This is a genomic window from Neobacillus vireti, from assembly GCF_036962345.1.
GTDB classification, from domain to species: Bacteria; Bacillota; Bacilli; order Bacillales; family Cytobacillaceae; genus Neobacillus; species Neobacillus vireti_A.
In genome coordinates, this window is sequence record NZ_JBALNB010000003.1 from 1 (window position 1) to 57,671 (window position 57,671).

Annotated in this window: 52 protein-coding genes and 2 pseudogenes (1 of these 54 running past the window's edge); 12 read left to right on the forward strand and 42 right to left on the reverse strand. The window is 37.1% G+C overall.

What is annotated here, in order from left to right:
* Window positions 1–665: 665 nt before the first annotated feature.
* The 5 genes from V7108_RS01450 (at window position 666) to V7108_RS01470 (ending at window position 6,409) form a co-directional block, all read left to right on the forward strand.
* Complete coding sequence (locus V7108_RS01450) at window positions 666–1,286, forward strand: hypothetical protein (protein ID WP_335567188.1); 621 nt, start codon at window positions 666–668, stop codon at window positions 1,284–1,286.
* Window positions 1,287–1,558: 272 nt separating this feature from the next.
* Window positions 1,559–2,968: a hypothetical protein gene (locus V7108_RS01455; RefSeq protein WP_335567189.1), complete on the forward strand. Its 1,410-nt coding sequence runs from the start codon at window positions 1,559–1,561 to the stop codon at window positions 2,966–2,968.
* A gap of 110 nt (window positions 2,969–3,078) precedes the next feature.
* On the forward strand, window positions 3,079–3,855 hold the full coding sequence (locus V7108_RS01460) for a DNA polymerase beta superfamily protein (RefSeq protein ID WP_335567190.1): 777 nt from the start codon (window positions 3,079–3,081) through the stop codon (window positions 3,853–3,855).
* Window positions 3,856–3,875: 20 nt separating this feature from the next.
* The gene (locus tag V7108_RS01465; protein WP_335567191.1) at window positions 3,876–5,303 is read left to right on the forward strand and encodes a hypothetical protein; all 1,428 of its coding nucleotides are present in this window, start codon (window positions 3,876–3,878) and stop codon (window positions 5,301–5,303) included.
* Window positions 5,300–6,409: a hypothetical protein gene (locus V7108_RS01470; protein WP_335567192.1), complete on the forward strand. Its 1,110-nt coding sequence runs from the start codon at window positions 5,300–5,302 to the stop codon at window positions 6,407–6,409. The genes V7108_RS01465 and V7108_RS01470 overlap by 4 nt, the downstream gene beginning before the upstream one ends.
* 262 nt (window positions 6,410–6,671) lie before the next feature.
* Here V7108_RS01470 and V7108_RS01475 read toward each other — a convergent pair whose 3' ends face one another.
* From V7108_RS01475 to V7108_RS01520, 10 genes and pseudogenes are all read right to left on the reverse strand, one after another.
* A complete protein-coding gene (locus V7108_RS01475; RefSeq protein ID WP_335567193.1) occupies window positions 6,672–8,246 on the reverse strand; it encodes a recombinase family protein in 1,575 nt (524 codons plus the stop codon).
* A 104-nt stretch (window positions 8,247–8,350) separates the two neighbouring features.
* Window positions 8,351–9,355: pseudogene (ablA, locus tag V7108_RS01480) on the reverse strand (lysine 2,3-aminomutase); the annotation flags it as partial.
* A gap of 110 nt (window positions 9,356–9,465) precedes the next feature.
* Window positions 9,466–10,851 carry a sigma-54 interaction domain-containing protein gene (locus V7108_RS01485; protein WP_335567194.1) on the reverse strand — a complete coding sequence of 462 codons (1,386 nt, stop codon included), beginning with the start codon at window positions 10,849–10,851 and terminating at the stop codon, window positions 9,466–9,468.
* 56 nt (window positions 10,852–10,907) lie between these two features.
* Window positions 10,908–11,762 (reverse strand): putative beta-lysine N-acetyltransferase, encoded by an 855-nt coding sequence (gene ablB, locus V7108_RS01490; RefSeq protein ID WP_335567195.1) that lies wholly within the window; start codon window positions 11,760–11,762, stop codon window positions 10,908–10,910.
* A 424-nt stretch (window positions 11,763–12,186) separates the two neighbouring features.
* Window positions 12,187–13,608, reverse strand: coding sequence for an aldehyde dehydrogenase family protein (locus tag V7108_RS01495; protein ID WP_335567196.1), 1,422 nt, complete (start codon window positions 13,606–13,608; stop codon window positions 12,187–12,189).
* A gap of 60 nt (window positions 13,609–13,668) precedes the next feature.
* Complete coding sequence (locus tag V7108_RS01500) at window positions 13,669–14,937, reverse strand: peptidase (protein ID WP_335567197.1); 1,269 nt, start codon at window positions 14,935–14,937, stop codon at window positions 13,669–13,671.
* Window positions 14,938–14,971: 34 nt separating this feature from the next.
* Complete coding sequence (locus tag V7108_RS01505; RefSeq protein WP_335567198.1) at window positions 14,972–15,637, reverse strand: 3-oxoacid CoA-transferase subunit B; 666 nt, start codon at window positions 15,635–15,637, stop codon at window positions 14,972–14,974.
* On the reverse strand, window positions 15,622–16,314 hold the full coding sequence (locus tag V7108_RS01510) for a CoA transferase subunit A (protein WP_335567199.1): 693 nt from the start codon (window positions 16,312–16,314) through the stop codon (window positions 15,622–15,624). Before V7108_RS01510 ends, V7108_RS01505 begins: the two co-directional genes overlap by 16 nt.
* Window positions 16,315–16,328: 14 nt before the next feature.
* Window positions 16,329–17,672 carry an aspartate aminotransferase family protein gene (locus tag V7108_RS01515; protein WP_335516904.1) on the reverse strand — a complete coding sequence of 448 codons (1,344 nt, stop codon included), beginning with the start codon at window positions 17,670–17,672 and terminating at the stop codon, window positions 16,329–16,331.
* Window positions 17,673–17,900: 228 nt separating this feature from the next.
* Window positions 17,901–21,842, reverse strand: coding sequence for a tetratricopeptide repeat protein (locus V7108_RS01520; RefSeq protein ID WP_335567200.1), 3,942 nt, complete (start codon window positions 21,840–21,842; stop codon window positions 17,901–17,903).
* A 145-nt stretch (window positions 21,843–21,987) separates the two neighbouring features.
* On the opposite strand from V7108_RS01520, the gene V7108_RS01525 reads away from it, so the two are divergent.
* On the forward strand, window positions 21,988–23,352 hold the full coding sequence (locus V7108_RS01525; protein ID WP_335567201.1) for a TrkH family potassium uptake protein: 1,365 nt from the start codon (window positions 21,988–21,990) through the stop codon (window positions 23,350–23,352).
* Window positions 23,353–23,431: 79 nt separating this feature from the next.
* On the opposite strand, the gene V7108_RS01530 is transcribed toward V7108_RS01525, so the two are convergent.
* Complete coding sequence (locus tag V7108_RS01530; RefSeq protein ID WP_335517142.1) at window positions 23,432–24,406, reverse strand: S66 family peptidase; 975 nt, start codon at window positions 24,404–24,406, stop codon at window positions 23,432–23,434.
* Window positions 24,407–24,696: 290 nt separating this feature from the next.
* Here V7108_RS01530 and V7108_RS01535 point away from each other — a divergent pair, with 290 nt between their 5' ends.
* Window positions 24,697–25,671 carry a nuclease-related domain-containing protein gene (locus V7108_RS01535; RefSeq protein ID WP_335567202.1) on the forward strand — a complete coding sequence of 325 codons (975 nt, stop codon included), beginning with the start codon at window positions 24,697–24,699 and terminating at the stop codon, window positions 25,669–25,671.
* An 89-nt stretch (window positions 25,672–25,760) separates the two neighbouring features.
* Here the strand turns inward: V7108_RS01535 and V7108_RS01540 are convergent, their stop codons facing one another.
* Window positions 25,761–27,236, reverse strand: coding sequence for an NAD(P)/FAD-dependent oxidoreductase (locus tag V7108_RS01540; RefSeq protein WP_335567203.1), 1,476 nt, complete (start codon window positions 27,234–27,236; stop codon window positions 25,761–25,763).
* Between the two features lie 177 nt (window positions 27,237–27,413).
* The gene (locus V7108_RS01545; protein ID WP_335567204.1) at window positions 27,414–27,590 is read right to left on the reverse strand and encodes a YjcZ family sporulation protein; all 177 of its coding nucleotides are present in this window, start codon (window positions 27,588–27,590) and stop codon (window positions 27,414–27,416) included.
* A gap of 121 nt (window positions 27,591–27,711) precedes the next feature.
* Between V7108_RS01545 and V7108_RS01550 the strand changes: the two genes are divergently transcribed.
* Window positions 27,712–28,299, forward strand: a complete 588-nt coding sequence (locus V7108_RS01550) for a DUF502 domain-containing protein (RefSeq protein ID WP_335517132.1) — start codon at window positions 27,712–27,714, stop codon at window positions 28,297–28,299.
* 20 nt (window positions 28,300–28,319) lie between these two features.
* On the opposite strand, the gene msrB is transcribed toward V7108_RS01550, so the two are convergent.
* The 3 genes from msrB to rsgA all read right to left on the reverse strand — a co-directional run bounded on the left by msrB (window position 28,320) and on the right by rsgA (window position 30,610).
* Window positions 28,320–28,754, reverse strand: coding sequence for a peptide-methionine (R)-S-oxide reductase MsrB (gene msrB, locus V7108_RS01555; RefSeq protein WP_335517129.1), 435 nt, complete (start codon window positions 28,752–28,754; stop codon window positions 28,320–28,322).
* The gene (msrA, locus tag V7108_RS01560; protein WP_420489098.1) at window positions 28,744–29,235 is read right to left on the reverse strand and encodes a peptide-methionine (S)-S-oxide reductase MsrA; all 492 of its coding nucleotides are present in this window, start codon (window positions 29,233–29,235) and stop codon (window positions 28,744–28,746) included. The genes msrB and msrA overlap by 11 nt, the downstream gene beginning before the upstream one ends.
* 304 nt (window positions 29,236–29,539) lie before the next feature.
* Entirely contained in the window at window positions 29,540–30,610 is a 1,071-nt protein-coding gene (gene rsgA / locus V7108_RS01565; protein ID WP_420489152.1) for a ribosome small subunit-dependent GTPase A, read from the reverse strand.
* 308 nt (window positions 30,611–30,918) lie between these two features.
* Here rsgA and V7108_RS01570 point away from each other — a divergent pair, with 308 nt between their 5' ends.
* Window positions 30,919–31,665, forward strand: a complete 747-nt coding sequence (locus V7108_RS01570) for a DUF4397 domain-containing protein (RefSeq protein WP_335567205.1) — start codon at window positions 30,919–30,921, stop codon at window positions 31,663–31,665.
* Window positions 31,666–31,699: 34 nt separating this feature from the next.
* Here the strand turns inward: V7108_RS01570 and V7108_RS01575 are convergent, their stop codons facing one another.
* The 6 genes from V7108_RS01575 to V7108_RS01600 form a co-directional block, all read right to left on the reverse strand.
* The gene (locus V7108_RS01575) at window positions 31,700–32,278 is read right to left on the reverse strand and encodes a YpmS family protein (protein ID WP_335567206.1); all 579 of its coding nucleotides are present in this window, start codon (window positions 32,276–32,278) and stop codon (window positions 31,700–31,702) included.
* Between the two features lie 6 nt (window positions 32,279–32,284).
* Window positions 32,285–33,109: an SGNH/GDSL hydrolase family protein gene (locus V7108_RS01580; protein WP_335567207.1), complete on the reverse strand. Its 825-nt coding sequence runs from the start codon at window positions 33,107–33,109 to the stop codon at window positions 32,285–32,287.
* A gap of 109 nt (window positions 33,110–33,218) precedes the next feature.
* On the reverse strand, window positions 33,219–33,794 hold the full coding sequence (locus tag V7108_RS01585) for an SCO family protein (protein WP_335567208.1): 576 nt from the start codon (window positions 33,792–33,794) through the stop codon (window positions 33,219–33,221).
* 75 nt (window positions 33,795–33,869) lie between these two features.
* Window positions 33,870–35,030 (reverse strand): Ger(x)C family spore germination protein, encoded by a 1,161-nt coding sequence (locus V7108_RS01590; protein ID WP_335517113.1) that lies wholly within the window; start codon window positions 35,028–35,030, stop codon window positions 33,870–33,872.
* The gene (locus V7108_RS01595; protein WP_335517110.1) at window positions 35,014–36,135 is read right to left on the reverse strand and encodes a GerAB/ArcD/ProY family transporter; all 1,122 of its coding nucleotides are present in this window, start codon (window positions 36,133–36,135) and stop codon (window positions 35,014–35,016) included. The genes V7108_RS01590 and V7108_RS01595 overlap by 17 nt, the downstream gene beginning before the upstream one ends.
* Window positions 36,136–36,147: 12 nt before the next feature.
* Complete coding sequence (locus V7108_RS01600; protein ID WP_335567209.1) at window positions 36,148–37,668, reverse strand: spore germination protein; 1,521 nt, start codon at window positions 37,666–37,668, stop codon at window positions 36,148–36,150.
* 181 nt (window positions 37,669–37,849) lie between these two features.
* Between V7108_RS01600 and V7108_RS01605 the strand changes: the two genes are divergently transcribed.
* Window positions 37,850–38,740 (forward strand): MBL fold metallo-hydrolase, encoded by an 891-nt coding sequence (locus V7108_RS01605; protein ID WP_335567210.1) that lies wholly within the window; start codon window positions 37,850–37,852, stop codon window positions 38,738–38,740.
* Between the two features lie 31 nt (window positions 38,741–38,771).
* On the opposite strand, the gene V7108_RS01610 is transcribed toward V7108_RS01605, so the two are convergent.
* The 7 genes and pseudogenes from V7108_RS01610 to V7108_RS01640 all read right to left on the reverse strand — a co-directional run bounded on the left by V7108_RS01610 (window position 38,772) and on the right by V7108_RS01640 (window position 44,624).
* Entirely contained in the window at window positions 38,772–39,614 is an 843-nt protein-coding gene (locus V7108_RS01610) for a DegV family protein (RefSeq protein ID WP_335567211.1), read from the reverse strand.
* Window positions 39,615–39,746: 132 nt separating this feature from the next.
* Window positions 39,747–40,039 (reverse strand): annotated as a pseudogene (locus tag V7108_RS01615) (DUF2535 family protein).
* 331 nt (window positions 40,040–40,370) lie between these two features.
* Window positions 40,371–40,985, reverse strand: coding sequence for a cell wall protein (locus V7108_RS01620; RefSeq protein WP_335567212.1), 615 nt, complete (start codon window positions 40,983–40,985; stop codon window positions 40,371–40,373).
* A gap of 80 nt (window positions 40,986–41,065) precedes the next feature.
* Complete coding sequence (locus V7108_RS01625; protein WP_335567213.1) at window positions 41,066–41,752, reverse strand: TasA family protein; 687 nt, start codon at window positions 41,750–41,752, stop codon at window positions 41,066–41,068.
* Window positions 41,753–41,836: 84 nt separating this feature from the next.
* On the reverse strand, window positions 41,837–42,406 hold the full coding sequence (gene sipW, locus V7108_RS01630; RefSeq protein ID WP_335567292.1) for a signal peptidase I SipW: 570 nt from the start codon (window positions 42,404–42,406) through the stop codon (window positions 41,837–41,839).
* A gap of 38 nt (window positions 42,407–42,444) precedes the next feature.
* The gene (locus tag V7108_RS01635) at window positions 42,445–43,407 is read right to left on the reverse strand and encodes a SipW-dependent-type signal peptide-containing protein (RefSeq protein ID WP_335567214.1); all 963 of its coding nucleotides are present in this window, start codon (window positions 43,405–43,407) and stop codon (window positions 42,445–42,447) included.
* Between the two features lie 353 nt (window positions 43,408–43,760).
* A complete protein-coding gene (locus V7108_RS01640; RefSeq protein WP_335567215.1) occupies window positions 43,761–44,624 on the reverse strand; it encodes a hypothetical protein in 864 nt (287 codons plus the stop codon).
* A 357-nt stretch (window positions 44,625–44,981) separates the two neighbouring features.
* On the opposite strand from V7108_RS01640, the gene V7108_RS01645 reads away from it, so the two are divergent.
* The gene (locus tag V7108_RS01645) at window positions 44,982–45,329 is read left to right on the forward strand and encodes a helix-turn-helix domain-containing protein (RefSeq protein ID WP_335567216.1); all 348 of its coding nucleotides are present in this window, start codon (window positions 44,982–44,984) and stop codon (window positions 45,327–45,329) included.
* A gap of 60 nt (window positions 45,330–45,389) precedes the next feature.
* Here the strand turns inward: V7108_RS01645 and tatC are convergent, their stop codons facing one another.
* Both tatC and V7108_RS01655 read right to left on the reverse strand, forming a co-directional pair.
* The gene (gene tatC, locus V7108_RS01650) at window positions 45,390–46,136 is read right to left on the reverse strand and encodes a twin-arginine translocase subunit TatC (RefSeq protein WP_335567217.1); all 747 of its coding nucleotides are present in this window, start codon (window positions 46,134–46,136) and stop codon (window positions 45,390–45,392) included.
* 120 nt (window positions 46,137–46,256) lie between these two features.
* On the reverse strand, window positions 46,257–46,451 hold the full coding sequence (locus V7108_RS01655; RefSeq protein ID WP_335520601.1) for a twin-arginine translocase TatA/TatE family subunit: 195 nt from the start codon (window positions 46,449–46,451) through the stop codon (window positions 46,257–46,259).
* A gap of 309 nt (window positions 46,452–46,760) precedes the next feature.
* Here V7108_RS01655 and V7108_RS01660 point away from each other — a divergent pair, with 309 nt between their 5' ends.
* A complete protein-coding gene (locus V7108_RS01660) occupies window positions 46,761–47,000 on the forward strand; it encodes a hypothetical protein (protein ID WP_335567218.1) in 240 nt (79 codons plus the stop codon).
* Between the two features lie 34 nt (window positions 47,001–47,034).
* Here V7108_RS01660 and V7108_RS01665 read toward each other — a convergent pair whose 3' ends face one another.
* The 11 genes from V7108_RS01665 to V7108_RS01715 all read right to left on the reverse strand — a co-directional run.
* Window positions 47,035–47,766 (reverse strand): lysophospholipid acyltransferase family protein, encoded by a 732-nt coding sequence (locus V7108_RS01665; RefSeq protein ID WP_335567219.1) that lies wholly within the window; start codon window positions 47,764–47,766, stop codon window positions 47,035–47,037.
* A 101-nt stretch (window positions 47,767–47,867) separates the two neighbouring features.
* Complete coding sequence (locus V7108_RS01670) at window positions 47,868–48,368, reverse strand: dihydrofolate reductase (protein ID WP_335567220.1); 501 nt, start codon at window positions 48,366–48,368, stop codon at window positions 47,868–47,870.
* A complete protein-coding gene (locus V7108_RS01675) occupies window positions 48,365–49,159 on the reverse strand; it encodes a thymidylate synthase (protein ID WP_335567221.1) in 795 nt (264 codons plus the stop codon). Before V7108_RS01675 ends, V7108_RS01670 begins: the two co-directional genes overlap by 4 nt.
* Window positions 49,160–49,213: 54 nt before the next feature.
* Window positions 49,214–49,918 carry an anthrax toxin lethal factor-related metalloendopeptidase gene (locus V7108_RS01680; RefSeq protein WP_335567222.1) on the reverse strand — a complete coding sequence of 235 codons (705 nt, stop codon included), beginning with the start codon at window positions 49,916–49,918 and terminating at the stop codon, window positions 49,214–49,216.
* A 299-nt stretch (window positions 49,919–50,217) separates the two neighbouring features.
* Window positions 50,218–50,796, reverse strand: coding sequence for a TerD family protein (locus V7108_RS01685; protein ID WP_335514375.1), 579 nt, complete (start codon window positions 50,794–50,796; stop codon window positions 50,218–50,220).
* Window positions 50,797–50,856: 60 nt separating this feature from the next.
* Window positions 50,857–51,483: a TerD family protein gene (locus V7108_RS01690; RefSeq protein WP_335514377.1), complete on the reverse strand. Its 627-nt coding sequence runs from the start codon at window positions 51,481–51,483 to the stop codon at window positions 50,857–50,859.
* A 40-nt stretch (window positions 51,484–51,523) separates the two neighbouring features.
* Window positions 51,524–52,597: a toxic anion resistance protein gene (locus V7108_RS01695; protein ID WP_335567293.1), complete on the reverse strand. Its 1,074-nt coding sequence runs from the start codon at window positions 52,595–52,597 to the stop codon at window positions 51,524–51,526.
* A 32-nt stretch (window positions 52,598–52,629) separates the two neighbouring features.
* On the reverse strand, window positions 52,630–54,267 hold the full coding sequence (locus V7108_RS01700) for a YceG family protein (protein WP_335567223.1): 1,638 nt from the start codon (window positions 54,265–54,267) through the stop codon (window positions 52,630–52,632).
* Window positions 54,268–54,751: 484 nt separating this feature from the next.
* Window positions 54,752–55,552, reverse strand: a complete 801-nt coding sequence (locus V7108_RS01705; protein ID WP_335567224.1) for a hypothetical protein — start codon at window positions 55,550–55,552, stop codon at window positions 54,752–54,754.
* Entirely contained in the window at window positions 55,549–56,670 is a 1,122-nt protein-coding gene (locus tag V7108_RS01710; RefSeq protein ID WP_335567225.1) for a cysteine protease StiP family protein, read from the reverse strand. Before V7108_RS01710 ends, V7108_RS01705 begins: the two co-directional genes overlap by 4 nt.
* A gap of 14 nt (window positions 56,671–56,684) precedes the next feature.
* Window positions 56,685–57,671, reverse strand: partial view of a phosphoribosyltransferase family protein gene (locus V7108_RS01715; protein WP_335567226.1) — the 3' portion only. The gene runs 351 nt beyond the window's last position; only the last 987 of its 1,338 coding nucleotides appear in the window; its start codon lies beyond the right edge, outside the window; its stop codon occupies window positions 56,685–56,687.

Sequence of the window (57,671 nt, forward strand, 5' to 3'; positions counted from 1 at the left end):
CAGTAACTCTTTTTTCTGCTAGCCTTTCAAATTTCTCTAATTTTTCACTCATAAAGCACCTCTAATTAATTCTAATTTATTTAAATAATAACAAAAAATGAAAAATATTCCAATATAAAATTACTATATTTTAGAAATATAGTTCATATTATTAAAATTTAATATTAAATCTACCTTATTATGTATCACAGATAATTACATTTTATTAGAAATTTATACTAAATAATGTAAAAAAGAAAAACCAATCTTCGAATAAAGATAATATTCTTTTATCTATCTATTATAAATAGGTTATGTAAAACGTCGGCAGTAGGCGCATGTTTGTACATAACAAAAGAGCAATAGAAATTCGGGATCGCACCAGCCCAAGATGGTGTCATTGAAATGTGGAAGAGACTAGATCTATATGTTTTTGCAAGTAGGTTAATGGGGTATTTGGTAGTGTTCCAATAACAATATTGGACAGGTCATCAGTATCCATCAGAACAACAAGATTACAGGCTTTTCCGATTGGCATATTACAATGATTAATTTGCAAAATTAAAAGGCAATTTTCAATTATCTTCTGCTTTATTATGTTTCCAATTAAGAACAGAGATGGTATATTTTTGATATATACTTGTGATTAAAATAGTCTAAATTGTTGATATAAATGAGGTGAAAATTTGCAAGTACACGGATTATTTGAACAGCGAGAGAATCTCATTTTCCGAAAAAGTGCCTATTTACAATGGGGAGATAGTAAAGAAGTAATTGGCAGTATTATTTTACATAATCCAGGAGGTGCAAAATTAGAAAAAAATCTTTGGAATGATTTAAATAGTGGAAAAATAACAGTTGCTGAAGGTCAAATCACACGGGATTTGGGAAAAATTAATCTTATTGAAAAAGTTATGAAAAAAGTATTTACTCCTCTTGAAGGTCGACTTCTACTTTTAAATCTGTTTAACATTGTTGAAAGCGACCCTGATTTGGCTATTGAAAAATTCCATTCAGTTAAAGATGACCCTCTTTATAGCGAACTGTTGTATCCAAATATAAGTTTATTGAGTGATATTCCTTGGATTTGGATAGCATGGACCACGAATGAAAGTCGAATCGAGGAATTGATTGAAAGAATAGAGCCACAACTAATTTCTTTGCCACACAAACGATTTATTGGTGACATCGATGAAAAGCCACACAGGAAGTTTGGTTACAGCATTAAAGCAAAATATCCTCCTATTGCTGATGTTAAGAGAGACAAACTTGCTGAGATATTAAAAAGACAAATAAAAGAATTTTAACAATATCTAAATAATAGTAACCAATCAGTAACTTAGAACAAAAAATCAAAATTCTATTACTCCGATTTCTTCATAATAATGGGTTGTTAAGCAATAAAGAACTGCCTGGACTTGAAATATTATGAGATTTTAATCGTCTTGATGAAAAAGTTGAAAACTTTGTATCTCTACAAATATAGGAAGAAAATATGAGGAATTCAATGCCTAATTTAAAAACAAAGTGTAAAGAAATTTCTGCCGTATTTATAATAATCATTTGAGGAGTGAATGAAATGGGAGTACCAATAAATAGTTATTCCTTTTTAAAATCAATATTAAATGAGTGTGCAGATGTAGACAGTTTGCAGGAATCTAAGAAATTGCTTGAGAATTTTAACCTTTTTGCATTTATTTTGTATGACCCAAAAGAGCATTTTCAATTTTATCAAAAATTAGAAAAAAGTTTTGAAACTTTGGATACAGTATCAAGTGATAAATTATTGTTTTTTACAATTGTTAATCCTCCTTCTGAATGGCATGAATATCAAGATTATTGGCAAAAGGATCCTAATAATCCATTTTTAGCTTGGTATAATGGCATTAAAACAAAGGCAAAAGATGACGATACAACAGCACACTTTATTGCTAGTCAACTGAATATTCCATTTGAGAGTTTGCCATGCATAGTTATAACACCAAACCTCAAGTTTAATAATTTCCACTGGATTTCAACAAATAAAGCTAGCCTAGAAGACCAAATTGCAACCTTAGGAAAAATCGCAAGAAAAGGTATGAAATATGAAGAATTAAATAATAGGTGGAATTTTCTACTTGATGAAATTAAGAACCCGCTTTATAAACCCCTTAATAATTTAAAAGAATCAAATATTGGTTGTAGTCTGGCAAAAGCATTGGCAGATGTTGTAAGTGCTTTTGTAACCCATACAGATTTAAAAGAAAGTAAAGAGGCGTTTATACAATTTGAAAGTGTGTTGTCAGATATAAAAATAGAAATTAAGAAAATAAAGGAAGAATTAAATAAAGGTCTATATGATTTAGATGAAGAGCAATATATTCTTGAACAGTTAGATAAATTTTATGTGGCGATAAATTATTATTTATCAACACAAAACAAAAACGAAATAACACTTCCCATTAATAAGAAATACCTTGAACATGATTCTTATTTGATGTTAAAAACTAGTTATAAAGTAATAGATTATTTGAGTGATGATGATGATTTTACTTCCTCGGTAATATGTTTAGCTAAATGCTTTGAAAATGAAGTAAATATGTCTCTTGTACATTGGATAAGGTCAAATATTGGAATAGATCTACCTACATATTTTAATAAATTCCAGTCAGGAATAAATGGCGAGATAAAATCAGGAAAATTAAAACCTAATTTTAATAAGTTGTATCGAAATACACATGATAAATTGCTACATCCCGCCTTATTTCAATCACAAATAGTTCTCAAAAAGCAAATTAATAATTCGCTACCAGATGGTTGGGCTAGAATAAATTCGCGGTTCTTCTTAGATAGTTGGGAAAACATTGCCGAAATAAGAAATTCTGCTGCACATACTGAATTAATTAACCATACAACAGCTTTAAATATGCAAGATTATATTAAGAAATTGTCGAATTTAGGTATTTTTAGTTATTTATACAAAATAAAAAAATCGTTTAAGGGTTACTAGTATAAATAACAACATATATTACATTGATAAAATGTTCCTAGGCACCTAGGTTAATTGATTTTTTAATTGTTTTTTAAAGTATTATTAGTAGTAAGAAAGGGGCACAAAAATTGTGGATTCATCCTTCAAGTAAATCATTTACTAACTACGCGCTTAAGTATATTGAAAATCCTTTATTTATGGTGGTTGCAGGGTCTAGAATGTATGGGTTTAATGATGAGGATAGTGATTGGGATGTTTATGCAGTTTTTATTCATCCAAGTATTAATTTATTTAGGTTGGAAAAACCCGCATCAGATTTTATTACACCAGAAAGATCGCTATATAAAAGAAAAGTAAGTGTTAAGGTCGAAGAAGTTGAACAGGTATTTAATAAAATAATTTGTGGTAACATGAAGACCTTTGAAAGAATATACTCCCACATAGTAACAATGCGGACAGACCATTATCATGAGATTAGAAAGCTAGGAAAATACTTTTTTACACAAAAATTAGTTGAAAATTATTTAGAAAATATAGAATTATTTTTAGTAAAGTATCAAGAACAAAAAAATATAAAATTTCTAATTTATGCACTTCGAAGTTCAATGACAGCAAATATTTTAGTTAAAACGAAAGTATTCACATTAAATTTACAACAGATTTATAAGCTATACCCAAATACAAATTTAAAAGAATTAGTTGATGCTAAAATAAATAAAAAAACATTTAATAATATTTACAATGTCTTAAAAGAAGTTGAAAAGTTGAAAACCGAAACCATCGGACTTCTCAAAAACCTACCGAAAGAAGCGAACGAAAGAAATATTAATTCTTTAAATGACTATTTAGTATCATTAAGATTACAACATATATTTTCTAAAGCTAAAAAAATTAATTTTGTTTAATTACCCTGGTGAGGTGTGTAATGAAAAGTATTAGTAATTCAATAGATGTGCTAAAACACTATTCAAATGAATTGATGTTTGAAAAAGAAACAAATTTACCATATTCCCTTGAGAGATTGATCGGAGTGCATAAAATAAAAATTGAAGATATTGAGAAAGTGAATTTGTTTGAAAAAATAAAAATCAAAGGGTTAGAAAGACTTATTCCTAAAAATAGAATTATTGTTGGGAAAGGTAAACTTAAGGATTATTTATTACCTTTGATAAATCCTGGGACATTGTTTAAAGTTGACAATTCTTATTTAGTTTTCGATGACCTTTATAAAAATAATAAGCTGAAAATCGATACTGAAACAATTTTAAAAGACAATGAACGTTTGTTATTACTAAATATTCATTTAGGTCTAGATCATACACTTATATTTTTAAAGTTAAGCGAGAATGAATTAATAAATTATAAAAATATTAATTTAATAAGCATTAAAGATATTGAAAATAAAGTGAAAAATTATAATTCATTAGTAGAGGACAGTGAAAAAATATTTAAAAATGAATTTAAGAATACATTTTTATATATTTATAAAACGTATTTAAAGGTAATAAAAACAAATGATTTAGTTAAATTTGATAGAAACGCAAGAGAAATGGAAAGGACAAAAACAAATGAAATTAGGGATTTAAGGTTTATTGTATCATCAGATGAAGCATTAAAAACATGTTATGCAACAGACCTTTTTCCAGCTTTAAATATAGAAAGTTTACAATTGTTTTTACAGAAGGCTTGTGAAATTGAGGGAATAATACTCGTAGATCCTATATTAATTAACTATTTTATTAATAATATCGGTGAAAGTCAGCAAGTTAATATAGCAGACAATCAAAGAGATTTACTAGGAGAGATATCAAACCTCCTTGGATGTTATAAAACTATTTCGTTTAATGATTTAAACTTATTTAGAGAGGAATTTAATGATTACTTACCTATTTACGAAGGTAACTGGATTTTTATTTGTCCTGAAAATATAGAAAAATTATTAAAACTTTTATCAAATAAAAAAGAGCTATATCAGGTTCAAGAGCCATATAGTCTACTTGCACTAGATATTTTTGATGATGTTGAAACGGATCTTAATAAGCAAAGAAATATAATGTACAAATTTGTTTTAAATCATGAAATCGGTCATTCAATTTATAAAAACATTTACAACTACAAGGTAAATCAATTTGAAATCATAAATAAAAATATAAAAATAGATAAGGAATCTTTAGCCGATATATTTTCATGTTTTTTGCTTCAACCTGAAGAGATTTTCTTTATCGATTTAATTAAACAATTCATAGTAGAAAGAATTGATATTAGAATGTTAGCAAATGAAGTAGTAAAAAATAGACAAAATGTAGTAAACCAATTTTCAGCAGAAGAGTTGGAAAAAGGGGAGAAAAAATGAGTCAGATTATTTGGAGTAATGCAAGTCCAAAACCATGCATAAAAAGGAATTCAGGTAACTGTATACATAAGTATGATGAAAACAAGTGCCAAAGTACATTTAAACAACATATTTGCAAACATATGACTGGCAGACTCGGTAGAAATGAAAAATGGATTCACATTGATACTGTTGCCTCAAATTTCGATAGCCAAAATGAATTAGAACAAGCATTTGAATCAGAGTCTGATTTTCCTACCGTAGAAAATCTTTACTATAAAATTAGTACAGATATTCCTCTAACTCCATTTGCAGCAGGAAGAGGATATAAAAACAACCCCAAAAATATTACCTTTTTGGGCCGCTTCCCTTATAGAGGTGTGTTAGTGGGTGGTACTGAACAAAGAGGAAATAATATAAAAATTTTTACATGCTTTAGACCAACATACGGTAATAATGATTTTAATGATTTTTTGGCTAAATGCTTTCTTTATATTGATAGAAATATAAATAATATTACTTGGATACACCCTCCTAAGGATATTATGAACCATAGTCTATCATCTTATGCCGCTACTTTAGAACGCGACTTTCAGACTCAAAATAGTGAAATGCAACATTTCTTATTAAGAGCAACTAAAAATTCTAAAAAAGGCATCTATGAATTTTTTATTTGGCTATATAAACAGGTTGAGAATTTTTATATTTTAAAAAATTCCTTACCAACAAATGAAAATATTTATATGTTTATTACTGCAACTGAATTATTAGTTAACTTACGTAATAATATAATTAGCGGAAAATCTCTAGAGGAAAATCATTATGAACAATATATATGTAATTCTATGCTCGAAAAAATAAATGGCTTTGAAAATAATGTTAAAAACTATTTGAATGATAAAAAATTATTATCAGAATTTAAATCACATTTACAAGATATCAAAAAAAAGATACAAGAAAATATTAATAATACAAATGATAAACCATTAGATAAAGGTGAAGATTTTTACTTAAATTTTTTGGATTTTGAAATAAATTTATTTAATTGTATATTAAGTGAAAAAAATCCTAATAAAAAGCTTTCTAATGCAAATTGGGAGGAAATTCTCCAATCATTATTTACTTAAATAATATTTATTTTTTAATAAAAGGAGTTGGCAGGCCAACTCCTTTTTGTTAATTAAAACTTAATTATTATTACTTACTTTATTACTTTCTTTGAGATCTCTTCATCAAATATAAAAATACTACAAACCGCTCTTAATATAAATTTAATTGTATTTCTTAACTTTTTACTGGCAAAGCAAACCATGAATAATTAAATAAATTGTTAGAGTATTAAGAAAAGCCGAATAAGAACAATTTTACGTCGATTTAAATAGGAACGTCTTAAACATATTCTATTTCAATTTCAAATGGATAAAACTTTCTTGCTGGATTCCTTGTAGATAATCTCAAAATATCGTCAGGAATAACCCTTGTATAAGTAACACTTTTTATTATGGTTTTGAGTGCCTGATTTAATGCCTCGCCTTCTAAAGAAGGTAATGCGTCTATTATTGCTATTTTAGCATTAAGAACACCTTGTATATCCTCTATTTTTGGCTTTTCTAATTCATTCATTAAAGAGTCCTTTTCATCATTTAACAGTTTTATCTTATTAATTATTTCCTGCTTTTTTAGCCTAATTTCATCAGTTGAAAAGATACCAGTCAAAGCTAAATCAATCAATTTTTTATCTTCTGCCTCAGCATTCTTAATACGTTTTTCCAACTGTTTTAAATGTTTCTGAAGGTTATCCATATATTCATTGGTATCATCTGCTTTTAAAGACTTCAGATATAGTTCAAGCAGTTCCTTTTCTTTCATTACGTCAGTTAAAACATGTTCTTCAATATGGACTAACCTGATACCGCTGTTATTGCATTTTTCTCCGTTTTCCAATAAATATTCACATTTCTTTACAAGATATCCAGTCGCACAAGATAAATCCTTTCTGATAGTCATCTTTCTACCACAACAGCCACAAATCATTAAATCCTTTAATGATGTTACACCGCTTTTTACAGCTGGTTTTTCTCGTATCATACCAGCCTTCTTTGCACGTTCTTCCCTATCCTTATTAGCTAAATCCCATTCTTTTTCTGGTATGATTGGTGGATGTGCCTCTTTTACAACAATCTTTTCAAGTGTTTCATAAACCCATTTCCCATTTCTTTTAACCTTCTTTCTATCGTTGAAAAAATTCCACCCTTTATATTTTTCATTTCTGATAATCCGCTTTATAGAAGGAAGATTCCAATGTTCTGTTCTTGAAGGTTTATAAATGCCTTCTTCATTGAGAATGTCTCGAATTTTAAAACTTCCGAGCCCTTGTGAATGAAGTTTGAAGATTAAACGTACTGCTTCGGCTTCAGGTTCATATATCTCCAATTTTTTTGTTTTCGGGTTCCTTTTATAGCCATAAGGAACACCACCACTCACGTCTAAACCTGCCCTTGCCATTTGTATTTTATTGTTCTTACTTCGCTTTCCAATGGTGCTGTGTTCATGCGAGGCAATCACACTTCCGAAATCATACAATAAACGGTCATTTTCATTATTGGCTAGATCGTACGAAGCGAAAGGTGTAATAATTGGCTTATCATAATCGACGCATTCTTGCTTTATGGTTTGACTTATTTTTCCGTTACGTGAAAGGCGTGATAATTCAACCACTAAAATAGCATCAAATTCTTCAATTCTATCTAATAATTTTTGCAATTGTGGCCTGTCTCCTAATTCAGAAGTGCCACCTGAAAGAACTTCTTCAAATGCTTCAAAAGTAAATCCATTCCTTTTAGCAAAGTCAGTTAATTGACTTCTATGATTGGCAAGTGTTTCTACATTTTCACCCTTCTTTTCTTGTGAAATACGGAGATACATAGCCAAATGTTTAATATCTCTTGCTGTTGCAACCGTCATGATGCCTTCCCCTTCATTTTTTGGTTTTATTAGGCTACCCTAAAATGGTAATTTTGATAATCCCTTGTTAATAAAGGATTTCTCATACCCCCTTTAAAAAATACAGTAGGAACGGCATAGCCGCTTGTATGACCGCGCAATCCTTCAATAATTTCAAGACCTTTGGAAACAGGTGCCCGAAAATGACCAATTCCTTCAGAAAGATCACATTGATAAATATAGTATGGTCGAACCCTGATTTTCACGAGGTCATGCATAAGCTTTTTCATAATCGGCACACTGTCGTTAATGCCGGCAAGAATGACCGTTTGGTTCCCGACAGGAACACCGGAATTAGCCAGCATTTCACAAGCCTTTTTTGACTCCTCGGTAATCTCAATCGAGGTATTAAAATGAGTATTCAACCAGATCGGATGGTATTTTTTTAAGATATTACAGAGGTTTTCGGTAATTCTTTGTGGAAATACGACAGGTGCCCTAGTTCCAATTCGAATAATTTCAACATGATCGATCTCACGGAGATTCTTCAAAATATATTCTAGGATTGTATCATTAATAAGCAGTCCATCACCGCCAGAAATTAATACATCTCGAACCTGTGGGGTTTGACGGATATAATCAATGGCTGCATCCAGCTGTTTTTTGGGTACTCCCATGCCAATTTGTCCAGAGAAACGCCTTCTCGTACAGTACCGGCAATACATGGAACATTGATTTGTTACTAGGAACAGAACCCGGTCTGGATAACGGTGGGTTAATCCAGGTACGGGCGAATCTTCATCCTCATACAACGGGTCTTCAAGATCATATTTGGTTTTATGAATTTCTTTTGAAATCGGCACAGACTGCATCCGAATAGGACAGCGCGGGTCATCAGGGTTCATTAATGAAGCATAATACGGTGTTATATTTAAGGGAATGGTTTTTGTTGAAATTCGTACCCCTTCTTCTTCATCCGGAGTTAAATGAATCACCTTTTTTAAATCATCCAATGTACGAATGGTATTTGTTAGCTGCCATAGCCAATCATTCCACTGCTCTTCACTTACATCTTTCCACAGCTCTATATCCTTCCAATGCCGATCCGGCTTATATAATGTCTGTTTCATTGTAATTCCTCCTTACCTTGCTTTACTTAGATAGTATGCAAGAATCATGCCAATAGGTAAGGTTAGGTGTTTTTTAAAAAGTAATTAAAAAAAAGCCGATATTTCGGCGGCTATTCCCTAATCTTTTTAAGTTTATATTGCAGGGTTTGTCTGGGAATCTCCAACAGCTTGGCCGCTTGATTGATGTTTCCCTTTGCCAAATCCAATGCCCGGTCAATCAATTGAACCTCAAGCTCCTCAACATTTTTTCTTAATGAAAGATTGTTCTCAACATGATCTTTGGCAACTGCCTGTTGTTTCATCATAATTGGCAGGTCTTTCATTTGAAGTACATCTTCTTCACATACATTCATCATGTACTCAATCGTATGTTTTAGTTCACGGACATTTCCAGGCCATGAATGACTCCTAAAAAAGCTTTCCACATGCTGATGTATTCCTTTTATACCTTTTTGTAATTTCTTATTAAAAAACTGAATAAAATAATGGGTCAAAAATAAAATATCCTCTTTTCGTTCTCGAATCGGCAGAAGGGAGAAGGTAAACACATTTAGGCGATAGTACAAATCGGAGCGAAGCTTTTGATTTTGAAGCGCATGAGCAGGATGGACATTCATGGCAGCAATGACGCGGACATCAACAGAAATGTTCTGTACACTTCCCACTCTTCGTACCATTCCATCCTCTAATACACGTAGCAGCTTTGCCTGTAACTCAATTGGCATTGTATGAAGTTCATCAAGAAACAAAGTCCCGCTATCTGCAAGCTCGAATAATCCTTTTCTTTCGACAGCTCCCGTATAGCTTCCTTTGGCTGTACCAAAAAGGATACTTTCTAGCAGTGTTTCGGGAATCGCTGCACAGTTCTGCGCAATAAAAGGTCCATTCGTACGATAAGAGGCATGATGAATTCCTTGGACAAACAATTCCTTTCCGGTCCCGCTTTCTCCGTATACTAGGATGGGAGAATCTGATTTTGCCAGCTTACCAGCCTCTTCTTTCATGGCTATAAAAACCGGATTTATACTCTTTAGGTCATGAAGTGTATAGGATATGTTTTTTGACGTTTTTTTCTTGTTGTTTTTATTTACACTTTTTTGTAAATCCAATAAACTTTCAGCTAATTGCTTCATTCTAGAGTAGTCTTTGGCGATCTCTACAGCACCAATGATCTCTTTATCCAAAAATATAGGAAGAGTGGTATTAATGGTATCAATTTGTTTTCCATGGATATTTACATAGACCTGTGTCTGATTATAAATGGGTTTGCCTGTTTTGATCACCCGAAGCAAGGTACTTGAATTCTCCGTTAGAGAAGGAAAGGCATCCAAAAGGTGTTTCCCTTGTACTTCCCTGACATCCATTCCATCATGCCTTGCAGCTACTTCATTATAAAAAATTGTTTTACCTTCTGTATTCACCACATGGATTCCCTCATCAATAGTTTTCAAAATGGCTGACAGAACTTCTTGGGTGAGCGCATTTAATTGGACCATCTCTAACTTCACCTCTCTCCCTATATGCCGAAAATCCGGCACCTTAAGCCGAAAAATCAGCAGTTCGCCAGATTCTTTACCCACATATTCATATTTTCAAGCTTGTCATAAATATAGCAATTATTCATTAATCGACCGCGATACTTATAACCGAGCTGGAACAGTACCGCATTCATTCCAAAGGATAAACTTCGAGCTATGGAATACGAACAATAAACACCTTTCCGTTTCAGTTCCTCCTCAAGTTCAATGAGAATTATCTTCATCAAACCATATTTCCGGTGTTCCTTTAATGTGGCACAATCGGTTAATTCTGCATTTTTATAAAATGAATTCACTTCGGCTGAAGCCGCGCTGACAATCTTCCCCTGGTAAAAGAAAACATAATAAATTGTCCCTTCTTCCATTGTCTTTTTTACATATTCTGGGTCATGTAACGGCGTCGGGTAGATTTGAAAGACTTGGCGATACAAGTCTGCAAGCTCCTCCGCGCAGTTTACAGTTGCTTTTTTTAATTCATAACCCTTTGATGGAGAGGGTTTATCAATGGGTGGATCTAATTGATAAATACTTTGAATCATATGATCCTCGGTAATCCAATGTTCATTTTTCTTCCGCTCCAACGTATAGAACTTTGAAAAAAAATGGGCATCAGAACCAAGAAAATAGCGGTCAACCACCGCTTCTGGCTGAAGTCCTCTTTCATATAGAGAGAATGTATCTTCTATACGGGCTTTCATGATTAACTTTTCTGACTGGTGCTCGCGTGCCAGCTCTTCTGCCTTTTCGAGTGCTAAATTTGTATTGCCGCGGTAATCATCAATACGGATTCTTTTATTAAAAGGATCCAGATACACTTCTAGATAAAAATTGGCTTCCTTTATATAGATGGTGGAGGCAGTTTGGTTCATCCTTGTCGCTCCAATCCTATTCATAATTAGGTAAGTCAGATTACTATGTTGGTAATTTGGTAATTTCATAGTTCATGAGGACCGTTTTTGGTGCTTTCATGTGGTTTCGGGCTTCATGAACCTTTCATGAGGACCGTATTCCCAATTCTCATGCGTTTTCGGGCTTCATGAACCTTTCATGAGGACTGTATTCCCAATCTCATGCGTTTTCGGGCTTCATGAACCTTTTATGAGGACTGTATTCCCAATCTCATGCGTTTCCGGGCTTAATGAACCTTTCATGAGGGCCGTCTCTCCAATTTCATTTGTTTTCGGGCTTCATGAACCTTTCATGAGGACCGTATTCCCAATCTCATGCGTTTTCGGGCTTTATGAACCCATTTAGCAAAAATGTCCGACTGGATATTCAGCCAGACATTTTCTTCTACTCTGTTTTAAAGCTAATAAGCTTTAATTCTGTCATTTCTTCAACAGCGTATTTAATGCCTTCTCGGCCCATACCGCTCATTTTCACTCCCCCATATGGCATTTGATCCACACGGAATGTAGGGATTTCATTAATCATGACCCCGCCTACTTCTAATTTCTTGGCTGCTTGTAGAGCTTTATGAATATCATTCGTAAAGATTCCAGCTTGTAAACCATATTTTGAATCATTCACCAGGTCGATGGCCTCGCTAAAATCACGGAAGGAATTAATATGCACCACAGGGGCGAACACCTCTTCACAGCTGACCTTCTCCTTTAATGGTACATTCACTAAAACCGTTGGCTGGAAGATTCCTTCTTCAGCGTTGCCTCCCAGTCTCAAATCGGCCCCATTGTTTATGGCTTCATCTACCCATTGCTTTGTTCGCTCCACGTCACCCCGTGTGATCATGGCAGAAATATCCGTATCTTCTTCAAGCGGATTCCCTGCTTTCAACTTTCTGGTTTCGCTAACGAATTGCTCAGTAAACTCATCAATGATACTTTCATGGACAAAAATTCTTTGGATCGAAATACAAACCTGCCCCTGATAGGCAAATGCACCGTTGACGATTCGAGGAATCACTTTATTCAGTTGAACCCCCTCATCGACAACAACTGCCGAATTCGATCCCAGCTCAAGTGTCACCCGCTTCAAGCCAGAGTGTTCACGTATATAACGCCCCACCTCAGGACTTCCTGTAAAGGTGATCATTTTTATTCGATCGTCTTTCATTAGAACTTCCCCAATTTTACTTCCACTTCCCGTAACAATATTTAATGCCCCCGCCGGTAAACCTGCAGTGTGAAAATACTCAGCTATCCGATACGCCGATAATGGGGTTTGACTGGCTGGTTTCAGCACCACACTATTCCCTGCAGCAATAGCTGGCCCTACCTTATGAGCTACTAGGTTCATAGGAAAATTGAATGGGGTGATCGCTGCGATTACACCTAATGGTTCCCGAACTGTAAAGGCAAGACTGCCCTGACCCCCTGGGGCTGCATCCATTGGAACGGTTTCACCATGAATTCTTCTCGCTTCATGTGCTGCAAAGGTATACGTCATGATCGTTCGATTTACTTCTGCCCGCGCTGCCTTCAGCGGCTTTGCTGCTTCCATAGCTATTAATCTCGCGCACTCATCAAGGTCATCTCTAAGAAATCGTGCCACTTTTTCTAATATTTCCGCACGCTCAAAAGCAGGCATTTCCGCCATCATAGTTTTAGCCTGATGTGCAGCACTTATTGCTAAACGTACATCCTCTTGGCTGGCACTTCCAATCTTCGCAAGCAGTTCCAAATTATAAGGATTTTTTAACTCATTATAAGAAGCAGCACTTCGATATTCGCCGCCGATCCACAAATCTTTTTTCATCTCCGTCCCTCCATGGTCCATGATTATATATTATACCAAAAAATACCATCGGAGGTTTTCTTATTCACTGACACCGCACCATTTCAGCAAGGTTAACGCAATGATTTTGCTAGCTGCAAACATATCCTCCAAACGGATGTGCTCATCTGCATCATGTGCTGCAGCTGTAATTCCCGGCCCAAAAACAACGACAGGTATATTTCCAACGTTCGATAGAATTCCTCCATCGGTCCCCCATGGACTTGCCTCAATCACGGGTTCTTCTCCCTTTACCTCTACAAAACTCTCAGAAAGTGTCTTCATTAATGGGTGATCAACTTCTAGGTTACCAGGAAGCCATCTTCCCCCAAACCATTCAATTTCAAGTGGATTCTCCTGAAACCATTCATCCTGTTCATTCAAATCATTCAAAACGGCAGCCATTTCCGCTTGGGCAGAGAAAATCGTTTCTTCAGGAGAAACACCCATTCTTCCTTCTATCACGGCCAAATCCGGTACAGAGGACGGCCACTCTCCACTTTGGATTTTCCCTATATTTATTGGAATAGGAATAGGTATTTTATTAAAAAGAGGATCGGTAATTTTTATATTTCGATTTTTCTCTAATAGTTGAAGTTTTTGTATCACCAGGACTGCTTTTTCGATAGCACTAACTCCTTCGTATCTGGTACCGCCATGCGCAGCCCTGCCCTTCACACGAACTCTAAACCACATTGACCCCTGCTGTTTGGGGAAAATTTTCATTCCCGTTGGTTCCGGAATGATGGCACCGTCAGCGCGATAGCCTCTCAGAACACCGGCAAGTGTGCCGGCCCCGCCGCTCTCCTCTTCAATTACACTTTGAAAAATTACATCACCTTTTAGCTTTGTTCCTGTCGCAATTATCGCCTCGATCGCCATGATGAGCGAAGCCGTTCCGCCCTTCATATCAGTGCTGCCACGTCCGTATAGCTTCCCACACTCAATATGCCCGCTAAAAGGATCGTGTGTCCAATTCTTCTCATCACCGACCGGAACCACATCAATATGCCCATTTAAAATGATAGATTTACCCCCACCGGTTCCTTTTAAAACGGCAACAACATTCGGATTACCCTCAAAGCTCTCCCGATCACAGCAGAACGCCTCATGCTGCTCTAGCTCATTTCTATTAATTTCCCAAATATCAAGCGTCAGTCCTAACTGACGGCATTTTTCAATAATAACAGCCTGTGCACTACTCTCATTCCCTCTTATACTATTTTCTTGTACAAGTATTTGTAAAAACCTCGTACCTCTAGCACGATTGTCCTTAAGCCATTGTTTGATGGACTCCTCATGGTTACTCAACCTTTTCACTCCCTCTTTTGAAGAATGGGTGAGATTAATAGATGATCTTTCGGACAGTATCACTTATGGTAAACTTACATTCTGTCTTGTTCACTACCTCTTGCAGATTATATGGTTCAAACAACTCTGTCAGCAGTAATCCTTCAGGGGTAATCTTGAATACAGCTAACTCGGTTATGATCATATCAACACAAGCTGTAGAAGTCAGCGGTAATGTGCAGGACGTGACAATTTTCGGATTTCCGGCTTTATCACAATGATTCATCAACACAATCACCTTTCTTGCTTTTTGTGCCAACTCCATCGCACCGCCCATACCAGGAACTTTTTTTCCTGGAACAATCCAATTGGCTAAATCCCCATGCTGACTTACCTGCAGGGACCCCAATATCGTGATATCGACTCTTCCACGGCGGATCATCCCAAAAGAAATGGCACTATCACAGTAAGAACCACCTTGGTTCAAGGTAACAGGAAAACCTCCAGCATTACATAAATTTTCATCTTCCTTCCCTTTCTGGGGGCTTGGTCCCATACCGGTAATTCCATTTTCAGCATGGAACAAAACCATCATATCCTTTGGCAAATGGTTCGGGACTAAGGAAGGGATACCTATACCAAGGTTAACCACCATTCCATTGTGAATTTCTTCTGCTGCCCTTCTCGCTATGGTGTTGCGAAAATCTACTCCCAAGCCCATTTCCAATTCACTCCCTTCGAAGGGATAATATGATCGACGAACACTCCTGGGGTAATAATTTCTTCTGGGTTGAGGCTGCCCAGCGGAACGATTTCCTCCACTTCGGCAATCGTGATCTCTCCTGCCATCGCCACAAGTGGATTCGTATTACGTGCACTTTTGTCAAAGATAAGATTTCCATAGGGGTCTGCCTTTTTCGCATAAACAATTGAAATATCTGCGGTTAATGCTGTTTCAATTAGGTAGTCCTTTCCATTGAGGAGGAAATGAGGCTTATTCTTGGATACGAATTCATTATCCATTCCAATATCTGTTAGGATGGCAGGAAGACCGACCCCGCCAGCTCGAATTCTTTCTGCTAATACCCCCTGTGGTGAAAACTCCACCTCAAGTTTTCCTTCATGCATAAGTCTGCCAGCAATGGGATTTGAACCAATATGGGAAGCAATAACCTTATCTGCCCTTTCCTGACTAACGAGCTTACCTATGCCGATATGAGGAAATCCGGTATCATTCCCAATAAGTGTTAGATTTTTCACCCCTTTTTCGAGGATTCCCTCAATAAGGGTTGGCGGGGTTCCAACTCCGCCAAACCCCCCAAACATTAATGTCATTCCGTTATAAAAGAGTTCTAAAACCTTGTTTAAAGTTGTTATTTTTCCAAATGGATTTTCCATCTCAACACCACCCATCAAACGTCGGATTTTAAATGCTTTGAAAAAGCTTCAAACGTATCTGTTAAAAGTGTAATTAGTTCTTTTATTTCATCCGTTGTAATGGTTAATGGCGGCGAAATAATAATGGCATCACCATTCACACCATCAATCCCTGCGCCCGCAGGATAAACAAGCAGCCCTTTTTCTTTTGCTAATGCAATGATTTTTTGGGTAACCATTGCTTTTCTAGAAAAAGGAGTTTTGGTCACAGTGTCCTCGACAAATTCAATTCCAAGCAATAAGCCTTTTCCGCGAATATCTCCGATAAAGGAAAATTGATTTTTTAATGCGTTCAGCAGATTTTTGAGGAGGTCTCCTTTGGATTCTACCTCACCGATAATCTTATTTTTCTCCAAGTATTCTAGTACAGCTAGGGAAACAGCACAGGATTGCGGATTTGCACTTAAGGTGTGCCCGCTCATAACCACTTTTGTTCCGGCTAGTATTGGCGCTATAACCCTCTCACTTGCAAGTGCAGCTGCAATTGGAGCATAACCGGCCCCCATTCCTTTCCCTAAAGCAACAATATCAGGGATAACTCCCCACTGTTCCATTCCTAGTACAGAACCAGTACGCCCAAAACCAGTCATAACCTCATCTGCAATAAAAAGGATGTCGTGTTCTTCACAGATTTTTTTAATAGCCTTAAAATAATCTTTCGGAGCTGCAATTGCTCCGCCTGCTGCACCGATTACAGGTTCTGCAATAAAAGCGGCGATATGGTCAGCACCTATCCGTTTGATTGCCAGCTCTAACTCCTGAGCACAAAGAAGACCGCAGGAAGAGGACTCAAGACCATAGGGGCAGCGGTAACAATAAGGGGGATTGATGACTGGGAAATCCTCAAGCAGCGGAACAAAACGGGCCCTTCTTCCGGTATGGCCGGACAGTGATAGTGCTCCCAATGTAATTCCATGATAGCTGACCCACCTGGAAAGAACTTTCGTTTTCGTGTGGATCCCTTTTTCCTGCCAATATTGAATCGCCATTTTCATTGCTGTTTCTACCGCTTCCGAACCACTGTTAACAAAGAAGCACCAATTCAAGTCCCCAGGAGTTATTTCTGCAATTTTCTTTGCCAGCTTTTCAGCGCTTTCACTTGTAAATTGCGAGCGGTACACAAAGGAAACTTTCTTTGCCTGTTCTTGCATCGCGTCGATAATTTCAGATACACCGTGCCCTATATTAGCGGTTACAGCCCCTGAGGCACCGTCAAGATATTTCTTGCCTTCACTATCATACAAATAAACACCTTTGCCATGGTGAATCACTGGCAAGGTTTCATCGAGTAAAGGTTTGATTAGATATGTGCGTTCCAACCTGACACCACTTCCCCTTTTAGTTCATTGTATGAGTTAGGTTTTTAATACTTTCATCTTTTTAAACTAAAAAGCGGAAGCACCTTGTTCAGCCCCGACAAGCGCTGGAGGGCCTGTGGATGAAGTCATGCTTTTCGACTTCATCTGCAGGACCGAAGCGACCTCGAGGGGCTAGGTGCCGGAGCTGGATTATATAAGAAAAAACAGATGCGCTTTTGCACATCTGTTTCAGTGATTTAGTACCAATGCATTTTCTAAATGACTGTTCGTACGTTCAAGCTCATCACAAATGTCAGCATCATAGGGATGGTATTCCTTCCCTTTTTCAAGGACATCTTTTGCTTCAAGATATCTGCCCTGTCCATTAAACAAACGGCCTAACTGTAAATGGACACTTTGTTCGAAAGGATTTTCCTTTAAAATCTTCATCATCATATCTTCCGCTATCGTCGTTTCTCCCATTTCACAATGAATATAGGCAACCAAATAAGAAAGGTGCGTGTCCTCAGGATCACTGTTTAATGGCCGTTCAAATAGTGGAAGTGCTGAAATGTAATCCTCCTTGTTCAGGTAAATCATTCCCAGCTGATAGGCAATTCGATCGTCCCAATGACTTTTTAATGCTTTTTGCAGAATTTTAATTGCGTCCTCAACCAGTTCAAAATTCCCATAAAATCGTGCAAAATGGCTTACTGCTGAAAAATTATCTCCATTAAATTTAATAGCTCTCTCATAAAGCTCAATGATGGAGCCAAACAAGTTTATTTGCTTGGTCCGATTTTTTAACTTACGGACAAAACGACCAAATACATTTCCTTCTTCTTCATCCTCCCAGCTCATTTCCATAATATACTGCTTACTTGCCTCGGCTGCTAATAAATACCTTGTACTCTTATCCTTATTTTTTTCATCTAGTTTTGAGAGAAAAACGGGCAGTCTTGACCATTTACTGGATGCAGCGGTATAAGCAATCAGTGTTCTGTAAATCTCTTCATTATCAGGGTCCTTACTTAAAAGCAATGTAAGGATGGAGGCAGCCTTTTCCCACTTTTTTGTTTTAATATCAATCTTTGCCTGATGGTGAAGCAGTTCTGAAAAATCAGGGCTAAGATTGAGTGCGGCAGTTACCTTTTCCTGTTCTTGGTCGATTTCCCCTAGTGCACCATGTATATATCCTTGTGCGTCCAGTCTCCAAACTTCATTAAGATCTTTCGGCATTGATTGAAGCTGTATAAGTAATTGACGATTTCGATCTTCATCCAAAATCATCGTCAAATATTCTATATTTACGCTAAGAGGTGAAAAGTCCAGCAGACTGAGGAGATATTCTCCTTCTTCCTCAAAATCCCCTTTAGCCGCTGCTATTTCTGCTAGCCGCAAATAGGCAGATTCGAAGCTGGAATCCAATGATAAACAATTTTTATATGCTTCAGAAGCGAGCTCACTTGCTCCGTTTTTTACGTACACTTCCCCCATTCGATAATAGGGAAAAGCATCTTCTCTAACCTCTATAGCAGCTTTATAACAATTGAGTGCAAGTGAATAGTGCTGTCTAACCTCATGCAAGGTTCCCTGATAGCATTTGTAATCAATCAAACTAGGAAACTTAGTAAACTGCTGCTCTAGAAAATTTATCGCACGACTTACAAAAGGTGTCTCTTCCACTATTTTTACATATAGATCTAATGCTTCATGAAGATTAGAATGAATACAGCATATACCTCTCTCAATTAACTCTAAGGATTCTTCCAGAGCCCAGTCCGCTATTATACGCCCGCCATTAATCAGAAATTCACTATCCTCTTTAAATCTGTCAGAATGGGTTTTAATAAATTGAATAGCCTTTTCTTTACTTTCCTTACTCCCAATGATTTCAGCCAGCCCGATATAGGCAAACACTTCCTCTGGAAATAAATTTATACTTTCTTGATAACTTTCAATAGCCTTATCGATTTCCTCATGTTCACGGTAGAAATCTCCCAGCCGAACCAAAAGCAAAGCAGAAGAAGCCGCATTTAAACCTGATTGTAATATTCCCTTCGCTTTTTCTGGATCTCCAACCTCATATTCATAAAGATCAGCGGCTGCAAGAACAGCATGAGCTAAATGGTTTTCTAGCTTTACCGCCATTAAAAATCCGCGCAGCGCCTTTCTTATTTTTCCAAGTTTCTGGTCAAGACGTGCACGTTCATACCAAGCATGTCCATCAGTCGGTAAATCACGAATAAGTTGATCATATATCTTCCGTGCACCCACATACTCGTGCTTCTCAATTAACACCGCGGCATGATTAATACGGACAAATCTTTCTTTCGGAGCAAGCTCCATGCTAATAGAAGAAAAATAATCTGCTCTCTTTACATCACCAGAGTAAAGGTATGCGAGAGCGAGATAACTCCATGTATAGTATTGATCGGGATCAAGCTGCAAAGAATTTCTAAAAGAATGAATCGCGGCCTTCATATCGTCAAAGTAAAGCGAAATTCTACCATTGAGAAAATGATAGAGTGGGCTGAACGTTTTCATTGAGGTTTGTTTTAACTGCTCTCTTGCCTTTTCCATCTTATGTAGACGCACGTATGCCTGGACTGCGTGCAGATTCATAAAGTCATTTTGGGGATATATCGCCAATAACTTATCTGCACATTGAACAATGAAATCACTATATTCCTCAAAGGAGAAATGCTTAACAATATAAATAAGAGAATAAGGAACATCGATGTTAGCCTTTAAGAATTCTAGAAAAATCTCTTTATATGCCTCTTCGTCCTCTTCCATTTTCTCCCCTAACGCATGCAGCCTGCGAAAATACTCATCTTCTTCCTTTGATAAAAAAGAGAGTTCATGGGCTCGATCATTTGGAACAAAGACGATGGACATATAACATGTTGAAACATTTGCCTTTTCTAGATCACTGGCTGTCATATACATCGGTTCTAACAAGTTAGGCTCCTGTATGTGATAAAAGTCGAACCTGCTATCATACCCTGTCATGACTTGAACATGGGAAGAATTCTCAAAATCAACACTTAAAAGAATGGGAATATTCTTTTTCAACAATTCTTGATATATTTCCTTATTTCCAATAAAGTATCGGCATTCATAACCGTTTTCTTCCAGATACGCAACAGTGGTCGACAGCTTTGAACCTGTAAAATTGAATATATGATGAGCAATCTCATCCTGGTTGATGTCCTGACCATAAAAAGTCAAGATCATTTCTAAGCTTGCAGGAACACAATAATTACTTTTTTGAATAATAGGTTTTATCGGCAGCTTACTTAATTCACCCTGTTCATTCTTTAGAGTAAAAAGAGTGTTCACTCCTTTTTCTTCCTGGGAAAGGCGGGAAAAATCCATTAAATTGTAGTAAGCGATTTTGGTTAAGTAACGGAAGTATTTTCGATAGGAATGCTCTGGAATTTTTTCATTCAATTTTTGGATTATTTCAAGCATTTCTGTCATGTTTCCAAGGTCATGGCAGCGTTTTACTTTTTCCAGCATGAAGGCCGGCGTTTCAGGGTAGATCTTCTCTCCCTCCTTAATAAGCTCTAATGCCTCCATTATTTGTCCATTTGAAGCTTTTAAATCAGACAATAGTAAATAACAGATTCTACCTTTTTCCGGATGATCCAACCCTTGTTGAAAATATTCCTCCGCTTTCCTTCTGTTTCCAATCTGCATGAATACATATCCCATTTTGTCGGGCAGCGGGAGGGCAGCCTCTTTTACTGTTTCAAGCAGCTTCTCTGCTTCGTTAAATCTATTCATTTCTAGCAGACAACGAATCTTACAAAAATAAAGACGCTCAATCTCCACAGGATTGAATCTATCATCTTGATTCTCCTTGATTGTTTTTGAAATGAGGTCGTCTGCTTCTAATATCTTCCCGTTGTCAAGAAGTTCCTCACAGTACCAAGTAATAGTTTGTATAGAAGGAAAACGGCGATAAGCATAGCGAGCAATAAAAGAGCTATATTGGTACATCAAAAAATGATCAGTCAAACGAATCAATACTTGAAATTCTTCAACAGAATGAATTTTGTTTAGCTCCAGCTTTAATTCTGAAAATCGCATTGTTTTAAAAAGATTTATTTCATTCCTCACAAGTTCTAAAGCCTGATAAAACTTCTTCTGGTCATATAATGATTTCAGCATTTCAATATCCATAGTCTCCCACCTCTCGTTGGCTTCCTTCGTCCTGATATGCTTAGCATATAGAAAAATGGCAGAAAATTCTAGTAGGAAAACATCTTTTACTTTTATACACCGTTCATATAAAATTACAGGTAGATTTACATAAGGGAAGGATCAAATGAACATAAAAAATAGGTCTCTATTAAAAAAGAAAGAATTATCAACGATTCAATTAATCGTTATTTTTTACTTATCCGCACTCATCGTCTCTACCCTGCTGCTGAAAATACCTTTAGCACATCGCGAAGGTGCTGCGATTAGCTTTATCGATGCCTTATTTACTTCAGCAAGTGCTATAAGTGTAACAGGTCTAAGTGTAATCTCCTTAAGAGATACATTTAGTAATTTCGGAATTTTTCTCTTGTGTATTATTCTCCAATTAGGAGGCTTAGGTGTAATGTCCCTCAGCACCTTCGTTTGGGTGATGATTGGGAAAAAGGTTGGATTAAAAGAACGGCAGCTGATCATGGTCGACCAAAACCAATCTAACTTAGCAGGATTGGTACAGCTGGCAAAACGGATATTTATTATTATTGTTTCATTTGAAATCATTGGCGGGATTATTTTAGGATTACGCTTTTTAAATTATTTCGAAAGTCCCTTTGCAGCATTTAAGCATGGATTTTTCGGCTCAATTAGTGCCACGACGAATGCCGGATTTGATATTACAGGGAATTCATTAATTCCCTTTAGTGATGATTACTTCGTTCAAACTGTGATTATATTTTTGATGATCATTGGGGCAATCGGCTTTCCTGTTATTGTCGAGGTATATGAATTCTTCTTGAGTCTAAAGGTTAAAAAAAGGTACCATTTCACTTTATTTACGAAATTATCGACAGCTACCTTTGTTATTTTAACGGTTGTAGGAGGCCTGGTTATTTATTTACTCGACAGCCATTATTTTTTTGCCGGAAAATCTTGGCACCAATCCTTGGTTTACTCGGTATTCAATTCCGTCACAACCAAAAGTGCAGGTTTAGCGACCATGGATTTAAATGAATTCACACCGAGCAATCAGCTTTTTATGTCTGTGTTAATGTTTATTGGCGGTTCCCCTAGCAGCGCCAGCGGCGGAATCCGGACCACAACCTTCGCAATTGTTTTATTGGCGATTTTCTATTATGCACGCGGGAAAGGCTCTATAAAAATATTTAGAAGAGAACTGCATCATGAGGATGTTATCAAATCATTTATAGTGGTTTCTACAGCTGCGATACTCTGTTTAGTCTCCATCTTAATTCTCTCCATTACAGAGAATGGTACCGTCATTCAGGTTATTTTTGAAGTTTCTTCTGCATTTGGAACCAATGGATTATCAATGGGATTAACCCCCGAATTAACCACATTCGGAAAAATACTAATTATCCTTTTGATGTTTATCGGAAGAGTAGGGATTGTTACGTGTTTATTGATATTAAGAGGCAAAGATCCAAGCCAGGAAAAGATTCATTTTCCTAAGGAGAAAGTGACGATAGGGTAAAGAGCAGAAGAATGATATGCCCCGTAAATGTTAGACACTCTACTAATTTACGGGGCATATCAGAATTCCCTGCTTTTTTTCATGTGTAAATTGTTATGTTAGTGGACAATCCTTTTCCAGAAATGGCTGCTTGTGCTCCCATCGGAATAGTGGCTATAGGTTGAACATGTCCAAAATTAACATTGGCTATTACCGGAATATTCCTTAGTTCCTGTTTCGATTCGATAATCATTCTTAATGCTGCTTCCGTTACGTTGGATGCATTTTGAAACCTGCCAATGAGAATCCCTTTGATTCCCGAAGCATCAGGTAACTGCAATAGCGACTGAAGGACGCGGTCAAAGGAATGAATATGTGCTTCATCGTCTTCTTCAATAAATAGAATGGAATCCTTAAGTGAAGGCATGTACTCTGTTCCCTGCAAAAGGTGAAACGTGCTTAAATTACCGCCAATCAGTGTTCCTTCTGCTTCGCCTTCATTAATGACCATATAGTTTTCCTGTTCAACAAAGGTTCGTTCCTCTTGGTCCAAATACCACTTATCATCACTCCAAACAGCTGAAGGATCCACTTCATATGGTGCGTCATTCGTAACCGCTTCTAAAAAAGATTGAAGCGTGTAATCTATGCCATGTTTAACACCGAACGTTGAAAAAAACGGCCCCGAATACGTGATCAACCCCGTTTTTTTGTAAATGGCAGCGCTCAATGCTGTTATGTCGCTATACCCACAGAAGACCTTCGGATTTGATCTGATTAGTTCATAATCTATATGGTTTAATAATTGGTTCGCATGATAGCCGCCGAGCGCTGTTAAAATCCCTTTTACACTGCGATCTCTGAATGCCTCATGTAGATCTTCCAGTCTTTGTTCAATCGATGTGGTGAAAAATTCATCATGATCTTCAACATTTTTTCCAAAGGTTACTTTGAATCCTAACTGGCTTAAACGCTCTTTCGCTAATTCCACCTGCTTCCCTTTGACAAGTGCCATACTCGTCGATGGCGCAATCACCCTAATTTCATCCCCAGGGGACAATCTATTTGGCAGCATTATATATGTATCCTCCTTTTTATATAGTTTATCAAATTGGGGGGAGGTATTTGTAGCGTTCCGTGCGCATCGCAGATAAATTTCATTTATCGCAGATATATTTGGATTTACGCAGATATAATCGGTTTACCGCAGATATATCGATATTTACGCAGATATCCTTCTTTATTCGAAAGTTACCATTTATGCGAAGACACAAAATAGACAATATCCGATAATTTTTTATAGTATTCGACAGGAAAATCAATAATTCCACCGAACTATTTTACTTGCAGAAAGGAATGATGAGATTGATAGGAAAATTACGGTCCATTCCGTTAAAAATATTAATATTAAGAGCTTTATTAAGACGACTTCCCAAGAACCATTCAAAACGAACGCAAATTGCAGAGGAACTTTCGGGGAGAGAAGCCGGTTACCAAAGTGAAGAATACCTTGATACCCAAATTCAACAACTCCTTGGCAGCAAATACATTATTTTTCACGATTTGAATTTCTCTGAAGGCAAATCCACCTATCAAATTGATAATCTTCTTATTTCTCCACAATTAGCACTTATTATCGAAGTCAAGAACATGACTGGAGTATTAACCTTCGATTCTGAAAACGACCAGTTTTATCAAACAGTTGGTGAAAAAATAAAGGGATATCAGGATCCGGTTTCTCAGGTCCAAAGACATCAATCCTACATAAAGAAGCAATTAAAGGAAAATAATTTCCCACCCGTCCCTGTTGATTATCTTATCGTTATCAATAATCAAAATGCAGTTCTCAAATTTAATGGAACGCCTTCCGAAGTAAGAAATCGCGTTTGTAAATCCCACAGTTTCGACAGAAGACTACCTCTAATTGAGAATAACTACACAGAGCAATTCCTCACCGAAAAAGACCTCCGAAAACTTAGCAGGCTACTTTTGAAAAAGAACACCCCACCAACAAATTACATTTTGGAAAAATATGATATTAAGCTAAGCGAAATATCGATAGGTGTACTTTGTCCTGAGTGTTACCACCACCTGCCAATGCTCCGTAAGAGGAAGCAATGGTTTTGTTCTTCTTGTAAAAACTTCTCGAAAGACGCTCATATTCTAACTTTCCAGGATTACTTTTTACTGTTTAACACGAAAATTACAAATCAGCAGTTTCGAAGTTTTGCTAAATTGAGTTCAGCAGACACCGCTGGTAGAATCCTGCGTTCTTCCAATCTGATTATTACTGGAGCTAACAAAGGACGGTATTACCATCCTGAAAAAATCCCATGGTAATGCAGTAACGCAGATATATTTTGATTTTCGCAGATATATCCGATTTATCGCAGATATCTGCTTCCACAAACAAAAACAAACCCGCTAATTTAGCGGGTTGAGGCCATTACAACTTCTTTTTTTCCTTCTGTTGATGTTTTCCGAATGATGTCTCTTGCAATCCAGACGCCGCATGCACTTGCTTGGGCAAGACCGCGGGTAATGCCTGCTCCGTCTCCGCCAACATACAAGCCGCTGATTTCTGATTCAAAGCGTTCATTGAGTTTTGGCCGGGCAGAGTAAAACTTCGCTTCGACTCCGTAGAACAAGGTATGTTCAGAAGCTATCCCCGGTGTTACTTGATTCAATGCTTCTGTCATTTCAATTAAACTCTTTAGGGTGTTATATGGAAGAACTAACCCTAGGTCACCAGGAACCGCCTCTTTCAATGTCGGTTCGATGAAACCTTCTTTAATCCTTTTTTCAGTCGAACGACGCCCTTTTAAAATATCACCGTACTTTTGGACAATTAAGCCGCCATTTGAAAGGGAATTCGCAAGGCGTGATACTTCGTGTGCATATTCAGTCGGCTTATCAAAAGGCTCTGAGAATGTATGCGATACTAATAAGGCAAAGTTCGTATTCGGGCTGCCTAGCTTCGGATCCTTGTAAGCATGTCCATTCGCAAGCATGATACCTGAATGATTTTCAACCACAACATGTCCTGAAGGATTGCTGCAAAACGTCCGTACTCTGGTTCCAACGGATGTATTAAAGACAAATTTACCTTCATACAAATGTTCATTGATTTCCTGCATTACGATGTCGGATGTCTCCACACGAACACCGATATCGACTTGATTGCTTGTCATCTTCAGGCGGCGCGACTTCAAGATTTCAGTCAGCCATTTCGAACCATCACGTCCTGGAGTAATAACAACCTTATCTGCATACAGATCCTTATCCCCTTTTAGCTTAATCCCCGTAACGATATACCCATCCGGTGTTTTTTCGGTAATCAAATCTTGGACTTCTGTTTTAAAAGACATTTCGACTTTATCATTTAAGTATTCGAAGATACTTTTCATTATTTTTAAGTTTTGCTCTGTTCCGAGGTGTCGAACCTGAGCACGCAATAATTTTAATCCCGCTGCAAAGCCCCGGCGTTCAATATCTTTAACCTCATCTGTCATCGGATCTGTAATGGTATCTGTTGCACCATGAGATAAATTAATTTCATCTACATATTTAATCAAATCGATGACTTGAGAATCTGACAGATAATCGGTCATCCAGCCGCCAAATTCACTCGTTATATTAAACTTACCATCTGAATAGGCACCTGCTCCACCGAAACCAGCAGTGATTGAACAAGCAGGTAAACATCCTGCATACTCTTTCCTGCCCGCTGCTGGAGGGCATTTTTCAATTTTATTATCTAAAATCGGACAATTTCTCCGATAAATATCATGTCCCTTATCTACTAATAGCACCTTTGCATTCGGCATTTTTAGCGTAAGTTCATAGCAGGTAAAAATCCCTGCTGGCCCTGCACCCACTACGATAACATCATATCTATTTTCCATTGTCCAAACCTCCAAGACGTATGTATTTACTGAACCATTGGTAAATATATCAAAAAACATTCTTTCAGTCAACAATAAAAACGAACTATATTTAAATTCAACAAAACATCGTTCGTGTTTTACGCTTTTTCAGAAAATAATAAAAAAGACTCAGGCTTTTCACCTGAATCTTTTTGTTTAGCAATAGCTAGCACCAATGATGATCAATAGGATAAATAACACTACGATTAATACGAATGTGCCATGCCCCCATCCGCAGCCACCTACTACTGGTGCTGCATAACCAAAGCCACATCCACCAACTGCTGGTGCTGCATAACCCATGCCACAGCCATCATACCCATAACCATACATACCTATTCACTCCTCTGAGTTTTTGTCAGTTAACACTCTTAATTTATGTAATAGGTACTTGACCCGTCTGTGCATTCGCCTATATTATGAGAATCAATGATAAAAATCTGTAGGTGATAGTTTGAAAACTTTATTGAAGAACTTTGTTAACGGTATTTTGACGATTGTTCCCATTATTCTTGTAATTTTTGTAATTTACAAAACTTTTTTGTTTCTCGATGGTTTGCTCGGAAACACATTAAGACCTTATTTACAGGAAGATTACATTCCCGGAATAGGTTTGCTCACAACGATTGTTTTAATTACTCTCTTGGGATGGATGTCTACAAAATTTATTACAGGGAGCATTATTAGACTGATTGACAAATTGCTGGAGAAAATTCCTGTTGTAAAAACGATTTATTCGGTGATAAAAGATACCGTCCAATCATTTTTGGGGGAGAAAAAGTCTTTTTCAAAAGTGGCTTTAGTCGTTATTCCAGGAACACAGATGAGAAGTATGGGGTTTATTACTTCCGAACAGTTGGAGGATTTTTACAGCCCTCTGAAGGATCATGTAGCCGTCTACGTGCCGCAAACCTTTCAAGTAGCTGGATTTACCTTTTTAATTCCAAAGGAACAAGTTGAAATTATTGATGTTAAGCCAGAGGATGCCATGAAATTTATCCTCTCTGGCGGAATGACCTCTACTTCCAAAGCAAAAGGATAAAGCCGCGAAATCGCGGCTTTTTACTCTTCGTCAAATAGCTTCTTATATGCTCCGTACCCTTCTTCATCAAGCTTTTCAATTGGAATAAAGCGTAAGGCAGCCGAATTGATACAGTACCGTAATCCAGTTGGATCTGGACCATCATTAAATACATGACCTAAATGGGAGTCAGCTGTCTTACTTCTTACTTCAGTCCGAACCATAGAATGGCTATAATCTTCTTTTTCCAACACTTCTTCTTCTACAATTGGCTTGGTAAAACTCGGCCAGCCGCAGCCCGCATCATACTTATCCAGTGAGCTAAAAAGCGGCTTTCCAGAAACAATATCTACATATATACCGTCTCTCGTTTCGTTCCAATAGTCATTTCGAAAAGGAGGCTCTGTCCCGTTATTTTGGGTTACTTCATATTGAATCGGCGATAATTCCTTTTTTAATTGTTCCTTATTTTTCATTTTTCTCCCCCCAATGTGTTTGAATAAAACCGGCTCTCCCTGACCCTACATGATATCTTTCATAATGTGCTTGATTTTTTTTATAGTAATGCTGGTGGTATTCTTCGGCCGGATAGAAGGTTTTTGCTGGTAAGATTGGCGTTACGATTGGTTTTGTGAAACGACCGCTATCTTGTAAGTTTTGTTTTGATTGTTCAGCAAGTTCCTTCTGTTTTTCATTATGATAAAAAATCGCTGTTTGATAGGACTGGCCTCGATCGTAGAATTGACCTCCGGAATCGGTTGGATCAATTTGCTGCCAATAGAGTTCAAGCAGTCTCTCATATGGAAAAATTTCCGGATTAAATGTAATCTGAACGGCTTCATAGTGCCCCGTTGACTCGGAACAAACCTGCTCATATGTAGGATTCTCAACATGTCCTCCGGTATATCCAGATAGGACAGTGATAATCCCTGGCTGCTCATCAAACGGCTTCACCATACACCAAAAACAGCCACCGGCAAAGGTAGCCAATTGTTTATTCTCTTCCACGTTCCCACCTCTTTGGAATATATTTGCTTAACTATGAGTATACCGAAACTTTGTAAAGAAATACAATTTGCTGTCTAAAAAGTGGGGAATGGAGATATATCTGCGTTTCTTTCCATATATCTGCGATAAATCAAATATATCTGCGTAAATTCAATTATATCTGCGTTAATCCAAATATATCTGCGAATCCCCTATCTCCCCCCACCAAACCAATCAAAAAGCCGAACCCCATCTCTAGGTTCGGCTGATATAACTAGTTAATTTTCTTTTTATGTCTCATTTGTTTGGTGATGTTCTTCCACTTTTTCTGTTCCTCTGTTTGGGCACGTTTGTCGGCTTTCCGTTCGATATAAGCAAGTTCTTTTTGCAGTTTATTGTAGCTCGTTAGACGTCCCGCTGGAAGTATTCCTTCTTCAATCGCCGAAACGACTGCGCATCCTGGCTCATCCTGGTGTTTACAATCTCTGAATCTGCAGTTCTCTGCCAATTCATCGATATCCGAAAACGTTTCAGTTAAACCCTCTGAACTTTCCCACAGCTGCAATTCCCTCATTCCTGGGGTGTCAATCAGCACGCTGCCGTTAGGAAGTTGAATGAGTTCACGATGTGTCGTGGCGTGGCGCCCCTTGTCATCACCTTCACGGATTTCCTTTACCACTTGTTTTTGATCACCTAATAAAAGGTTCGTTAAGGTTGATTTCCCTACCCCAGAGGACCCTAACAAGGCAATGGTTTTTCCAGGCTGTAGGTATGGTTCAAGCTTTTCAATACCAGTCTTCAATTCGGCACTTATCGCAATAACAGGAACCCCGCCAAAGGCGATGGCCTCCACTTCCCCAAGCTTCTCTTCGAGATTTTCACATAAATCTGCTTTGCTCAAGACAATAATGGGATTCGCACCACTCTCCCATGTAAGGAGAAGATATCGCTCAATCCGACGTAAATTCAGGTCATCATTAAGCGAATTCACGAGAAAGACCGAATCCACATTGGCAGCAACAATTTGTTCCTCAGCCGTCCTGCCAGCAGATTTCCGTGAAAATTTGCTAAAGCGAGGCATAACCGAAAAAATCGTACCTTTTCCTTCCTCTACCCGAGGTTTTAGCATGACCCAATCCCCGACAGCAGGATAATCCTCACGACTCAACGCTTCAAAGTTAAATTTCCCGGATACTTCACATAGTAAATCTCCATGCTCCGTCCAAACCCGATACATGTGCTTATGTTCCAAGGCTACGCGGCCAATTATCATCTCTTCGCTAGGTTTTCCTGCAAGAAAATCGTTATTTATTTGTTCAGTTAGTCCGATTGTTTGTAAATTCATCCATATTCCTCCAAAAAATTGTAAAATAAAAAACCATAGGCAACACAGCCCATGGTTTTATTCACAAAGGAATAATGGGTATAGATTCCCCTCTATAGGGTGAACCTGCGGGCTGTGCAAACGATATTGAAATTAACGGCAATTAACGTATTTTCATTTAACATTACACTTCACCCGCCTTCCGACTTATTTGTATTAAGTATATGTTATCAACATCCATTTGTAAACAAAAAATCCAAATATAGACACCCACCTAAACATGCTTGAATAAATTAATTTGTAAAGTACTAGAGAAAGGAGCGAAGGGTATGCCTGGAAATAAAGATCAATCTGAATATCTTCAAAGAGCCGCAATGTATGATTTACTGGCTCACAACTTTAAATACACTAGCCCCAACCTGCATATGCATTACTATTTGAAACATCTAAAATATATGAATAAGGCCATGACGGTGCGCAACAACCAGCAATCTCAAGTTGAAGGAAGGGTCAGATTCCTTCATACCTCACCCGATGCCCCCGATGTTGATATTTATATAAACGGGCAAATGCAAGTGAAACGTCTCCCATTCAGAGTGGCCAGCAATTATTTAGCTTTAAAGCCTGGAAAGTATCATATTGATATTTACCCAACGGGAAATTCGGTGGATAGTGTGCTCAATAAGAAGATTACCGTGGAACCTGGGAGGACTTATACGCATGCAATCATTGATTCTGTAAAAAAATTGCGGTTGCTGCCATACCTCAATCAACCTGAAGTACCTCTTAATGAATCAAAAATACGTTTCCTTCATTTATCCCCTGACACAGGAGCCTTAGATTTTGCTGTGAAGGACAGAGATGTTGTCTTCCCGAACATCTCCTATAAACAAGCTTCTGAATATTTGGGAATCATGCCAATGACGGTAGATTTGGAATTAAGAGAAGCAGGAACGAAACAAGTTGTCCTCTCAATGCCTAAAACCAAGTTCCGTCCAAATGAAACCTATACCATCACCTTGATTGGCCATTCAAATGGAGAACCAGCTTTACAGGCGCTGATTTTGAAGGATTAAAGAAATAAGGTGGCTCACTTGTCAATGAGTCACCTTATTCAATGGGAACGAGTATAGTAAAGCCAATATCATCTTTTATCAAATCAAACCTATTGGCTTTTATTTTTACATCACTTTTTAATTTTAACTGCTGCATGTTTACGTAGATAAGTTTATCATTTGGTTGAATGTCCACACCATTAGGGAGCTTATAATTTTCTTTTATGAATTTTAGTACATACGATACAGGCAAATGTAGGCTGCCAAGAGATATCGACTGCTGTTTTAAGACTAAATCACCATTTTCTAATGCCTCTGGTTTAAAAGTAAGCTTTAAATCCAACTCTTGGCTGAAGAATTGGATGGCTCCGTACAACTCCACTTCATTCTCCAGGCGGACACTATATTCAACCGGCGAATCGCCGGCTTCTTTTTTAATATACTGGTTAATTAATCGATTTAAATCATCCTTATTGGATGTTACTTCGAAAGAAACACTATTGTTATTGGGTACACCAGGATGAATTTTTCCATTTTTATCTGCAGGTATAAAAATCAAAGATATTAGAAGGATCACAATCAAAGCATTTAACCCTAATAAAAGAAAGAATCCCCTTTTCCATTTATTTATCATAGAAAACTAATTCTCCTCTTTACTGACCATGTACGCTTTCTTAACGAGATCAGGTAATGTCCGTTCTTCTAACGTTTCGTTCAATCGCTCAGCAATTAATTCATATCCCTTATCATTGGGATGAAAATTGTCACTATGCAACAGATTTTCTGTTGGATGAAGAAATATATCTTCAATTCCAACAAAATAAGCATTGGAATAATTGGCAACAACCTGCTGGCTGGCAACGTTCCAGTCTGACACAATCTGGTCTAGCTCTTTTATATCAGAAAACCATTGTGAAAAGGGATTGTATACTCCCACTAAAACAATATAGGCCTCGGGATTAACCCGGATAATAGTGTTTATGATTTGATACAGATTATTAATATATTCTTCTCTTTCCTTATCAAAAATGGAAAGCTGGAGATTTGAAATATTGTCCTTCACGACCTTCATAATGTCATTGCCGCCAATTGTCAAAATCACCAAATCAGCTGTAGAGAGAGTATCTCTCATTTCCTCTTTTTGCAGCCTTTTTAATAATTGCGTGGTTTGATTACCCTTGACACCGAAGTTGTAGAAATCAACTTCCTTAATTCCCTTTTCTTCCTCGAGCAAAGTTCTTAAGTAAGGCAAATATCCTCCATTTTTTGTACTATCGCCAACACCCTCTGTTAAGGAATCACCAGCAGAGACAATCTTTATCTCCTTTGGGACAAAATCAACTGGAACCTCTTCGTAAACAACAGCTGAAGCAGTACGTTCTTTATGCAAATCCCAACGATCGGGCGGACTGCAGGAACTTAAGAAAAAAGTCGAAAGAAGGAGAAGGGTGAAAACTTTTTTCATTTACTTCACCACCCTCTACCTAATAATATTATAACATAGCAAAAATAATTCAAAACATGCTAGTACTATATCCTATTTATCCCCAAAAAAATAGACCTCATAAAAAGGTCTATTGCAACGCCTTCATATCTTTCATCATGTCATCATATGGCACTTCTTTATATCCGTCGTAAATTTTTTTAACTTTACCATCCGGTCCAACTAAGAAAAAGTATGTTTGATGAATTACTTGATTGCCCTCTTGCGGCTTTTTTACTAATGTCTTGAATGTTTCTCTCGCATACGTTTCAATAAACTCTTGCGTATAACCTGTCAAAAAAGTCCAATTGGTTGTATCTAACCCGAAATTTTTTGCATAAGCCGAAAGCACTTCTGGTGTGTCAACGGTTGGATCGACACTAAATGAGACAAACTCAACATTTTTCAAATCTTCATCTGCTACCATTTTTTGCAGCTTGGTCATATTCGCTGTCATTGGCGGACAAACATCTGCACAATTAGTAAAAATAAAATCAGCGAGCCAAATCTTTCCGTCTAAATCCTTCTTTTCAAATGGCTTATTTTCTTCTGTTACTGCAGTAAAATCATTCACTGTGTAATTGAGCGGATTCTCAATCCCTTTTTGTCCACAAGCAGCTAACAAAAACAATCCAATCAAGAAAATAACCAAAAATCGTTTTTTCACTATAATCACCTGCAGCCTTCTTATTTTCGTGAATAGTGTAACAAATATTCACTTAAGAAGAAAGAAAACCGCTTATTAATCCATTGTACCTGTTCGGGCGATTGTATTTTTTACTTGGATATCAAATTTAGCATTCTTGAATAATTTTTTCCATTTCTCTTCTGAAATAGGCTTCCCTCGGACATGAGCCATGTACACATTCCCAATACCAACAGGATCCACTTGCTTTTCTTGGAAATATAACAGAAGTTTTTTTATTTCATTTTCCATTTCCTTATTTATTTTTTTCTCTATAAACTTCATATTTTCGGGTTTGCCTAAATTTAAAAAATTCGTGGTTTCCAGTAATCTAGAATCCATGCTAACCTCTACTTTAAAACGCAGGTTCTTTTTGTCCACTAGCTTAATTTTTGTGTTGCTGCGCAAATTATCGATACTGATAAACAATTTATTATAGATTTTCTCAAAAGACCTGCCGCCATGTAGGTTGATAATCTTTGCGAATTCGCCAGGATTAAATTCTAATTCCTTTGACCCTGTTCGATATTCATCTATTAAAAGTTTTAAATAAAAGAGCTTATCATTATTTAATCTTGCTACCATTTTGTCATCATTGAATAGTGCAACCCCCGAAATGGCTACTTTGTCTTTCTTTACTTGTAAGATTGGCAGCACTGGATCCTGTCCGTAGTCAAAGTAGTTATGATTAAATTCATGAAGGGTCGGCGAGATTAAGAGTTCCCTTTCAACATTTTGCCTAATTAAATTATATAAGTATGTCCCAATGTTTATCTTTATTTTTTTCTGACTCATATTAATGACTGAAAAAGCATCTTCTTCAGCAATGGTTAGATAAACCATATTTCCCACAGTCGGATCACGATTAAGAGCATTTACAAGCTGGATAATTCCTTTTTCCGCCAACTCCTTGCTATATACGACACACCGGAGCTGCCCCATTTCAAGTCTTTGGTCGGTGGCTAGATTTTCCTCGGACCTTAATGTTTGGAGGGTATTCGCATTTGCGGATATCAAGTTGGTCATAACTTTGGCCATTGGATCAAATTTCGTAACCGATACGGTGCCCTTAATTTCGTTCTCTTTCTTTAAATCAAATCCGATTGCCGTAATGAGCCCCAATCTTTCCAATTGCTTTGTTTCTACTCCACAGCTTGTAAGCAGGAATAAGGAACTAATTCCCATCAACATTTTTAGCCATTTACGACGTTTCCGCATGCTTTCTCACCCTCCTTTTATACCATTTTTTTATGAAGACAATACTTGCAAGGACAACAGGATAGCAAAACGCAAGGAAAAAACCTGCCTTTGCTATTACATCCGTAACCATATTCATCTGGTATCTAGACTGAATAAAGAAGGTTCCTGCAAAGGTAACAATAGCAATAATCCAAATACCCGATTTTTGTTTTTTTCCTAAGATTCTTGAAAAACCTTTTGAAGCTGCCCAAAGATAAAAGCACATATTTGGAAGAATAATCAACATCCAAAAAGATACGGCAATAAATTCAAACCTTTCCAGATTAGGCAGCCGAACAATCTTAAACATCGATAAAACTGGCCAGATGGTCTTTTCCAAGCTATTAGAAGCAAAGAAAACAATGGAAACGAGTGTTGCAAGTGTTAACATGATGGTTGTAATGAAATTTCCAATTTGAGCAAAAACCATTGCCTTTCGTTTTTCTTTTACAAATGGATAAACAAACATAATGAGCTCAAAGCCCAACATGGAGAATGCGGTACTGTAAGACCCTCTTAGCAGTTGTTTCGTATTCACATTCATAATTGGAAATAAATGTGTAAAATCACCGAATTTGAAGGGGACAAATAGGACAAAAGCAAGCCAAATGGTTCCAACAACGGAAAAAAATGCAACTCCAACAACTACCCTGATACCGCCAAAAACTGCATATATCACCAACAAAATCAGGACAAGTGAAAGCTCCCAGGATGGCAATGTCGGGAATATCCAGACTTGAACAATTTCAACGTAGTTCATTAATATAATAAAAAAAGTAGATGTCATATATATCATGTAAATAACATTCAAGAAATGTCCTGCCCATTTTCCAAATACATCAACATGAATACCATACAAATCTGCACTATCATACTGTTTGAGCATTTGAATCATAAATACCAAAACAACGGATGTTAACAGGCCGGCTAAGAATACAGAAATCCAGGCGTCATGTTTTGCTTCTAAATATACAATCCTCGGAAGCCCTGCCATTCCCACTCCAACCTGTATCGAGTGGATGATAAACACGAGCATAAATGCATTAATCAACAAACCTTCTTTTGGATGTAAATTCACCTTCATCGTTGTTCGCTCCTATTCATCTACATCCTTTTTTTGCTTCGCCTTCTTTTTAGGAAAGCGTTCTTTGTCATCAGTTCGATTGGTTAAGGGGCGGAAGGAAAGGTATTGCGGCGGCAGTTTGAAAAAACTATACCCAATATCTTTTATTCTAGTAGGATATATAGGTGTTAGATAAGGCCCGCCAATGGTCTCCAACCTGAGCAGGTGGATAATAAAAAAGCAAAAGGCAAGCATGATCCCGATACCACCCCAAAGTCCTGCCATCAATATGATTGGAAACCGAATGATACGAATCGCGGTACCCATTAAATAACTAGGGGTTGTAAAGGAACCGAGGGCACTTAACCCCAAGATGATAATCAGGATATTGCTGGTAAACCCTGCCTCAACTGCTGCCTGCCCAATTACGATACCTCCAACGATACCCATGGTTTGACCCACTTTGGTCGGCAGCCTTGCCCCTGCCTCTCGTAATAATTCTATAACAAATTCGAGGAGTAGCGCTTCAAAGACAGGTGGAAAAGGAACCCTCGCTCTTGATTCTCCCAACGAGAGGAGTAATGGGGAAGGAATTACTTCATAATGATAAGTCAAAACAGCTACATAAGCCGGTGTTAGTAAAACTGATAAAAAAGTTGCCACCAGCCGAAGGATCCGTAAAAACAAACCCATGTTCCAGCGCATATAAACATCTTCTGTGGATTCAAAAAAGGCGAAAAAAGATGTAGGACCATAAAGAGCGTCCGGACTCCTGTCCATTAAAACGGCCACTTTTCCTCTATATAATGCGATGGACACACGATCAGGGAGTTCGGTTGTCATCAACTGTGGAAATACAGACCAGCTATTACTCTCAATATACTGACCTAGTACAGTTGACCCAGGAACAAAATCCACGGTAAGATCCTGAACCCTCTGCCTAAACGTGTTTATACTCTCTTCATCGGCAATCCCCTTAATATAAACAAGCTTCGCTTTTGTCTTTGATCTTTTGCCAACTGTTAAGTCTTCCGTACATAAATCCTCTTCCTTTATGTTGTTCCTCAATATATTGATGTTGCCTTGCAGGGATTCCGTAAAAGAGATTTTCGGACCATAAACAAGGGATTCCGTTTCAGCTTTTTCTAGGCCTCTTACAAGCTGTTTACCAACATCTGCAAGGATTCCATATGGCTGTCCTTCTGCATAAATATACACTTTTCCCTCGTTAATTCCCCCAACGACTTCATCTAACTGATTAACAGCTGTAATCGAGGCAATCGGTAACACTTTTGCTATCGCTTCACACGTCCATTCTTCTATTTCCTTATGGTTCATAATGGACCGAATGACAATATCATCGAGTCTTGTTGCATCAATTAGACTGTTCATTAGACAGAAAATAAGCTTCGCCCCGTCCTTTTTCAACGTTCGAAAGACAAGGTCTGATCCGACATTTAATTCCGCTTTTATTTGCTCCATCAATTCTTCCAAATCTAAACTATGAGCTTTTGGTGTTTCTTCTGCTTTTTTACCAGACAACCATTTAAACATAGACAACACCTTTTAATTCAATTTTTTTTAGCATTACCAAAACAGCCTTTTTTACCCTTAAAAAATAGATGGTGGATGACAGCAGAGCATGATAGTTTAATGAATTTACAAGATATGGTATCATGAATGGGTATTCATTCAACAGACAGAAAATTAAGTCTATTTAGCAGAGGTGATAGTAATGCAGCAAATCGGCCCAATTTGGATCATTGAAGGTCCAAATCAGAGTAAGGTTCCCTTTTCTCGAAGCTTATATATTAATAGTAAAGATAAAGTGCTTATCGATACTGGAGCAGACCCAACTGAACTTAAGGCACTCAATGAACAACACGGGGTTGATTTGATCATCAATACTCACTACCACCCCGATCATACCTTGCATAATCATTTGTTTACGAATGTCGAAAAATGGATTAACCCACTGGAATTTGAAACGATTCAATCAATTGAAGGAATTGCTCGTGAAAATGGAGTTTATCAAGAATGGGGTCCGGAAGGTGTTGACGTATTAAGGAATCATATGCCTAAGGAATGGGTGCAAAACCTTGGGGGTATTTCTGGAACCTATCAATATGAGGAGGAATACAACTTTAGCGGAGTGAAAGTAAACTTTCTTCATACACCCGGTCACACAAAAGGATATGTAACCCCCTATTTTACTGAATTAGGCGTCGTTTATGCAGGGGACTTTGATATGACTTCCTTCGGTCCATGGTATTTTGGCAGCGATGGAGATATCGAGAAGTTCATTAAATCTGGTAAACAACTAGTAGAGTTGGACGCTAATACCTATATAACTGGTCATCAAAAAGGAGTTTTCACGAAACAGGAATTTATGGAGGCAATGGACAAATTTTTAGCGATGATTGACCAACGTGATGAAATGATCGATAAATATGTTCGTCAAGGGATGAACTTTGAGGAACTCACAAATATCGGGATCTTTTATCCGAAAAAAATACTCAATACGATTATTATAAGAACATGGGAACGAAGTGGGATTCGTAAGCATTTGCACCGGCTAGGCTTTCACGTTCACGAATCATCAGAAATATTGTTGGTAAATAAATAGGGATGGTGCCAATGGCAGCCATCCCTATTTATTATTCCGTGTAATACATTAAAGCAATAGCGCCTGGTCCGGTATGTGTACTGATGGTTGGGCCTGTGTACCCAACTGAGATATCGTGGTAGCCGGTTAATTCGATAATAGAGTCCTTCACTCTATTCGCCAATTCGTGGGCCTCAGCATGAACAATACCCACACCACGAACAGTTTTTCCTTTGATATCTTCTGCAAATTGTTTTGCAAGCCATTTCACCACTTGGGAATGACTGCGAACCTTAGCAACCGGGTTGTATTCTGCACCTTCAAGAGATGCAATTGGCTTGATATTGAGCAACGAACCAATAAATGCCTTCCCTTTCCCAATTCGTCCGCCTTTCACCATGTTCTCGAGGGTATCAATCATAATATATAGTTTTGTGTTTTCACAGACCTTTGCAAGGCGTTCAAGAATTTCTTCCATGCTCTTACCTTGCTTAGCCATTTCAGCCGCTTCTCGAACTTGAAATTGAAGAGCAATGGAAATAAATTTGGAATCGAGGACGGTTACTTTTGTCCTTGTCATCTGTGCTGCACTTTCTGCAGAGCGAACCGTTCCGCTCATTTTCCCAGTCATATGTATCGATAAAACCTCATAGCCTTCGTCGCCAAGTTTGTCATATACTTCAAGAAAGGTACCAGCAGAAGGCTGGGAGCTTTTCGGTAATTCCTCTATATTTTTCATCGTTTCCATAAATTCAGCAGGTTGAATTTCCACTCTGTCTAAATAGGTTTCGCCATTGATGGTTACTGACAGAGGCACGATCACAACACCTAGCTGTTCCGCTTGTTCTTTTGTCATATCCATCGTCGAATCCGTGACAATCTTAATCTTGCTCATCTACTCACATCCTAGCGTTTACTCCTATGTATTATACAGGTTCACTGTCCATTACGATATACATTCCCCTATTTTCATGAAATTAATTGTGATAAATAAAAGAACACTGGGGTAGCCAGTGTTCGATAAGAATTATGCGGTGTTCTTTAATTCTGGTACGGTAAACAAAGTTTCATAATCGGGCCATTTCAACACCGTTTTCAAATATTCTTTGAAGGAATAGCATTTATTCGGTTTGGTTAACTGGTAAACCGAGTTGATAAAATACTGTAAACGGACTTGAACATAAATGAATAAGGGCTGCCTTCCTCCAATAAAAGAATTTCAATCACTTTAACCTTCTGTCTAATTAAATTTTTGAACTGTAGGGTTTTCAATAACAAAATATCAATCCTTCTTTTCACACGTTTGGGGATAGTATACACCCCAGGCTATATGAATTGTGTCTAAATCTACTTTGTTTGGAAAATTTTTATGAATAATTATTAGGTGTTATACATTGAAGGGGCAAAAAACAGGGTCACTGTCAGATTCCTTGTTAACAAGCCGTTTGAGGCGAATTTGTATGTTTTATTATTGGGGATATTTTATTCAATAGAACCAAGGATACTTGGTGGTGTTTGGAGCAGCGCTTTTTGTACATTTCGTGGTAACTCCATAAACTGTGTTTTTGAGTCAAATGTAATTCTATTAAAAAATATGTATACCAATAAATTAAAATAAGACCTTGATTTTCAAATTAGAACCAAGGCCCTGCTATACTTGATTATCCAGCTTATTTCTTCTCCTAATGAAAAACTGAATTGTAGAACCTGTTAAAATTAATATTGATCCTACTACTAAAATATTAAACATATCTGTACTTGTATTAGGTAGTTTAGGTCCGTCAGCTGGGAGAACCCCACCTAAAGTTCCTTCAACAAAAAATTTAAATTGAAACTCAGAATTTAGACTTTGAAATTCATTACCCAACTCATAAGGAATATAAATACTTATTATCATATCTTCCTGTGTATTCCTTTTTAACTTTCTAGAATCTAGTTTATTAAAATCTTTTATTTTTCCTTTGTATACTTCTCCATTATTATCTGAAACTGTTAAAATTAATTCATTATAAAATTTTTCAGATCCATTTAAAAAGCGATTTGAAAAAAGGTATTTAAAGTCTTTGGAACCTTTATTTTGTATTTGTAGAACTTTTGTAAACGAATCTCCGGGTTTACTATTTATGATTTCAAAAAATACATTTTGTGGACTTGTTGCAATATCAATTTCTTTTACATTTTCTTCTGCATTTGCATTTATTATTGAGAAAGTAAAAAACAAGCAAATAACTAAAAGAATATTCCGAAAAATTATTCTTTTTAGCATTAATTTCACCCCACTATTATATTTAGAAAAAGGTGGGTAAAAACCCACCTTTTTAATAATAGATCTTTATCAAGTAATATTTAAGGCTTAGTTACTTCAGGATTAGCGTTATTCCCATTATTTGGTCCAACTTGGGACTGTTCAGTACCTGGAGTTTGTCTAGCATCGAATGTAAAGTCAACTTTAACTGTCTTACCTTGTAGTTCATTTTGTGGACTTCCTGTTTCAGGGAATTCAATAATCATACGTAATCTATCTTTTCCACCAGCAGCGATACCTAGTGGAGTTAGATTAAGGTCTCCATTTTTTAAATACTGGGATTTGATTTTTCCTTCAAAATCTTTATCAATTGCTTCTCTTAGTGTAATATCTTGAGCGTTAAGAAGTAGATAACCTTCGCCGTCAACTGCACCTGGATCAACAAAAGGAGGATCAGCATGAACAAAATACTTTACAGTTAATGTCTCTAATAAATTTGAATCAGATCCTGCATCTTTCCATGTCATAAATGTATCACCTATATCTACACTACCATTGTTCGCTAAAACAAATTGCCTTTCCCAACTTTGACCGGGTTTAATATCTATTAAGTCAAAGTTAATTGGGAATTCCCATGCTTGTTCTAGATCAAGTGTTAATTCACCTGACACAAATGCATTATGAAGTGTCGCTGTGTCATTAAAATAAGCAAATGTTCCTCCACCAATTAATGATAAACCTAGTGCTGCAGATGCCATTCCTAAACCTAATTTCTTCTTAATACCCATTATTTTCTCCTCCAATTTTCCCCTCACTTTTGAGGTATGTAGTTTTATATTGAACCCTTATGTTTTACATAAGGAGTGCAACCATTAAACAGTTTCTTGAACATCTTTTTGTTTTCCCTTATCAATTTCTTTGAGAGCTTTAAAAATTGAAATACCCGAATAGGCTAGTAAAAGTAGGCCTGGTAAAATAAGTAGCAAAGCGGTTCCATTTTTTGATTTAGCATAATCCAAAAAATATCCTACATAAGGGATTGTAAATCCAGAATATTTTGCTATTACATTTTGCGCTATTATTGGATTGCTGTCTTTAGAGTGGTTGTTATCACCTTTCGTGATATACAAGGTTTGATCATCAATTTTATTAACATCAATAATTCTATGTGTTATTAATTTGTCCTCAGATTCTTTAAATGTAACAATGTCATCCTTTTTCAGATTAAGTGCATTTTCAACTGGCTTTACTGCAATTATCGAACCAGTCATAAATGTTGGTTCCATGGAACCGGAAAGAACTGTTTTTAATTGGTAGCCCAAGAAATTAGGTTCGCCACCTGAAGCTTTAGACGAAACTACTACAAAAATCATAAAGATTAATAGTAAGAATAGAATTCCAGTTATTATATTGCTTGTAATCTTCCAAACTTTTTTTGCCATCATATAAACACCACCAATTAATTTTATTAAAATTCTTTCTACTCTTTTAGAGGTACAGTTACAGTTACACCTGATGATTCATTACCGGAACTATCTACTGTAGTTACTCTATACGTCACTTTATCATTGGATGTTAATTTAATATTTTCACCTTTTACATTATCCTCAATAAGTGTCGAATCAGCTTGGTTGTATATCCTTACATGACTGATTCCAGTTGGGTTTTTCCAAGATAATTCGATGTTTTGACTATTCCCATTTCGGATTCCTTTTAGGTCAGTGACATTTTCAGGTAACACACTAGGACTATCTTCACCACTTGTAGTAACATCAATATTTAAACCTAGTGATTCTTTCCCTGAATTATCAACTGTTGTAATCTTGTAACTATACTTAGTAGAAGGTAGTAAGTTTTCATCAATAAATATTTCTTCTATTAAGTTATCAACGACTGGCTTTTCACTACCGTTTTTGTATATTCTTACAAACTTAACATTTGAAGGTTTAATCCATGTTAATGTAATTGAATTACTTGTATGTGTTTCATTAATTTGTTTAGCTTCAGAACATGGTGCGTTTGTATGATCATCACAGCCGCCTTTATTATGGCCTGGATTATCAGGGTCGGTATGTTCTCCTGTATTTTGATCTGGTGTGTCTGGACCATTTCCAATTCCTGCATTATCTTTACAATATTTATGCCAAAAATCAGATCCATTTTGTACATCCTTACAAAAATCTTCTGATACACTTATTGAACCCTCAATGGTTTCAACATCATTAAAGTAAGCGCCAGTATTTGTTGTTAGGTACGAACCAGCTATAATTAGCAGATACCATATTGCAACTAACTGAGCTGCTATGAGGAGATTCTTGCTTTTCTTTCTGAATTTTTTCAAACGAGATTTTCGGATGATAACCCCCTCCTCATTCGTTCTAAATAATATGTAATTTTTCAGTCGCAGTTTATTAAGAACGAAGTTGGTGACTTTTTCTTTCATTTTCATCAACTTCCTTAGACACTATTTTTTGTTCGTTCTTTGTAACGAACTCATAAGTTGAGTATAGGGTAAAATAACGAACTTGAAAAACCTCAAAAACGTCCGTTTTTTCTCAATAAAGAACATTTTTATAGAAATATCTCGTTGTTCCTCCCGTTTTCTCATCTTTTTGTATTTTATTAAGAATATTTCGTTCTTTATATTATCCTTTAAAGTAGTCGTGTTTTAATATTGGGAAAGGGTTTTTTGTTCGCTAAGTTGGTATGGTGAAAGAAGGGAAAGTTTGATAAGTTATTTAACAAACAAAAAAAAGACCTTGAACTTTTCCAAGGCCTTCAGCATATTCTATCCATTTATTTAGCATTTGAACGATTACCTTGTTCTAATACTTGAAAAATCCTATTACAATATTCCTTGTCATTTACATAGACTGTCGCCGTATACCATTGCCCCACAACTACTGGGTAATCAAATGGTGAAAACTGTGCGTGGTAGTGCGGTGGATTGACCTTCTGGAAATCTAATTCTCCATTTTTTTGTGTAAATACATACTTTATGTTGCCTCCATTATGAGAAGGACCCGTCACTTCTAATCTTACATTTGGTGAAAATTCTTTTTCCAGATCCCCATCCGAATCTCTTAGGTGAAACTTAATTGGGACGGTTGATTTTGGCTGCAGGGAAAAATTACGATTACTAAAAGGTGGTTCGAAGCATTGTCCGTCAATTGGTATCTGTTCTTCGTGACCAACAGCATTAAAATCAAATACAAATGAAGTTGATTTTCCTTGTGCCTCATTTCCTGTTTCATAAGGGAGCTCTACCATAAGTTTTAACGGATTACTTACTCCAGCTGCTAACGTCCCTAAAGGAAAATCTACAAAATCTTTTAACTTTCCCTCATATAGAGTCCCCTCATTATCTGAAACTCTTAGAAAAAACTGATTATACAAATATAAATCTCCGGATTCCTGATGTGAATTAACAGAGAAGTTGAAATCAAGGTTTCCTTCATTGTTTACCTCTAAGACCGAGGTAGTCCAATCACCAGGTTTCATATTCCCGACATTAAATAAAATCTCAGAAGGATTGGTTGAAATATCAACCATATATTCAGATTCATCCGCTTTTGTATTACTGACCTGACTTAAAGATAGTAAGAGTAGAATAGAGGAAATAATCATTGCACTAATCAATATATATTTATTTTTTTTCATACCAAGCCCTCTCCGTATCTAATTCGTTATGAATTGAGGTAGATGATCATTTAATAGGATTCCTTGTCTACAAGAGTTAATCTTCCCCCCCTTCTCATTCTGAATTAAAAATTTTCTTAATAGAATCCTGCAATTTTAATTCGTTCTTTAAAAAGAATACACAGAGTCAGTATAAAACAAATTAACAATATTGAAAACTTATGAAAAAGCCTAAATTCTTTATTAAGAACAGGATATCTCTATTTTCCTTTGTTTTTCACATGATATCTCGCCATTCTGGATTTTATATAGAACTTATTGTTCTTTATAATGTATAATTAAACTGAGACTTTTTCTAAATTAGGAGATGAAGGTGATATGATAGGAAAGAAGATTAAAAGACTAAGGCAAGAAAAGGGTTACTCAATAACGGAATTAGGTCGGTTAGCTGATGTTTCAAAATCTTACTTGAGCCAGCTTGAGAGAGGTTTACAGTCCAATCCCTCTCTCCAATTTCTAGCAAAAGTGTCTAAGCCTTTAGAGACAAGTATTGATTATCTTTTACAAGAAACAATATCACAAAAAGTTGATGATAATGAATTAGATGAGGAATGGAAGGTATTGATTCGCCAGGCGATAGAGGATGGCTTAAAGAAAGAAGATTTTCATGAGTACCGTAAGTACATAAAATTCCAGGAATGGATGAGTGAAAAAAATCAGTCATAAATATAGCCCTCATTCGGTTGTTAGAATGAGGGCTTTTTAAAACATATTCTTGTGTTTTATTTATGCTTCTTCTGCAAATTCTGCTTCTTGTTCCGCAAGCTTTTTCATTCTTTTCTTGTGTACAATCTTTGATAAGTTTATAGAGATTTCATATAGCAATAACAATGGCAGCGTTACAACAAAATCTGACATGAAATCCGGTGGTGTAATAACAATCGCAATTAAGATTAATACAAAATATGCGTATTTACGAATTTTAGCTAAAACAAATGGATTAATAATCCCAAGGGAAGTTAGGAACATTACTACCGCTGGTAACTCAAACAGAACGCCAAACGGAAGAGTCATGTTCATAATAAAGCGGAAGTATCGATCTGCTGTAAAGTTCGTTACAAACATATCTGCTCCCATTTTTACTAAAAACTCAAGTACCATTGGGAAGATAATAAAATATCCAAATGCCAGTCCCACAATAAACAAAATAAACAATGCAGGAATGTAAGAAAGGGTTATTCTTCTTTCAAGCGGTTTAAGTGCCGGCTTCACAAACAACCATATTTGGCTTGCCAGCACTGGAATGGTGCCTGCAATTGCGATGATCGTTGCAATCATAAAGTAGACCCAAATAATATCGCTTGGACCAAGAACGATTAATTTCACTTCAAGGTCACGAACTAACCAATCGTATATATCGGTCACATAAATAAAGCCAACAATGAAAAAAACAACAAATGCTATCGCGGAGATAATAATCCGTTTGCGCAATTCATCTAAATGATCCACTAATTGTAATTCTTTATCTTCCATGTAATTCCCCTGCCAATTTCAAAGGTTGAATATGATTTTTTTCATAAACACGATTATCATCATTGTTATAGTTTAAAAGAAAAATGATGAAAAAAAGGTGCAAGAATGAATCTTACACCCTTATTTAGTCAATTTTTGCTTTTCATCATCGATGTCCTTCATTACATCATCGGTTAATTCACGTGTTGATTTCTTGAATTCCTTCAATGTTTGTCCGAAGGCACGACCTATTTCAGGCAGCTTCTTTGGTCCAAAAATGATAAGAGCTAATGTTAAAATAAGGATTAATCCTGGTATTCCAATATTTGAGAACATGTATACATCCCCTTTAGGTTAATTATCTTTCTACTACGATTATAGTATTGATATACCGTTTTGAGTAAATTATTCGCGAAAATTCATATTAATTTCACATTATCTAAGAAATATTACCTAGAAGTGACTTTACGCATTTATTTCTCTACTATTTACTCTTAACAATTTACCAAGAACGGCTTCTTAAGTCAATGAATAATCCAACTTTAAATTGAGTAAATATTTTGACAATTGTGCGTTTTACCGTTTATAATTTTATCAACGGAAACATATACTATTGGATATCTAAAAAGAATGGATGTGATGAAGATGGAATTTTCACTCAGCAGTTTTGATGGTGCCCTCCCAGTTGAAGTCACCATCGACGAGGATAATGGGAGGTATATGATTCGCAAGAGTGACAGCAGTGGGGAATACTTTAATAGCCCTGCCGAATTAATTCAATGGGTGAAAGCACACTTCCATGAGGAGGACTTCTGCCATCCAGACGAATTCAAAGGAATGCTTGATAAACTAGCTGATTACGAATTAAATGGCGTCTATTTTTAAAAAGGAAAGAAGCATCGATGTCGATGCTTCTTTTCTATGATGCGATCCCCTGACCATCTCGATTCGCAATAATAATTTGGCGGACTTCTTCCGTTATTTCATTAAAGTCTTTCTGACAATTAGCCTTGGGATCAATATGGCGTCCGATTGTTACTGTTATTTCTGCAGGTTTTATGATCCTCCCATTCTTTTCAAACACATCGGCTGTTCCTTTGATTGAAATTGGAACGATGGGCACACCTGCATCTTGTGCAAGTCGAATACCACCCACTTTAAAGGCCAGGACTGGTCCTCCTTTACTTCTCCTTCCTTCTGGAAAAATAACGAGAGAATGACCTTCTTTGAGTAATGTAACACCATCCCGCATGCTGTTAAGAGCTTGTTGAGTGTCTTTTCGATCAACTAGAATACAATTAATCGCCTTAAGCCACGATGAAATAATCGGTACCTTCTTCATTTCAATTTTTGAAACAAAACCGAATGGTTTATCAATGGCTGACAGCAAGACGGGGATATCAATATCACTTTCATGATTCGCAATAAAAACAACTGGTCCCTCTGGAATCATGTCCAAACCATTAACGGTTACTTTTGAACCTGTTAGTTTCATAAATGTTTTCGAAAATCTTTTCGGATATTCAATCGCTATTTTATCCCGTTCGTGAACTGGCAGATCTTTACTCAGCCTCTTTAATTTTGCCAGCTGCGGGATGCTGTAAATCAAATAACCGCTCAAGTACATAAAACATGTGATAAGCCTAAACATAGTTGCCCCCTTTTCATGTTATAAAATAGTATAAAGTAAAAGGAAGAAATTTGTTTAGGATATTTACGTAAATTTTCTTGCAACATAAAAAAGACAGCACATTAATGGCTGCCTTTCACGATACGATCGTAAATTCTAAATTCATACTTATAAGGATTTTTCTCGTCCTTAATCCCTTTTACACTGGAAACAAGCTTCCATTCACGTTCATTAAACTCTGGGAAGTATGTATCTCCCTCAAATTCTTCGTCAATATGTGTAATATATAAACGGTCTGCAAACGGAAACGTTTCTTTAAAGATTTCAGCGCCGCCAATTACGAAGATCTCATCTTCTTGATTTCTGCAGTATTCTACAAATTCCTCCATCGAGTAGAATATTGTTACATCGTTGCTTTTATAATCTAATTGCCGAGTAATCACAATATTTTCTCTACCTGGAAGCGCCCGACCGATAGATTCATGCGTTTTCCTGCCCATGGCAATCGGGTGGCCCATCGTTGTTCGTTTGAAAAACTTTAAATCCTCCGGTAAGTGCCAAGGCAACTGGTTGTCCTTGCCAATGACTCGGTTTTCATCCATGGCAACAATAAAGGATATCATACAGAAACGACTCCTTTAATATGTGGATGTGGGTCATATCCTTCTAATGCGAAATCTTCAAATTCAAACGAGTAAATATCCTTCACATTTGGATTAATCTTTAATTTCGGTAATGGTCGAGGCTCCCTGTCCATTTGCATTTTCACTTGCTCTAAATGGTTTTGATAGATATGCACATCACCAAATGAGTGAACAAATTCACCAGGTTCTAGATCACACACCTGAGCGATCATCATGGTCAACATAGCGTAAGATGCAATGTTGAACGGTACGCCAAGAAAGACATCTGCTGAACGTTGATACAACTGACAAGATAATTTGCCATCTACCACGTAAAATTGAAATAAGCAATGACACGGAGCTAACGCCATTTTATCGATTTCTGCTACATTCCAAGCATTCACAATCAGTCTTCTCGAGTTAGGATTGGTCTTGATTTGATGAATTAACTCACTGATTTGGTCGACTGTCGTTCCATCCGCACCGGTCCATGAGCGCCATTGATGTCCATATACTGGGCCCAATTCGCCATTTTCATCCGCCCATTCATTCCAAATTCGCACGCCATTTTCCTGCAAATACCGTACATTTGTATCTCCATTTAAAAACCAAAGCAATTCATAAATAATTGATTTTAAGTGTAATTTTTTAGTCGTTAATAAGGGGAAGCCCTCTTGTAAATTAAATCGCATTTGATAACCAAAAGTACTGATGGTCCCCGTTCCGGTCCGATCTCCTTTTTCATGGCCATTTTTCAAAACATGCTCACATAGTTCTAAATACTGCTTCAAAACCGACACTCCTTTTCATGCATTCATGTTTTTCATTTTACCATATTGGGAGCTTTAATCCAGACCTTTAAAAAATTGATACGTTTTAGGAGCGAGATTTTGTAATTGTATTTTTGTCTCATCATTTAAGAAATACATCGCAAAAGTTTCAGCATAGTACTCTTCTACATGCAGAATAAAATATGGGTTACCAGGGAACAATATCCCGCGCTCCTCTTCCCAAATCAACTGAAATTCTTTCCCTTTACTTATATTTTCATAGACAAGATGATCAATCGAATGGGCAAACTCATGAAGTTCTAAGTTTACGGATCCGTGCCCGTTGCCTTTATCACTGTGGCCAATTTTCACCAAAACTACTTGCGAGCCGCCAATTCCCGGCACCTCATCCCACGTAGTTTGTGAATGATAGCCTCTAGGTATTTGCCCCGCTAAATAGCGAGCAGTTCGGTTATCCGTTAATTTTCCTGTGAAAAGTTTAATAATAATGCCTTGATTGTTACTTTTTTCTAAAAGAGCTTCTGGCAGATTGCCAATCCGATTAATGATTACTGCAGCTTCTTTTTCATCAAAAAGGGTTTTTGGTAATTCAATCATTTGATCTAGTTGGTCGAGGGAAGATTGTGTATTTATAAATTTAAAAAGTTCAGAGTTTCTTGGATAATCACCTAACATGATACTGTCAAATGAAGCTTGTGAGGTGGTAATCATCGACAGAAATAAACCGGCAATGATGGAGGAAACGACCCATTTACGCATGTTATCATCCTCCTAGTATTTTGTATACTTACTAGAATTATAACATGATAGATGTGACGAAAGACTTGGTAAATATATGGCATAAGTGCGGGGAAATTACTGTTTTTTGAAGGCAAAATTGGGTCTCGCAGATATATTCCCAGAAACGCAGATATATTTCGATTATCGCAGACATATTTGATTTATCGCAGATAAAATCAAATAAACGCAGATATATTTTCCAATAAACATATTTTCATTGTGAAACTCCCGAAAACGCAAAGAAAAGCCGCCAGCTCGGCAGCTTTCCTTTAAAAACTTTATACTTCTAATCCATAATTTCGGCATAGCGCGGCCAATCCACCTGAAAACCCGCTGCCAATAGCGTTAAATTTCCATTCAGCATTGTGACGATATAGCTCACAAATGACGACGGCTGTTTCTACAGAAAAGTCCTCTCCAAGGTCGAAGCGAAGAATTTCGCGATTGGTTTCTTCGTCAAACAACCGGGCAAAGGCATTGGTTACTTGTCCAAAATTTTGGTTACGTGCATCCGCATCGTGAATCGTGACCGCAATGGCAATTCGGTGGACATGGGAAGGAACCTTGCTGAAATCAATTTTGATTTGTTCGTCATCCCCGTCACCCTCACCCGTGCGGTTATCTCCTGTATGCTCGACTCCGCCAGAGGTATGAGCTAAATTATTATAAAAAATAAAATCTAAATCCTGGGTAACCCGGCCATTTGCATCTGTTAAAAACGCAGATGCGTCTAGATCGAAGTCGTGTCCACCAGAATAGCGGTTTGTATCCCAGCCAAGACCAATAACAGCCTTTGTTAATCCTGGGTTGGTTTTCGTTAAATCAATTCTTTGTCCCTTAGATAAATTGATACCCAACTATCTCACCTCTTTAGAACGTAATAGTAGAAGGAACAAGCAAAGCCTGTTCCCCAATAATTAAGAATAAGAACGAACTACTTCACTTAAGCTGGCTGCTGTTGTACCAGTTCCTACAGCAGCGAACTTCCATTCAGTGTTATGACGATAAATTTCGCCAACTACTAATGATGTTTGTCCGCTATAATCATCCGATAAATTATAACGAATTAATTCATTATTGTTAGAAGGATTTACCACTCGAATAAAGGCATTACGGATCATACCGAAGTGCTGCTTTCTTTTTACACAATCATAGATGTTAACGACAAATACAAGCTTTTGAACGCTTGCAGGAACGCGGCTTAAATCAATCATTACTTGCTCATCGTCACCGTCTCCATCGCCCGTAAGGTTGTCCCCTGAGTGCTGAACGCTTCCGTCAGCGCTCCGTAAATTTCCAAAATATATGACATCTTTATTGTTTTGAATCTTATCGTTCGCACCAAGCATAATGACCGACGCATCACAGTCTACGTTGGCACCTCCGCCTGCTCCGCCGCCGCCAAACAAACCGCCGAAGAGACCGCCGCCTCCACTCTTACCGGCTTGAACAGGATCCCAGCCTAATCCTACCAAGATTTTAGAAAGTCCTGGATTTCCTTTTGTTAAATCTACTCTTTGACCTTTTTGTAAGCTAATAGCCATAACATTCACCTCATAAAATAAATTTTATAGTAACAATCAATTAGTATTGTTGTTTCAACTTTTTAAAGTTATCCTGCAGCTGCTCTAAGCGCTTTGTACCCTCAACACGCAAGCGTTTGTTTTCTTCTTCAATGGCTCTTGTTTCCTGCATACCTTTAATAATAATGTTCCAGGATTCTTCAATCGTCTCAATTTTAATACTTGGACCACCTGCGAGCCTTGCAATGTCTGTGCTTTGTTTTGAAATGTTTGACGCATTCTTCAACAGCATTTCGTTGGTCCGGCGATCAAGCTCACTCATGGAGTCAGCCACAAGCTTCTGCCTTTTCGCAGCGACAGCTTGAATGAGGCCATTTTTAAAAATTGGAATCGTTGTTACGAAAGCTGAATTAATTTTTCCAATCAGCTTTGTGTTTCCTCGCTGTAGCAAGCGAATTTGCGGAGCCGTCTGCAATGATACCATCTTTGCCATTTCAAGGTCATAGATACGCTGCTCTAAAGCTTCAATTGAATTTTTCAAGGTATCCAATTGCATGGAAGCAATCTGGTCACCTGCGGCAACCCGGGCTTCCAGCTGTGGCAACTGATTGTTTTTAAGTTCTTCTACCTTCATTTCGCCTGCCACTACATATTTTTCCAGCGTCATATAGTATTGATAATTTTGCTCGTACATATTCTCGAGCATTTTCGTTGAATCGACCATTTCATGCTGATACTTGGATATTTCTACGTAAACCTTATCGATTTCAGAACCCATAGTCTGGTATTTGCCAAATACCTTTTCAATCATTTTTTCACCCTTTTTAAAGAGCTTGCCGAAAAATCCAGGTGAAGTTTTTTGAAAATCCTTTGGGTCAAACTTATCCATGATTTTGGTAAGCTGTTTAAGCAGCTCGCCTGAATCTTCGACTTTTGTGGTTCTCATATTCCCTAAGATTTGATCAGAGAAACGAGAGATTTGAACAGCAGGCTCTTTCCCGAACTCCAAGATTTTTATTTGGTCTCTTTCGTCAATTGACCTGGCCAAATTCTGAACTTCTGTTTCCTTCCGAAGGGCAAGCTTAATGTCTGAAATCTTTGCTTCATTAAGTGTATCTTCTGTAGTTGCTGTCATTAAGTCGGCAGACTGTTTTTGTAGATTCATGCTTAATCTCCCCTTAAATTTCTTAGAATTCCTTGGAAGAACCCTTTCTTCAGCTTAAAAGGTTCTTTATATTCTAATTCAAATACTACATCCTCCAGCCAGTGGGTATCAAATAAACGATCATGAAGGAAATTTTCAATATCATTATGGCCTGGTGGGTTATAGATAATAATATCAATCCCAAATTGATTTAGAAGCAGGAGAAGCGCTGCATCCGTTCTCGACAGCATACCGCGGCATTCATTGTTATAAATGATTAACTTCGGTACATGCTGGGAGTAATCAAATTTTTCCATTAATTGGATGACATCTTTTGGTGTAAACATCGCCTGACTAAATAAAAAGATGCTTACCTCTTCCATATTTTCCCCTAGCAATGGCTTTAAACCTGGTTTCTCACAAATTCGTCGAATCGCATTGGCAATCCCTTTTTGCAACCCAGTCGGCAGAAGGGAATACGGCCAATAGTGCGCCTGCATCATCGTTTCTGGATTCAATAATCCATCCCTGCCTAGAGCGTTACGATAGTGAAAGCGAAAATCGTTAGAGCTTGACCATGTAAAGGGCAGTTGGCGAATCAACAGGGTATGATCGAATTCTGCGAGGCTTTGAATTCGATCCCAATACTCTTTTCGATTTTTACTTACTCCCTGGATTTTCGCAAAGAGTGAAGGAATCTTAACCTGTCCATTCTCAACCTCAAAACCTGGCCGCACCATGGCGATTTCTTTCCCAAGAATAAATAACTCATCATAAGTGGTTTTCAGAGTAATGGAAGAAGGTGTGTAATCCCTTAGCTGCCACGGTTTATATAAACCTGCACCTTCCTGATGGAGAATATTCTCTATCTCTCTGGATGCCCGGTATGCGACAGTCGTTTGGCGATTTCTTCTCTCTTTTGGAAAAGGTTCTGCAGGTTGTTTGTTTGGATAATGATGGGTAAAGATTTCTTCGTCAAGAAATCCAGCTAAACCATCCTTGGCCTCAGGATGAAAAATCACTAGATCGCAGCCCATCTTAATTAAAAAATATACAAAATAAGGCTGACTTCTTTTCATATCGCCATACCATAAAAATTTCGGCATTCCCTTTTGCAAATCAATCTCCTCTAATAAAGGATTCAAATGGTTCATCGACCATTTTATCACGTCGACTAGAACCCTTCTTAGTTCATGATTTTTTAAACCATCCTTTTCACGGTGCGTAAAGAGTTCAAGCGTACTGATCATCGCTTCCCTGATTTTTCGATGGATGGCTGGGATTTTTGACTTATACAATAGCTGTTCACCGTCGAGAAAAGCGGTGAACCGATTGATTGAAAGCTTCTGTTCCTGGCTGATATTCAGTACCTTTTGAATCGATTGAAAGTGTTGATTATCAATGTTTTTATTTAATGATTCCTCACTTAATAACACTAACCCTGGTTCAGGCGACGTGACATAATCAAAAAGCTGATTATAATACTCATCACTATCAATCGGAATTCCAAGAAATTTCCCCACTACTTGCCCAATCTGAATACTTCCCTTGTCAAATGAAAATTCTGGCCGTTCTGACAGGGGCATTTTCAGCGTATCAAGCCAATTTTCAAATGAAAGGGATAAGGGTCGGACATTCATTTGGTTGTATGGTAAATTCATTCATATCCCTTCCCTCAAAAAAGCGAAAGATTTTTTGTTACAGTAAAATTATGTAAGGGTGTTCTTTACCATCATATCACAGTTAATTAATTGGTTCATTGTTTATACGGACGTAATCACAAAATGTTTCGTTTTTGGAAAAAAGCGGTTTATTTAATTCCGAATAGGTACATTCCTCATTTTTCACCTTTTTCCTTGTCCTTACATATGATTTAAGTACTGACAGATAAGTAGGTGACTTCATGAGGTTTTTATACAGGCGGCCAAGAATAGATGAAGTAAGCGAGGAATTAAATTTAATGATGGATTTAATGCTCTCGAAAACCTTCGTTATAATCGATTTATTCTGGTTATGCTTACTTTTTACACTGTTACTTTCTCCCGTTCTCGTCACGGTTGGTATGTCTATATTCTTTTTTTGTACTTCTTTTGCTGTATTCTATTCAATCTATATATTTTTCTTCTATCCTTATTTAAAAAATGGTTAGATTTTAAGTGCTAATACATTCAGAAATTGCTGGAGAATTTCTTCTCCGGCAGCAACGCCGCACTGGTCGGTAAGTGATATATCACCTGATCCCCTGACTTTTAGCAGTTCTCCGTGACTTGGGACAAAACGATAGGTGCAGTCTTTTAGGAAATCCCAATCTAAAACAGAATCCCCAGCACCTGCCAATGCTTCCTTTCCTTCTCGATTACAAATAAATTCTAATGCCTTTCCTTTGCTAATTGCATTAGGGATAAAGTAAAGTTTTCTTCCTTGCAGGCTCATTTTCCAGCCATATGCTGCTGTAAGTTCACGAATTTCCAAAAGTTCTGATGGGGTCGGAAGGCAATTTAATAGATAGTAAAAAAATAATTTCTCCGCCTGCTTTCTTTCCCCATCTAAATAGATACCTGACTTTTTCAAGGCAGACTGCAGCTCTTCCTCAGGTGAACATCCATTCTTTAATTGAGAGTATAATTGTTCAGACCAGTCCTTTAATGGCTCTCCATTATATAAAACATGTGCTCCATTTGTAGTCACCGCATAGGTTAAAGGTATTTCTTTTTCAAAAATCACAAATCTCTTAAATTGCTCAGTCGTTCTTGTTGTGACAGGGATAAACAAACTATGCTTGTTGATTTCTTTTAACATGGAAAAGGAAGCTTCTGTCATATAGCCTGTCCAGTTTCCTCTATGCATTTCAACTGGTTTTAACGCTTTATCCTCCGGTCTTCCGAATTCTTCTAGCGCCCGATTAGAATACATAAGAGTTCGGTCAAGATCTGATGCTGTTATCATTTACTAGTCCCCTTAAAGCTTTTTATTAAACCCATACATAAATAATTCATCTCCGGATAGGCTTCCACCTCAACGCTTTTTTCTGCTGCTAGCATCAGAATATGTTTTACATAAGGACTAGCAGGATCACGCATAAGGATTTTCCATGGGATGCGCCGGAGTAGAACTCTTGTTGTTTCGCCGACACCTGGTTTGATATAATTCGTATTATCAATTCCAAATTCAGCTTGAATCTGTTTCACATCCTGCATACCCAAGAATGCATTTTTAATATCCTGATGCTTTCGCTGTAACGCAATATTCTCCGCTTCATGGATAATGGCTGGATATTCATCCGTAATCAAATCAATATAATCATTGGATACATCACTAGCCAGCAGCTCTCGGTAATATTTAGCCCCATGAAAATCGTTTTTACCAATATACTGCTCATTTAAAACAGTACGGCTTACCAGACCTGAAACAGTTGAATTTAAACAAGCACTTGGAATGAGGAAATCTTCTCTCGTTCCAAAAAGGCTTGTGCAATGGCCCGGGTCAGCAATCACCGCAAGGGTGTCATCAAGCTTTACTTGATAGTTTTTTTCATATAGATTGCAAGCCTTTGATAATTCAATTGAAATGGCCCCTTTTCCTGTCCAGCCATCCACAAACTGAATACTTCCTTCTGGATGTTTTGAGAGAATATAGTGAAGTGCATTTTCATCAATGCCCCGATCCCGGATGATCGAAACACTATAATGTGGCAAAGAGATGCCATAACGTAATTTAATATATCTTTTTATTAGAATTCCAACAGGTGTGCCAGCTCTGGCAAGTGACACAAGAGTCGCTTGGCTACCCTTAGCCTGATAGATTTGCTCTGCCACTATTCCGACACAGAGAGCTACCTTTCGCTTATATTCCGTGGCCGATTGCCAAAACAAATCTACATATTCTTTTGGAGGCTGGTATTCAATCGGCAGAGATTCACTGTAATGCTGACCTGATTGAACTTTAATTTCTCGGTTAATCGTTGAATCTTCCAATTCAATATGACTTAAATCCTTTAATAGAAAAAGAACATCTTCTTCCGAATAGCTTCCCATTTTAGCTGGCTGATTGGTTATTATCGACATTCTTTCACCCCTGTTTAATGCGAGAAAAAGACGATTTTCATCGACTTAATCTGTAATTTTTCTACTTGTTTTAAGAATGGCTGAAGGTTTCCTTCAGGGACTTCTCTTTCAATAAAAACAAAAAGTTCATCGTATTCAAAAGGAGGAATATTATAAACGAAATGAGCAATATCCTGGTCCTCTGGATTAGGAAAACTTATTCGCTGTCTTGCACCATAGCCTTCAACATCCTTAGGAAAGATTGGACTTCTTGTACTAGATTGATAGAAGACATTTCTGCCCATTTCCGCCGCCAATTTCATTGGGATATACATAAATTCTCCGGTTCCCAAACAAAGCGTTTTCGTACCGTTTCTGTGCTGCCTTAATACAGCTGCTGCATCATGAATTTTCTGATGAAGGTCGAGGTTCGCTCTGCTGTCTATACCAAAGCGTCCGGTCTCCTGAATTAGAGGAGTCTGATTATTTGCAGCTACATGTGCACTCTTAAAAAAGGCAGATAGAGATAGAATTTCAATACATGGTTTTTTCGTATTTAAGCATGCCTCATGATTTTCGTGAACTTCAAGTTTACTAAATTCGTTTACTTGAACGTTACCGCCAATTAAGCTTACAACGTTTATCTTTATCCCGAGTGATTTTTCTAATTGACTATACCGTTGTATGTTTGCCTCTGAACGCCAATCCAATATCGATACTACAGTATATTCCTTCCTTGGGAACTGGGCATGAATAGATTCAATAATATTGATGGCCGTTTTCCCCGTGGTCATTTCATCATCCACCAGAATAATTTCACGGTCATTTTGAATCATGCTCAATGGAATATAGCAGCGATGGGAGGTAGCGTGAGAATGCTCCTCTTCAAAGGTAATACTCGGTGTTAGACTATCAATCTCTTCCCTTGTTGTATGAAAATACTCTGCATTTTCAAAGCAATCAAAAAAAGCGTGACCAAGGGCAGTAGCAGTCTCCGCAAATCCAATAACAACGGGATTAAC

What these genes read in the sequence shown, in the direction of transcription:
- V7108_RS01545 (WP_335567204.1), bottom strand. Translation starts at nt 27,590, where the DNA reads ATGTATGGTTATGGGTATGATGGCTGTGGCATGGGTTATGCAGCACCA.
- V7108_RS01595 (WP_335517110.1), bottom strand. Translation starts at nt 36,135, where the DNA reads ATGAAGGTGAATTTACATCCAAAAGAAGGTTTGTTGATTAATGCATTT.
- V7108_RS01690 (WP_335514377.1), bottom strand. Translation starts at nt 51,483, where the DNA reads ATGGCTATTAGCTTACAAAAAGGTCAAAGAGTAGATTTAACAAAAGGA.
- V7108_RS01665 (WP_335567219.1), bottom strand. Translation starts at nt 47,766, where the DNA reads ATGTTTAGGCTTATCACATGTTTTATGTACTTGAGCGGTTATTTGATT.
- V7108_RS01620 (WP_335567212.1), bottom strand. Translation starts at nt 40,985, where the DNA reads ATGCTAAAAAGAATAATTTTTCGGAATATTCTTTTAGTTATTTGCTTG.
- V7108_RS01610 (WP_335567211.1), bottom strand. Translation starts at nt 39,614, where the DNA reads ATGAGCAAGATTAAGATTGTCACGGATTCGACGATGGATATGACAAAA.
- V7108_RS01510 (WP_335567199.1), bottom strand. Translation starts at nt 16,314, where the DNA reads ATGGAAAATCCATTTGGAAAAATAACAACTTTAAACAAGGTTTTAGAA.
- V7108_RS01700 (WP_335567223.1), bottom strand. Translation starts at nt 54,267, where the DNA reads ATGAATTTACCATACAACCAAATGAATGTCCGACCCTTATCCCTTTCA.
- V7108_RS01485 (WP_335567194.1), bottom strand. Translation starts at nt 10,851, where the DNA reads ATGGTCCAATTAAATGCGCTCACCCAAGAAGTTCTGTCAGCCATTTTG.
- V7108_RS01525 (WP_335567201.1), top strand. Translation starts at nt 21,988, where the DNA reads ATGAACATAAAAAATAGGTCTCTATTAAAAAAGAAAGAATTATCAACG.
- V7108_RS01670 (WP_335567220.1), bottom strand. Translation starts at nt 48,368, where the DNA reads ATGATATCCTTTATTGTTGCCATGGATGAAAACCGAGTCATTGGCAAG.
- V7108_RS01660 (WP_335567218.1), top strand. Translation starts at nt 46,761, where the DNA reads ATGGAATTTTCACTCAGCAGTTTTGATGGTGCCCTCCCAGTTGAAGTC.
- V7108_RS01520 (WP_335567200.1), bottom strand. Translation starts at nt 21,842, where the DNA reads ATGGATATTGAAATGCTGAAATCATTATATGACCAGAAGAAGTTTTAT.
- rsgA (WP_420489152.1), bottom strand. Translation starts at nt 30,610, where the DNA reads ATGAATTTACAAACAATCGGACTAACTGAACAAATAAATAACGATTTT.
- V7108_RS01605 (WP_335567210.1), top strand. Translation starts at nt 37,850, where the DNA reads ATGCAGCAAATCGGCCCAATTTGGATCATTGAAGGTCCAAATCAGAGT.
- msrB (WP_335517129.1), bottom strand. Translation starts at nt 28,754, where the DNA reads ATGAAAAATAAGGAACAATTAAAAAAGGAATTATCGCCGATTCAATAT.
- V7108_RS01600 (WP_335567209.1), bottom strand. Translation starts at nt 37,668, where the DNA reads ATGTTTAAATGGTTGTCTGGTAAAAAAGCAGAAGAAACACCAAAAGCT.
- V7108_RS01455 (WP_335567189.1), top strand. Translation starts at nt 1,559, where the DNA reads ATGGGAGTACCAATAAATAGTTATTCCTTTTTAAAATCAATATTAAAT.
- V7108_RS01645 (WP_335567216.1), top strand. Translation starts at nt 44,982, where the DNA reads ATGATAGGAAAGAAGATTAAAAGACTAAGGCAAGAAAAGGGTTACTCA.
- msrA (WP_420489098.1), bottom strand. Translation starts at nt 29,235, where the DNA reads ATGGTGAAGCCGTTTGATGAGCAGCCAGGGATTATCACTGTCCTATCT.
- V7108_RS01465 (WP_335567191.1), top strand. Translation starts at nt 3,876, where the DNA reads ATGAAAAGTATTAGTAATTCAATAGATGTGCTAAAACACTATTCAAAT.
- V7108_RS01475 (WP_335567193.1), bottom strand. Translation starts at nt 8,246, where the DNA reads ATGACGGTTGCAACAGCAAGAGATATTAAACATTTGGCTATGTATCTC.
- V7108_RS01540 (WP_335567203.1), bottom strand. Translation starts at nt 27,236, where the DNA reads ATGGAAAATAGATATGATGTTATCGTAGTGGGTGCAGGGCCAGCAGGG.
- V7108_RS01530 (WP_335517142.1), bottom strand. Translation starts at nt 24,406, where the DNA reads ATGCTGCCAAATAGATTGTCCCCTGGGGATGAAATTAGGGTGATTGCG.
- sipW (WP_335567292.1), bottom strand. Translation starts at nt 42,406, where the DNA reads ATGGCAAAAAAAGTTTGGAAGATTACAAGCAATATAATAACTGGAATT.
- V7108_RS01470 (WP_335567192.1), top strand. Translation starts at nt 5,300, where the DNA reads ATGAGTCAGATTATTTGGAGTAATGCAAGTCCAAAACCATGCATAAAA.
- V7108_RS01705 (WP_335567224.1), bottom strand. Translation starts at nt 55,552, where the DNA reads ATGATAACAGCATCAGATCTTGACCGAACTCTTATGTATTCTAATCGG.
- V7108_RS01590 (WP_335517113.1), bottom strand. Translation starts at nt 35,030, where the DNA reads ATGCGGAAACGTCGTAAATGGCTAAAAATGTTGATGGGAATTAGTTCC.
- V7108_RS01655 (WP_335520601.1), bottom strand. Translation starts at nt 46,451, where the DNA reads ATGTTCTCAAATATTGGAATACCAGGATTAATCCTTATTTTAACATTA.
- V7108_RS01635 (WP_335567214.1), bottom strand. Translation starts at nt 43,407, where the DNA reads ATGAAAGAAAAAGTCACCAACTTCGTTCTTAATAAACTGCGACTGAAA.
- ablB (WP_335567195.1), bottom strand. Translation starts at nt 11,762, where the DNA reads ATGAACCAAACTGCCTCCACCATCTATATAAAGGAAGCCAATTTTTAT.
- tatC (WP_335567217.1), bottom strand. Translation starts at nt 46,136, where the DNA reads ATGGAAGATAAAGAATTACAATTAGTGGATCATTTAGATGAATTGCGC.
- V7108_RS01505 (WP_335567198.1), bottom strand. Translation starts at nt 15,637, where the DNA reads ATGGGCTTGGGAGTAGATTTTCGCAACACCATAGCGAGAAGGGCAGCA.
- V7108_RS01710 (WP_335567225.1), bottom strand. Translation starts at nt 56,670, where the DNA reads ATGTCGATAATAACCAATCAGCCAGCTAAAATGGGAAGCTATTCGGAA.
- V7108_RS01580 (WP_335567207.1), bottom strand. Translation starts at nt 33,109, where the DNA reads ATGAAAAAAGTTTTCACCCTTCTCCTTCTTTCGACTTTTTTCTTAAGT.
- V7108_RS01640 (WP_335567215.1), bottom strand. Translation starts at nt 44,624, where the DNA reads ATGAAAAAAAATAAATATATATTGATTAGTGCAATGATTATTTCCTCT.
- V7108_RS01495 (WP_335567196.1), bottom strand. Translation starts at nt 13,608, where the DNA reads ATGAAAAAAGATTTGTGGATCGGCGGCGAATATCGAAGTGCTGCTTCT.
- V7108_RS01570 (WP_335567205.1), top strand. Translation starts at nt 30,919, where the DNA reads ATGCCTGGAAATAAAGATCAATCTGAATATCTTCAAAGAGCCGCAATG.
- V7108_RS01625 (WP_335567213.1), bottom strand. Translation starts at nt 41,752, where the DNA reads ATGGGTATTAAGAAGAAATTAGGTTTAGGAATGGCATCTGCAGCACTA.
- V7108_RS01680 (WP_335567222.1), bottom strand. Translation starts at nt 49,918, where the DNA reads ATGCGTAAATGGGTCGTTTCCTCCATCATTGCCGGTTTATTTCTGTCG.
- V7108_RS01575 (WP_335567206.1), bottom strand. Translation starts at nt 32,278, where the DNA reads ATGATAAATAAATGGAAAAGGGGATTCTTTCTTTTATTAGGGTTAAAT.
- V7108_RS01695 (WP_335567293.1), bottom strand. Translation starts at nt 52,597, where the DNA reads ATGACAGCAACTACAGAAGATACACTTAATGAAGCAAAGATTTCAGAC.